Genomic DNA, 43,444 nt, shown 5'->3' on the forward strand with positions numbered 1-43,444 from the left:
AGGCGGTTTTCGGTGGAGGTGATCCAGTTGCAGAACCGTTCCCATACGTTGGCGCTTTCGCGACGTTGAATGGTTGTGGTCATGTTTGGATAATTGCGATGATTTATTTTTCAAGGTTCTGAGCGGTTTGTTTGCCCGCCTGATTTTAGATTAAAACATCTGTTGAGTTTTGTAAAGGGGTTTAAGGAAAAATTTTTGGCTGCCTTGCTAGTTAGGGCTGTAGTTTGTGCAAAACTCTGTGCTGGAGCGGAGGTGGGTCGAAACGGTAGTTTATATTTCTTAACGTTTTCTGTTCGAGCCTCAACCAAAATTAACGATCGATCGCAATTAAAACTGTTCGATTAAGAATTAGAGCTTGAGGTTGCTATATACAGCAAGTAAATTTGTAACAATTCTCATGAGGAAAGCTCAAATTCTACTTAGAAAGCACTTTTGCCTGATATTGGTGAAAAATTATAAAATTTAAAATTAGTATAGTTCACTACCACTAACCACTCACTCAATAGGTTGGTTTAACGTTATCTCTTAAAAAAATTATGTTTCAGAATCTATCGTTACGGAATAAAGCTATTGGTTTTGCGATCGCATTAGGTACTCTCCCAGTACTACTAATTGGCACTGTAGCTTATTACTTTGCCAACCGTTCTATTACCCAAGACGTGATGCAATATCAAAAAGCTTATGCAATAGAAGTTGCAGATAAACTCAGCCGTTTTATGGTTGAACGCTATGGGGACATTCAAACAGTAGCTAACTTAGCTATAATTAACGATCCAAAGCTTAGTCAGATTGTTTCTCAAGAGCAAAAAGAAGATACGCTAAATAATTACCTAAAAGCTTACGGGATTTATGACAATATTACTATATTTAATTTGGATGGCAAGGTAATTGTAAAATCGAGAGGTGCAGTTGTTCAAAACCCCAGAGATCGAGAATACTTCCAAAAAGTTATTAACCAAAATCAACCCTTAGTTAGTAATCCCGAAATTTCTCCTTCTACTAATGAACCAGTGCTTTATTTGTTAGCACCAGTTAAAGATGTAGTTACAGGGAAAACTATTGGCGTAGCACGATCGCGATTACCTTTACGTTATATTCAAGAACGAGTCAAAAGCTTTGACGATCAAGAACAAGAAATTCAGATAATAGATGCTTTAGGCAAAATATTTATCGCCCAAGATCCTAAAAATATAGGTCAGGATATCTTCCTAGAATATTCTGGTTTAAAGCAACTTCAAGCAAATAAAGCTACCGATGTACAAGTGGCTTTTTCAGAAGTTGATAAAACAGATAAAGTATTAGCTTTCGCTAGTACTCCTACATTAACAGGAATGCCGAATTTAAATTGGTTAATCTTGGTTGATAATGAAACAGTAGTAGCTTTTAAGCCGCAAAGAGAATTACTAATTACCCTGTTTACTGGTAGTGTAATTACAGCTTTAATCGTTAGTGCGATCGCAGTTATCTTTGCCAATCGTACCACCAAATCTATTAATTACATCGTCAATTCTCTGACTACTTCTACATCAGAAATTGCCGCTACCGTTGAAGAACAAGAACGCATTGCTACTCAACAAGCAGCTTCCGTAAATCAAACTACGGCAACAATGACTGAGTTAGGTACATCATCAAGAGTTTCCGCCGAACAAGCAGAATCAGCAGCAGAAAATGCCCGCCAAGTATTAGCTTTAGCTGAGTCATCCGCAGCTGGATCGCGTCAAGTATTAGAGTTAGCCGAACGGGGAACGCAAACAGTAGAACGAACTTTAGCAGGTATGTCTACCTTGAAAGAAAAAGTAGGATCGATCGCCCAACAAACTTCCGACTTAACTGAACAAACTAATCAAATTGGCACGATCATTAATATAGTCAGCGACTTAGCTAGCCAAACAAATATGTTAGCTTTAAACGCAGCTGTAGAAGCGGTGCGTGCAGGCGAACATGGCAGAGGTTTTGGCGTAGTTGCTACAGAAATTCGCAAATTAGCGGATCAAAGTAAACAATCAGCACAGAAAATTAATGCTTTAATTTTTGGTATTCAGTCAGCAATTGATTCCACAGTCTTGGCAACTGACGAAGGGAGAAAAACCGCAGAAGAAGGAATAGAACTTTCTCAAGAAACTGCAACAGCTTTCAACGAAGTAACTCATGCAATCAATGAAATTGTTTTAAGTAAACAACAAACTTCTCTAACTTCAATTAATGATATTGTGGTTGCTTCGCAGCAAATTTCTCTGAATGCGAAACAACAAGCGATCGCCATTGAACAAGTAGCCGATGCCATGAATAATATTAACCAAGGTGCATCCCAAACCGCTAGCGGCATCACTCAAACAAAAGTAGGCATTCAAAAACTTAACGAAGTTGCCCAAGATCTTAAAGCAATAGTTTAGGGACTGGGGACTGGGGACTAGGGACTGGGGACTGGGGACTGGGGACTGGGGACTGGGGACTAGGAAAGTTTTGAGTTTTGAGTTAGGAAGAGTTTGGGGAGTTTTAAGTTTTAAATTCTCCCCTGCCCCTCTGCCCCTCTGCCCCTCTGCCCCCCTGCCCCTCTGCCCCTCTGCCCCTCTGCCCCTCTGCCCCTCTGCCTAACCGGGAGGCCACGCCATTTGTCTGCCGCCTAAAATGTGTAAATGCAGATGGTATACTGTTTGTCCACCGTCTGGGCCATTGTTAATCACCACTCGATAACCGTTTTCCAGTCCAGCTTGTTCAGCAACTCGCTTGGCAATTAACAACAGATGACCCAAAACTTTATGATCTTCGGGTTCTGCGTCAGCAAGCTTAACAATTGGTTTCTTGGGAATGACTAAAATATGAACAGGCGCTTGGGGATTGATATCCCGGAAAGCGAGTGATAAATCGTCTTCGTAGATGATGTCTGCGGGAATTTCCCGACGGATGATTTTGCCGAAAATCGTGTCTTGTGCAGTCATTGATAATTTTCATTCGTCAATTGTCAATGATAAGAGAAGATAAACAAAGAACAACTAAATTAATTGCTAAGGAAAAGAACCGTGTTAGCTAGAGTTTGGAGTGCATCACTTGTAGGTATTGACGCTGTGAAAGTTGGCGTGGAAGTGGACGTTTCCGGGGGACTTCCGGGAATTGTTGTGGTTGGTTTACCGGATGCTGCTGTGCAGGAGTCTCGCGAACGGGTAAAGGCGACGATTAAAAATGCGGGGTTTGCTTTTCCGATGCGAAGAATTGTGATTAATTTAACTCCCGCTGATTTACGCAAGGAAGGGCCGAGTTTTGATTTAGCAATTAGTATTGGAATTTTAGCAGCATCGGAGCAAGTTAATCCAGAATTGTTGGGAGATTTCCTATTTTTAGGTGAAGTTTCTTTAGATGGTAGCTTACGTCCGGTGGCTGGTGTTTTGCCGATCGCAGCTGCTGCCAAACGTTTAGGAATTGCAGGTTTAGTAGTTCCAGCTGACAACGCACAGGAAGCGGCAGTTGTGGAAGGTTTGGCGGTTTATGGGTTAGAAACTTTAACGGATGTTGCTAATTTTTTGGATAATTCTCAACGTTACCAACCTGTGAAGATCGATCGCCCAAAACAGAAAGAGCGATCGCAATTTTCCGGCTTAGATTTAAAAGATGTGAAAGGTCAAGCACACGCCAGACGCGCTTTAGAAATTGCCGCTGCTGGCGGACATAATTTAATTTTTGTCGGCCCTCCCGGAAGTGGGAAAACGATGTTAGCTAGACGTTTACCTAGTATTTTACCGGAACTTTCTTTTGAAGAATCGCTGGAAGTTACTCAAATTTATTCGGTTGCTGGGTTATTAAAAAATCGAGGTAGTTTAGTTAGCGATCGACCTTTTCGCAGTCCCCATCATTCTGCTTCTGGCCCTTCTTTAGTTGGCGGTGGCAGTTTTCCCAAACCTGGAGAAATTTCTTTAGCCCACCGCGGGATCTTGTTTCTCGATGAATTAACAGAATTCAAAAGAGATGTTTTAGAATTCCTCCGCCAACCTTTAGAAGATGGATATGTGACGATTTCTCGTACTAGATTATCAGTAGTTTTTCCGGCACAATTCACATTAGTTGCGAGTACTAATCCCTGCCCTTGCGGTTATTTTGGTGATACGATTCAACCTTGTACTTGTTCACCCGCAAAAAGGGAACAATATTGGGCGAAACTTTCTGGCCCTTTGATGGATCGCATCGATTTACAAGTAGCAGTTAATCGATTGAAACCGGAAGAGATTACTAATCAACCTTTAGGAGAAGATTCTACCTCAATTCGGGCGAGAGTGCAAGGGGCGAGAGAGCGATCGCAACACCGTTTTAAATCTGAAACAAATTTGCGTTCTAATGCGGAAATGCAAAGCCGTCATTTAATGCAATGGTGCAAGTTAGATGATGCTTCTCGGAATTTATTAGAAGCAGCAATTAGGAAATTGGGGCTTTCGGCTAGGGCTAGCGATCGCATTTTAAAAGTTGCGAGAACGATCGCCGATTTAGCAAGTGATGAAGACATCAAAACTCAGCACATTGCCGAATCAATTCAGTATCGTATAATTGATAGAATGCAGTAATTTAAAGGGAGAGTAATTGATGAGCAAACTTCAAACAAGATTACCGACTGATGAATGGGTAATAGCTACTTGGGATGAGTATATACAGGCTATTGACGATCAAGAATTAGAAAATGCAAAAAGCTATTACTACAAAGGACAACTGAGAATTGAAATGACACCTCAAGGCTACGATCATTCCTACGATAATTCTCTAATAGGGTATGCTGTTGCATTATTCAGCGGTCTTAGAAAGATTCCCATTAGTGGAGTAACTAACTGCACTTTTAGAAAAGGTAATGAAGCAGAAGCTCAACCAGATTTAGCTTTTTATATTGGTGAGAATGCCGAAATTATTCCACCGAATACAACTATTGTGGATCTAAATTTTTATCCGCAACCAAATTTAGTAATTGAAGTTGCCAAAACTTCTCTTTCTGATGATATTGGTAGGAAGCGAATGTTATACGAACAACTGGGAGTAAGAGAGTATTGGGTTGTAAATGTAGTGCAAGCTTTATTAATTGCGTTTGCTATGGCAGATAATGGAAGTAGACAAATAACACAATCTCAACTTTTACCAAATTTACCATTTAGTTTATTAGAAGAAGCTTTGCGGCGAGGTCGTGAAAGTGGAAGAAGTCAGTTATATAGTTGGTTAATTGGTGAAATGCAGAAAATCAGTAATTAACTCAACTTGCTAGTTATATTAAATAGGTTGGTTCAGTGTGGGAAAGAGAGGTAATAGTAAGTGTCAAAACAAGGAAAAACTTTAGAAAAATTGCAACTCCTTGAAACACTCTGTCGTCATGGATATGCGAGTGATATTGTAGAGGTAACTTTAGACAAAATTATTGCTTATGAAATAGAAAACGCCCAAAAGGAAGCGGCAGAATTGTATGCAGAATTGCAAGTGTTTGAAGCCCAATATAAAATATCGTCTCAGGACTTTTATCAGCGTTTTCGGCAGGGAGAAATGGGTGATGATGTGGATTTTGTTGAGTGGAATGCTTTTTATCGAATGTGGCTTTCCGTGCAGGAACGTTTAGAAATTCTACTATCTAAATCAAGTTGATGGAAACACATAATTATTTAAATAAAATAAAAGCGTGCCTGATATGCGACAATACTACAGTTAGAAAAACAAGCAATCTATTATGGAAGCAATACAACTATCTTTGTTTTGCGATCGCGAAAATCAAAACCCCATCAAGAAACCAAAGAAACCTAAATTAGGACGTTACGAACGCATCCAAAAGGAACTCAACGAAAGCGATCGCGATCCCTACAAAATATTTATTGATGTAAATACACCACCTACAGCAACATCAACCTATAAATTTGTCGATCTTTTTTGCGGTGCAGGAGGAATTACACAAGGTTTGGTACAAGCTGGATTTCAACCGATAGCAAGTGTAGAAGTAAATGCGATCGCTTCAGAAACCTATAAATTTAACTTTCCTCAATGTCATCATTTTAACGGAGATATAGCAAATTTTAATTCCCAAAATTGGCTAAATGAAATAGATTCTCCTGAAATACATCTTGTAATTGGTGGGCCACCATGTCAAGGGTTTTCAGTTGCCGGAAAACGCGATCCTAACGACCCTCGCAATCGATTATTTAAAGAGTTTGTGCGTGTTGTTTCAGAAATCAAACCTTGGTACGTGGTAATGGAAAATGTACCGGGAATTATCACCATGAAAAAAGGAGCAGTTCTAAAAGCTATTCGCGAAGAATTTGCTGCCATTGGCTATCCAAATATGTCTGTTGCAATTTTAGAATCTGCTGCTTATGGAGTACCACAAATTAGACCGAGAGCCATTTTTATTGCCAACAAATTTGGCATGGAAAATCCCTATCCGAAAATTCAATTATTAGCCCATGAATACAAACCTATTGAATCAGCGATTTCCGATTTGCCAGAGTATACAGCTATCCCAGAAATAAATCATGAATGGACTCGCCATTCGCCAGAATATATGGAGAGAATAGCAAAAGTTCCGCCTGGTGGTTCTTTATATGAAAGTTATGTTGATGCTTTTAAGCGTCAATACCCTGGTAAACCAAGTATGACTGTGAAAGAAAATCACGGTGGTACACACATTCATCCTTATTTAAATCGGGTTATTTCAGCGCGAGAAATGGCTCGTTTGCAGACATTTCCCGATAGTTTTATTTTTAAAGGTTCCATGAAAAAAGCTATGTGGCAAATTGGTAATGCTGTGCCACCAAGATTAGCTGAATGTATAAGTTATGCACTGATACCTTATTTGAATGCAATAAAATCTAATTCTCAAACTAAAATTTCTGTTAATCATTTTGAGCAGATTCCGCTAACTTTTGATTGAGTGCATCACGCCAAGCTTCAAAATTATACCAGCCACAACCGACACAGCCTTCTTCAGCCTCAGCACCTCGCTGATGTGCAGAAGGCCAATCTTCTCCTCCTTTATACCAAAATCTAATGCCGAAAGGTGTACCTCTTTTTCCAGTTTTGATACAACGTTCACAACTTCTAGATTTAAGAAGATTATGATTGCCAGAACTATCCTTTTTTAGTAACTGAAACTTTTTTTTGATTTCATCATTGCTCATTGAAGTAAGGTGTGGTGATTCACTTTCTCCCCAACGCTCCATTGGAAAGCGATGATCTATTACTAATTCATGGGCTTGTCTTTGCCTTTGTTCGATAACATCTATATAAGAATAGACTTCTAAAATTTTTTGTACTAAAGAGGCGGGTATATTAGCAGCGGAATTTGCTGATTTTATTTCTCCTGTCCAGCGATCGCCTATACGTATCGCCTGACAATTTTCACAGTATCTCTTTTCTGTTTGGATCGCAAGACCGGGACGATTTCTTGTCCCACGTTGTAAGCCTTGGATTCCTCCACCTCCTGCATATTGCCCGGAGCCTATTTTTTTCCCCTCACACTCGCGACAGTGCCATTGTTGGTCTGATAAAAGGTTAAAAACTTTGTATTGAGTTGAATCTTTTTTAATTTGAGATTTAATAGTTTCTACTAAATTTTTGTCAGTCACTCTATCTTATCCGCTTCTATTTCGAGATTTTCGAGCAGTTCGGAAACTGTGATACCTAAGCCAATAGCAAGACTGACAAGCGCAGTAACAGAAGGATTTCTTACTCCACGCTCTACGCCTGATATATAAGTGCGGTCTAAATTAGCGCGTAGTCCAAGTTCCTCTTGAGAGATACCAAGTGCTGTTCGCCGCTGCTTGACAAGTTGACCCAAGGCACGCAGGATCTTTTTCCTCGATTCGTTCATCTGCCAATTGTCAATGTCTGTGGTCGATCAGTCTACGGTCGATGTGTCACATTTTTATTGAGAAAGCTTAAATAATTGTTATAACTATTAATTAGAATTAGTTTGTGTAAAAAAGAGTAATTTGCAAATAGTAAATTTTAGTAAAAACTCATGAAAAAGAGCAATTCTTAATCACGAGTGGAAGCATCTTACTAATTTAAGGAAACCAAATAAAAGTTTTCGTTTTTAAGGCGGTAAATTATCAATCAGCGCCACAAGTTAGGTAATTTGCCCATACCCAACCTTCGTAACCGTTGCCTCTGTCGGTAACAATATTTGCCCAATTTCCCGATCGATCGAACTTCTTCAGCAACACGACTGAACGATTAGGAATAGTACCGAAAGATTTGGCGTTAATGTCGTTGCGATCGCGTTCCGTATTTTAATTCAATGTTTAAATCATCGATAAGCGTCTCGACGGTGTTTAACTCGATAAATAATCACCTTGCGATCGGTATCATCAATATCATAAAGGATTCGATAAACTCCAACCCTTTGAGAATATCCTAAATCATTCTTTAATTTTTTAGCATCAGGTGGACGTGGATTTTCACTCAAATTATTGATATGTTGAGCAATTAGTTCCCGGTAATTGCTAGATATATCAGCAAGGTCTTTGATTGCTTTGGGGAGAATTTCGATCGTATACATTTAAACTTCTATCCCTAACTCTGCTTTAGCTTGTTCCCAAGGAATAGCTGTTTCTTTGTTCTCCCTTGCCAGACGAATTTCCTCGGCATCTTCCAAATCTTCCAAAATAGTTAATAGTTCTTCCCAAACTTCTAGACTGAGTTGCACAGCAGATCTATTTCCCTCTGCATCTACCACAAATTGAACCTTTTCCAACAATTCTTTCGCTTGCATAATTTGTTCTGACTCTTTAATATAATTAATGCCATTATAATAAAAAATCGTGAATAAGATATGTTCTTACTCACGGATGGAAGCATCTAAATTATTTATGAAATCTCAGATAACTATTTTTTGCCAAGCTCAATCAGCGCCACAAGTCAGGTAATTTGCCCATACCCAACCTTCGTAACCGTTGCCTCTGTCGGTAATAATATTTGCCCAATCTCCCGATCGATCGAACTTCTTGAGCAACACAACTGAACCATTAGGAATAGTACCGAAAGATTTGGCGTTAATGTCGTTGCGATCGCGCACTTGTATAGGCCCACCTTCGGGAGTTGATACCATCATAAATTTATCGTTACAACGTCGCTGTGCAACCAGAAATTCATTGCTATTTTGACTTGGGGTTAAATTAGTTTGCGTGGCAGAAATAGCCTTTGCACTGCCTAAAGATAAAGATACCAAAGTAATAATTGATATAGCTTGCCCCAAATTAACTATTCTACTCATAATCAACAATTCAACTGTTAAATTAAACTATTATTTTACTACAACGATATCCGTAAAATTCCTGAAATTTGTAAACTCTGGTATAGACGTTGCACGCAAAGTCTCTACTGCTGCTTAACAAAGCTTTATCAATTCAGGGTTCTCTCGGCTTTCTCTTGGGACAGTTAGCGATAAAATATGACAGTCGTACTGTGTAGCAGACTGTGATTGAGCGTTATACGTTGCCTGAGATGGGCAACTTGTGGACAGAAAATTATAAATTAAAGACGTGGCTTCAGGTTGAAATTGCAGTTTGCGAGGCGCAAGCTGAACTGGGATATATCCCGTCTGAGGCGGTAGAGGAAATTAAGGCGAAGGCAAACTTTGACCCCAAGCGGGTGCTAGAAATTGAAGCCGAAGTCCGCCATGATATGATTGCCTTCCTGACGAATGTTAACGAATATGTGGGAGATGCGGGACGTTACATTCACTTGGGTTTAACTAGTTCCGATGTGCTGGATACCGCTTTGGCATTGCAATTGGTGGCTAGTACCAATGTGCTGTTAGAACGTTTGGAAGATTTGATTCAAGCGATTCGTTACCAAGCACAGCAACATCGTAACACGGTAATGATTGGTCGATCGCACGGGATTCATGCCGAACCGATTACTTTTGGGTTTAAACTGGCAGGATGGTTGGCAGAAGTTTTGCGCCATCGTGACAGATTGGTGAATGTGCGTCAGCGAGTTGCAGTGGGGAAAATTTCCGGTGCGGTGGGAACTTACGCTAATATTGAACCGAGAGTAGAAGCGATCGCCTGTCAAAAACTAGGTTTAGAACCAGATACCGCCTCAACTCAGGTAATTTCCAGAGATATTCACGCCGAATTTGTCCAAGCATTAGCATTACTTGGCGCATCAATTGAACGCTTCGCCGTAGAAATTCGCAACTTGCAAAAAACCGATGTTCTCGAAGTAGAAGAATTCTTCGCTAAAGGACAAAAAGGTTCTTCCGCAATGCCGCACAAACGTAACCCAATTCGTTCCGAAAGATTAACCGGAATGGCGCGAATTTTGCGGGGTAATGCGGTTGCAGCTTTGGAAAATGTGGCGCTTTGGCACGAACGGGATATTTCTCACAGTTCTGTAGAAAGAATGATTTTGCCAGATAGCTGCACTTTGACTCATTTCATGTTAGTTGAAACTACTGATTTGGTGAAACACCTGTTAGTTTATCCCGAAAACATGGCGCGAAACATGAATGTTTACGGCGGTGTTGTTTTCAGCCAAAGAGTGATGTTAACTTTGGTGGAAAAAGGGATGAAGCGGGAAGAAGCTTATGCGATCGTCCAATCTTGTGCTCACCAAGCTTGGAATAAACCCGAAGGTAATTTCCGAGAATTAATTAGCAGCGATCCTCGTGTTACTGAAAGGTTATCGAAAGAGCAAATTGAGGAGTGTTTCGATCCACAAAGGCATTTAAAGCATTTGGATCAGATTTATCAACGGTTGAGTATTTAGTTGTAATTTGGGGGAAGGAAGTGATTATTTCTTTCCCCTTGAAAGTACCAGGTTGAGAAAGTAACTAATTTAGAGTGCACAGCATGAATACTCCAGATTGTATAAATGAATTTTATATTAAATATCGTCAGATGATTGACGAAAATCTAAATAATGCCGACACTCACAAGGACAAAATTATTTATATTTTGTATTTCCTTGACAAATATGAAAATCTTAAAGCACAGGAGGTTGAGGATCTCACAAAAAACTCCTCTAAATATTTTAAGGATGTGATATGTAAATATATTGTAAGTAGAAACCAACTTCATAAATTATCTCTGAATAAAACCCTAGAAATAGGGGAAACAATACCCGATCAAATAGTTAGGTTGATTCTACTCGAACACGAAAACAATAATAAAGACATAGTTGATAAATATATTTATGGTCATAGAATAGCGATGTCAGCAGAAAATCTTTTAGGTCGCCTTCTAGAGGCATATATTGCTGATAAAATAGAACCTTATGGATGGATATGGTGTTCTGGACAGATTATATTTGCAACTGATTTTATAAAATGTAATGATGCAGGGCAATGGTTTTGTTTACAGGTAAAAAACGCTAATAATTCAGAAAATAGCTCTAGTTCACAAATTAGAAAAGAATTTAAAAGGAGGGGATATCCAGATGTTCCAATTAAGGCTTGGTTTAGATCTGTTGCTCAATGGAAGCTTGATTCTTTAAAAAAAAGAATCTGTCAAAATATTGGTATGGAAAAGGTAAAAACTGAGATTTTAAAAGAGAAAATAATTGAGTATAAGTTGAATAGTAATGATTTTTCCAAATTGGAAACTTGGCTTAATGTCGCAAAACTGTTTGATATCCAGATTGATCAACCACATTTTGATTCTAGAGTTAAAAAGATACAACAAGATATTTACGATCATTTAACTATAAAAAACTTAAATGATTTGCGAAAGAAAATACTGGAAAAGTGTTTAGGGGACTCGGTAAATTTTTCTACAGCTAAAACTTGGATGGAGATAGCAAAATTTTTTGATTTAAATGAGTTAATTAAAAATCCTGAGCGAGATACAAATTGGGGAAAACTTACTGAGTTTCTAATAGAAGTAGATAAAAAATGTGTACCAGAGTTATCAGAAGAAGGATTTAAGGAATATGTATCAGCACTTTATAGAAAGAAAAACTTATAATGTTGACCATGCAAAGTTAGAAAAACTAGTAGGAGATTAACTCATGTGGAAAGATGAAATTGTAGAGGAAATCCATCGAATTCGTGAAGAACACGCTAAATCTTTTAACTATGACTTCAAAGCGATATTTGCAGATTGGCAGAAAAAACAAGCAGCGAGTGGCAGAAAATTAGTATCATTACAACCTAAGCAGCAGTCTGAGAATAAGAAAAAGAGACAGGTAATTATGTACCGGGATGAAGACGGTTATTGGATTGTAGAGTGTCCCAGTCTCAAAGGTTGTGTTAGTCAAGGTAAGACTAAAGAAGAAGCTTTGGCAAATATTAAAGAGGCAATTACGGGTTATATTGCTGCTTTAGAATCAGATGGGTTGCCTGTTCCTGAAGACACTTTTGAAACTTTTCTGGTATAGGAGTAACATATTTATTATGAGTACCCTTGATCAAGTGCTAGAAACCGCTTTGCAACTGCCTGATGAACAGCAGGAAATCTTGATTAAAATTTTGCAAAATCGTCTCCATGAAAGTCGTCGTACAGAAATAGCTGCGGATGCGAAACAAACTTTGGCTGATTTTCATACTGGCAAATTTCCCCAGCAGTCAGCAGAGGATGTGATTTTAGCATTGCGTTTGTCCAGTTAGAATGAATAAATCGATCGCAAATCGAAGCACAAATCATGAACAATCTAGACCGTATTACTATTAATCCAAATATCTGCCTTGGGCAACCCACAATTCGTGGAATGCGAATTACAGTGGGATTTGTTCTCAAGTTATTAGCCAGTAATTTGTCTGTTCAAGAAGTCTTGCAAGCTTACCCAGAATTAGAAGCTGAGGATATCCGACAAGCTCTTAATTATGCTGCTTGGGCAGTTTCCGATCGCATTGTGAGTCCTTCAGCATGAATAATATTCGCTTCATTGCTGATGTTCATATTTCTCCTTTAACTGTTACCAGTTTGCAACAGCAAGGGTATGATATTTTGCGTAGTACAGACTTGCTGCCTGCTACTGCTACTGACAGAGAAATTTTAGAGTTGGCAAGAATAGAAGGTCGAATTGTGATTACACAAGATTTAGACTTTTCTATGTTGGTAGCTTTAGGTAGTTACAACCAACCAAGCTTGATTACCCTGCGATTATCTTCCGCAAAACCTGATGTAGTAACGCAAAGATTACTAGAAATTATACCTCAGTTAGAACAAGAACTTAGAGAAGGTTCAGCCCTTACTGTAGATGATAATTCTGTACGTATTCGTAAGTTACCAATCCGTTGATCTAAAATGCTATTCGTTAATGTTCTGACTTTAATTGCGTTTGAATTGCTGATACTATTTTTTCTTCCCAGGCTGGATCTTCAAATTTTATTGTAAGTTTATTAGGGCGGGAATGTCGTCGATCGATATAAGCGTAAAATGCCTCTTTATCATCTCGATGGGTAAGAATGTATTGCTTTAATTGGCGATCGCTCATTGCCGCAAAATTAACTTTAGTCATGGTTCAATACTCCCATCTGGTTGAATTTCAAATTCTATATCTTCACCTTGTCCAGCTAGAATAAACAAATTGAGCGATCGCTCATCGAGGCGCACGATATGAATAGGCTGAAACATCATATTTGTCAGGAGATGGCAAAGTCTATATAAAGTTCTTAGCTGCGCCCCTGTCGGTTCTCTCATTGATCTATTATCATAGCTTAATCAAATAATTATACGCTGAAAATCTTTTCATTATGGTAGCCTGAAAGCTACTAAAGTACAACATTCTAGCCTTATTCCATACCTTCATGCCTATTCCACAAATTGTTATCGACACTAACGTAATAGTCGCTGGGCTACGTTCCAGAAATGGTAGTGCTTTTTGGCTATTGCAACTTGTTGGCTCAGAGCAATTTGATATTCATCTTTCTGTACCAGTTGTTCTAGAATACGAAGAAGTTTTGTTGCGTCAGTTGCCAAATTTATCTATTAGCGCAACGGATGTCCAAGATCTAATTGATTTTTATTGTTCAGTTGCTACCCATCATCAAATCTTTTTTCTTTGGCGACCTTATTTACCCGATCCAAAAGACGATATGATTTTGGAACTAGCAGTTAAAGCAGGGTGTGATAGCGTAGTAACGTATAACATTCGTGATTTTGCTGGTGTCGATCGATTCAGTTTAACAGTAATTACACCTGCGGAGTTTTTACAATCTATTGGAGCATTGCCATGAGTTCACTTAATGTTCAATTACCAGATTCTCTATATAGAAGTTTACAGGAACTTGCAGAACGAGATGGAATTTCAGTCGATCAGTTTGTTGCTCTAGCTGTTGCGGAAAAGATTTCTGCGTTAACGACTGAAAGTTATTTACAAGAGAGAGCAAAGCGAGGAAATCGCTCAAATTATGAGGCTGTTCTAGCAAAAGTGCCAGATGTTGAGCCAGCAATAAATGACAAGTTGCCTTCAGTATAAACAATCTGTTAACCTCAAAATTTAATTTTCTAAAGCCTCCACTTTTTATTAAATAGAACTTACGCACTCAGATCCCCCAACCCCCTTACCAAGGGGGCTTGAGAAATTCCCCCCTTTGGTAAGGGGGGCTAGGGGGGATCTGGGTTTCAGGCTGAGAGTGCGTAAGTCTTATTAAAGTCAAAATGGTGCGTTACGTTGCACTTTTCTTGAATGCCGTAGGCTATACGCACCCTACATTTAGGTTAATTTCGCTCTTGCAATACTTCGATGTAAAGATCGATCGCTTCTTCAATATTTGCTAATGCTTCCTCACGAGTTTTTCCTTGACTGATACAGCCTGGTAAGCTTGGCACTTCGACTACAAAATAGCCATCTTCACCAGGATAAAGCAATACTTTACGCTTTGATTTAGTTTGAGGTTCTGCCACAGTTATTAGTCAACTCCTTAAAAGAGTAAAAATCATCTATTGCAATACTAATTGATTTTTTTGAACCGCAGAGACGCAGAGGGCGCAGAGGTAAGAGAAGGAGGAGTTCTCAATTCGATTAGGAAGGCTACATCATATTTTACTCTTTTATTATCATTGAACTCGTTGCCACAAACGTTGTATTTCTCCTGATGTTTGGGGATTTGGTGCGGGGAGTGTTTTTACAGTTGGGTTAAGTTCGACTCCGGGGATGTTTTGATTCCAAGGACTGTTGGGTACTGATTGTAAATTAATGCTGTTATTGATGGGACGAAAACCGAATTGAATGAAGGTTTTTTGTTGTTCTGGTTGGGTGAGGAAGTTGATAAATTTTCGGGCGGCGTTGGCTTGCGAATTGTCTACGTTTTGGCGGAGAATGGCGGCGGTTGCTATTGTTTCAATTGTGGGATCTAGGTAGTAAATTTGATAGGGTTGGGTTTGATTTTTTTGGCTTTGTTGCCAGCGAGAAAGGGCGATGCTTTCGTAAACTGTGGCTACGTCGGCATCGTTTGCGCCACGAGTGATAAATTCTTGAAGTAAGATGTCTGTGGAACGGGGGGGTTGATAAACTGAGCGTTTTATTGTGCTGAAAAGTGTGGTTACATCGGGATTATTTAAGTTGAGATTTCCGCCTGTTTTGGCGATCGCCCACAAATTTAAAGTTGCTTGTCCGCTGTTGGAACGAGTCGGATCTGTGGTGAGAAAATCAAAGCTTCCCCATTCATTTTTTCCGCCTATTTTTTGCCAGTTTCCGGCTGTCATTGCTTGTTCTAATCTTTGCCAGGAAAAGCGATTGTTGGGGAATAAAACTTTTCCTCTTTCGGGCCAAGCTATTCCTACTAATAAGGTTTTGGCTATTGGTTGGGGGGAATCATAGAAGGTTTGGTTGTTATTTTGGGCGGAAAGTCTTTGATTTAATTCGTCGATGAATTCGGCTGAGGCGGGAATAATAATTGTTGGTTGAAAGTCGTTTTTCTTGTCGATGTAGTTGTTAACTATGTCTTGGGAACCTTGGAATTTTAACTCTAGTTTGATGTTGGGGTTTTCTTGTTCAAATTTGGCTTTTAGTTGTTGGATTGGTTCGGCTAATTCTGTGCCGCTGACTATGACTACTGTTTGCTGGAATCCTGGTATTGGTGCGTAGGCTAAACCGATCGCACCTAAAGCGATCGCAATTGAAGTAAAAGCCCTATTTTTTGGTTGATTGTTGTTGGTTTTCATATTATTTATGAATCAGGATATCAACGTTTTCTTGAAAGCTGTTTAGTTCGGCACTTAAGAGTTTTAATTCTTTCACTTCTTGGGAGTTGGTTAAGTCGGCGGTTCGCAGTTTGTTTTGTAATTTTTGTAAGACTCCGGCGGAATTTTGAATTAAAGTTTGTACGTTTGCTAGTTGTGCTGTGGCGGTATTTTGTCCTTCTTTGGCTAGTTCTATGTTCTGTTTTAAACTTTTGGCTAGTTGGGTTAAATGTTGTAATGCTATGCCAGAACTTGATTTTTTCTTGGCTTGAACTTCTTGGAGTTGTGCTTCTAATTCGTTGACTGATAATAAGGAATCATTACTTTGGATTCGTTTAGTTAGTTGGTCGATTTTTTCGGGGAGTTCTATGGCTCGATCGCACGCATATTGCACTGTTGCTAACAACTCTAAATTCACCGTATCACTTGGTACTAATTGATTCGCTTCTTGGCGTAAAGTTTCAGCTTTTGTTGCTAATATTTTAGCTGATTTTTGGATGGTTTGCAGTTCTTTTTGTAACTGCTGCTGGGCTATTTTCTTATTGTCTGGTTCTCTGGATTTTAAAAGTGTTGCTCCGGCAATGGTAACTGCTGTAGCTGTTGGTAAAATGATGATGTTCGGTAAGTGCATTAAGCGAACACCAGTTACTAGAACAATGCCACCTGCTAATACTGCTACTGGGTAATAAAGAGGGTTTGCTAGTTTCATAATTGGTTAAAATTCTACTTGTAAATCTGACATTAATGTAGAAATTGTTGCCGGATCTCCGCGACGGTAATAACCACCGTTTAGTTGAGCTATTTGTTGCAGAACTTTGGGGCTGAATTCTCCTTCTTTACCATAGCCAACGGTGAAAAAGGCGATTCTTTGATCGGTGTTAAAGCCGCTTTTTTGTAGTTCTTGGCGCAGTTTATTTAGGTCAATTTCTGAACCGGAATCTTGTCCGTCGGTGAGAATAACTACGGCGTTAATTGCATCTTTGCGGGGGTTTTTGATTAGCCAATTTCGAGCAAATAAGGCGGCATCATATAATCTTGTACCGCCATCTGCTTGGAGGTTGGCGATAAATTGCATTCCGCGATCGCGTCCTTCAGGAGTCCCATTTACTTGAATTGGGGGGCGAATTTCTGTGTCAAAATCTATTAAGGTAATCTGTTCTTTTGGCCCTAAGTTTTCGATGTAATTGCGTAAGGTACTTTGTACGGCTGGTAATTTATTTCCTTCCATTGAACCGGAGGAATCTACTACTATTACTACTTGGGAAGGTTTTTTAGCAAATTCTTGCCAAGATTTTAACATTGCCGTGACTACTTCCGGTTTTGGTGGGCGTAATGAGTCGTATTTGGCATTAGGATTAACTCCAAATTGGGGGTTGAATTTTATTCCTAATTCTACTCCGGGAACTCCTGGTCTTAAACCAAATTCTGTGGCAATTTTTTGGGTTTGAGGTGTGCGTAAATAGGCAATTACTTTTTCGGCTGCGGCTTTTTCTTCGGCGCTTACCCAAGGTGCTGTGGGTAAAATTGCTCGCATATTTGAGGTGAATGTTGCTTGAGGATAAATTGCTTCGTAGCGAGTTTGATTTGGTTGTAAATTAGAGTTTGCTTGGATTACGGATGATTCATAAACTGCACCGATCGAAGCCCAAAATGAGCCGTTTTTTACCATGTCGGTTGCTAAGGTGTCTGTAGACATTCCGTAGCGGGTGACTTTGCTTTGTATGTTTTGAATTTGGGTTTGATATTTCTGGACATCAGCTATGGTTAATTGTTCTGGTCTTTTTCCTGAGACGCTGACAAATTGAGATACTAATGTTTGTAAGCCGGAATTTGAGCGGGTGGGTGCTGTTTGCACGAAGTAAATTGGCAGTTGGGGGCTATTTGGATCTAGTTGGCGGTGATTTTTTGCTGTTACTAATACTTTGTATATGTCGGGTTGTTTTTTCAGTCCAGTTGCTACATCCGCAGGGGCGATAAATACCATTGGACTGTTGGCTAATTGGGGGGCATCGGTGATTTCTGGAATGTAGTTTTGTCCGGGGAAAATGTTATTTATGTTGGCGATTAATTGGTCGTGATAGATTTCGCCATCGACTGATATTAATGTAGGAAATTCGGGTGAATCGGGTTTAATGTTTCCGGTTTTAAGTTGTTGGGCTAGGTTGTTGATTGTGGTGACTATATCTCCACTTCCTTTGGCGGTACAAGTTAAGGAAACTGGTTTTCCGTTGTCAAGTTTGGGGTTTGTTTGATTGAATTGTTGGGCTGCTTGGGCGCAGAAATCTTTTAATGCGCTGCCAACTAAAAATTTTACTTCTATTCCTGGTTGTTGGGTTCCAATGTCACTGGAAGCGCAAGCAGCCAAAAACAAAATTCCTAATGTTGCGGTTAGGTGTTTGAGGTGGGGATGGGTTTTTTGCGTTTTGGTTTTCATATAACCTTTGCTTAACCAAGCGATCGCCTTCTCTATACGACTATAACTACATTTTGCGATCGCCTTCTTCCGAATTTCTGAGTAAAAACCCGGTAACTCTTTCGCCAATCTGTTACTAACTGGTCACAAGTCTAGTTTTTCAGTAATTTTACTAGAGTGTGTTTGGTTGAATTTTTACTGCGAAAATTGTTAAATTGAGATATATTTTCATTAGTGGCGATCGCACTACGGTAGAGAATACTCTTAGCGATAATTTTACCCAAATTCTCTTAGGGCTAATGATTAACTTTCTGCAAAATCTCTTAAGTAATTTTCATGTTGTGTAATGGTTATTAACTAATAATTGATGTAATCAAACTATCAAGTTTATAGAATTTACGGTAATTACTGAACTTTGTTTAAGTAACGTTTTAGTAATTGAAGAATTTGGCTTAATAGATAATAATGAGTATTTGTACAGTTTATGATTGAATTAAACTCCTAAGTTTAAGCTTTTTAAAGGGAAGAATACCATGCCATTGAAAGCTACAGATCCTCATGCGAAAACTTTGATTTTGCTGGCTTTGTGGGATATTGGTGCAGCGCAACAAGAGGTAAATAAGGGTTTGCTGACTAAGCGAATTGTGCCAAAAGGGGGGAAAATTGGGGATTTTCAAGAGGTTTTGGATCAATTATCTGCTGAAGATTTAATGCAGGTTGTGGGTAAAAAGGTGTTTTTGCCTGCAAAGGGTATGGAATATTTATCAGCTGGAATGAACAATCCTGAATTTCTATTTAAAAATCAAATTGGGGCAAAAACTGGGAATTCCTTGTTGAGGTGGATTCGGGAAATGGGAACTATAAATAATGAGGCAAGTTCCCTCGTTGCATCTACCGAAAATGCAGCAGAGAAGAAGCCGCCTAGCGACTCGTTGGCGCGAATCGCTTCTTATGAGGAGTTCAAGCAAGTGGCGTTGGATGTCTACGACAATTTGAATCGGGATTACAACTTGGATAATTTGGTGCCCATTTATCGCATTCGGCGGGAAATTGGGGACAGAGTGACGCGATCGCAGTTTAATGACTGGCTGTTGGAAATGCAGGCAAATGACATTTTTCAGCTGATGGGCGGAGAAATGCCAGATATTACTCCCGATAAAGCAGAGGACTCGATCACGACTTCATTAAGTGGATTGCGTTACTACGCCAAACGCTTGAATTCTTAAACTCGATCCTGACGTTTTTGTAATTCATTACCTCTTAGAGATGACTACAAATATATCTACCTTTTCTCCAATAGAAAAACTTAACGCTGCTATCCAAAGCCAAAATCCTTTTGCTAGGGCTGCTGTTGTTAGGGCTAGCGATATTTGGGGTAAAGGTTTCCCCGATGTACCGTCTTTAAATGCCCATGCTTCCGATGCTATTTTTAAGGCAATTCAGCAAGTTAGTTCTAGTCAAGGCAAAGTTACTTCTCTGGCTATAACGGCTGAAAAAGGTGTGGGAAAAACACACCTTATCGGTAGAATTCGCCACCATTTACAAGCTGATGGTAGTGGTTTATTTATCTACGCTGGTGCTACTCGTTTTACTCATCCAAGTCTGATCAAGTACCAATTTTTACAAATTTTGTCAGATAGCCTCAATCAAATTGGTAGCGAAGGAGTGAAACAATGGCAAGAACTAGCTACAGCTATGTTAAATGCCGCTACAAAAACGCAAGTGTCTCCGAAAGAGATGATCGAAAAGAAGTTTCCCTTTGCCTTGGCTAAAAATCAAAACTTACTAGATCACTTAACGGCATCAATTCTCAAAACAAAATCTAATAGCGATCCGTATATTATTCGGGCTATTTTATGGACGCTTTCAGATTCTAATGCTTCTTATGCGATTAAATGGTTATCTGGTAATGATTTATCAGAAGCAGAAGCTGCTAAACTAGGATTGCCAAACATTGATAAAGAACAACGAGAAGCTAACGCATTTGAAAGCGTACTGCAAATTTTAGCCTTGCTCAGTGACTATAAGCCAGTAGTTATTTGTTTTGATGAACTAGAAATAATTAACCCCGATGAGAGCAGTTTTCCAAAACCGCAAGCTGTTGCTGAATTAGTTAAGAATCTTTTTGACAGTCTTAATCTATCCAGCACCAGTCACGGAGTTGTTATTTTAACAGTAATGATGCCGGATACATGGCCCAGAATTAAACAACTTTCTGGTGGTATACCCGATCGAGTTTCATCAGAAACACCAAATGCGATCGAGTTAAGACATATAGATAGTGACTCGATTACTAAGCTAGTAACTATCTGGCTTAAAGGGTTTTATAGAGCCAAAAATTTAGTTCCTCATCATCCCCTCTATCCATTTACAGAAAATCAGCTTGGAGAACTAGCTAAAGAAAGACCACCTGTAAGGAAAGTTTTGCAATGGTGTGCGGCGAATTTTCAAAATATTGGCAGAGGTTCTTCTTCAGATAGCGGTACTACACAATCAGCAACTTCTTCTCATCCTGTGCAAGCTGCTTACAGTAAAGAGTTAGCCAATGTTGACGCTTCTATCAATAGCTTAATGGAAGACAAAGCGGCACTTGCTGATGCTCTAAGGTGGGGATTTCAAATCATAATTAAACTTGGAGAAACAATAGAAGACGTAAAAGTTCATAAACTTGAAGAGATTGAACCAAGAAGAGAGAATAGTGGTTACATTGACTTCAAAATTTTAGTTAAGCAAAACGGTAGGGCTGTCAAAATTGGAGTTGCTGTACTTCAGCAATCTAGTACCCAGAGTTTGTTAGCTGGATTAAAGCGGCTAGTTAAATTCAGAACATTTGGAATAAACCGTAGTTGCTTAGTTCGTGCTAAAGAAATTAACCAAGGAGCTACTCAAGCTCAAGAGTGCTTAAATAAACTTCTATCTTCCAAGCGAGGCGAATGGGTTCCGCTAAAGGTAAATGCAATCAAGTCACTTTTAGCTATTCGCTTTGTATATCTTAGCCAAGAAGATCACGGTTTGACAGAAAACCAAATTTTAGAGTTTATTTCTCAGACAAAGCTAGTAATTAACAATTATCTCATTCGTAAAATTCTAAGTGAGCCGACAGGTGAGATTCCTAACTTAGATGATAAAGATGAACCATTGATAATTGGTGAGATTACTAACTTAAATGGTAAAAATGAACCATCGGTAATTGGTGAGAGTGTCAAAATTGACAAGTCAGCTAAACAAGTTAATACAGATTTATATTGGATTAACAAAATTGCTGAGGTAGGGAATTCCAGCGATGGTCATACTTTTGAAAAGTTTGTTCGCAAGGCTTTAATAGAACTAGGCTTTAAAAATTCTAATAGTAGATCAGAAGCAAGCCTTGATCCTGATGCAACTGGCGGCGCTGGAGGGTTAGATTTTTATTGTGAAGAACCATACCTAGTTGTAGGAGAATGCAAAGCAACCAAAAGTGAAAAAGTGCCAGACGGAACACCAGCACAACTAATAAAGCTTGGCAATAAACATCTTCAGGAAAAATATGCTCACTGTATCAAATTAATTGTTGCAGCCGGGGAATTAACTACACCTGCTCAACAAACTGCTGTAGGAAACAAAATAAATATAGTTCGACCTGAAACTCTACAAAAATTAGTTAAAATGCAAGTTAACCATAGAGGATCTGTAGATTTGCTAAAGCTAAAGCAGTGTTTAGAGGAAGAACCTTTTGGTTTAGCTGATAATAAAGTTAACAGATACATCGATAAAGTTTATCAACATATCCTGATGCGATCGCATATCGTTGAAACAGTCAAACAACTAGGTGAAGTAGGAAGCGAACATCCAACAATTGCAATTCGCGCTCACTATAATGTTATGTTTGCTAAGGAGCAAACTCCTAAACTAGACGATTTACCAATTCACGAATTACTTATAGAACTTTCATCGCCTTTAGCAGGTTATTTAGGACGGAAAAAAGGTAGTGATTGGCAGAGTGATCGCTTTTACTACCTCCGTGACTTAACCACTAGACCTCTCTAAAAAAGATTGTAGAGACGTTGTATACAACGTCTCTACAAAGTTTCCAGGTAACGCACCTTTAATTTCTGGAGATGTCTAAACGGAGAATTTCAAACGGAATAGCTCAGTTTTTAGCTGAGTCAAAGTGCGATCGCTCTATCATATAAATATCTAAACAGATATTCAGAAAAGGAGGAAATGAATGAATAGCGCATTCAGCAATACAAACATTAATGTGCAACTCGTCGAATCCTTGATTCAAGCTATTTATGCACTCTCACCCGCAGAGCAAATTCTAGTGCGATCGCGGCTTCTAAGCAACCTCCCACAAGTCAACACACAAACTACTCCACCCAAACAATCGGTTATCGACATTCTCAAACAATCCCCTGGACAACAACTTTTCCAAACTCCTGAAGAAGTCGATCGATATCTGCAACAGGAGCGATCTTCTTATGACAGCTAAATATTCCAGATGCCAGTATTGTGTATGTTGATACTGCGAAAATGTCTAATTTATAAATACAGAGAAACTAATGAGTAACTTGTCAACAAAACTACTAACAGATACCTGGGTAGTAGCCTCATGGAATGAATTTATCCAAACCATCGAAAACCCAGCTTATCAAAAAGCTAAAGGCTACTATTACAACGGAAAAATGAGGATTGAAGGAATAATAGTAAGCCCAAATCATGCAAAAGATCATGCGATTATCGCCGTTGCTGTTCCTTTATTTGCTGCTATTAAAAATATCCCGCTAAATGGATTAGATAACTGTAGCTATCGAAAACCTGGGGTTTTGGAGTGCCAACCGGATATATCTTACTATATTGGAGATCGATCGCAACTTGCACCCACAGGAAGTGCGATCGTCAACCTCGATGTTACACCACCGCCAGATATTGCGATCGAAATTGCCGACACAAGTTTATCAGATGATAAAGGTGAAAAACGGTTACTTTACGAAGAAGTAAAAGTAGGAGAATACTGGATAGTAGATGTACAAAAGCCAGAAATATTTGCCTTTGAAATCATCCCCACTGGCGGAAGTAGAAGAATTACTCAATCTCAAAGATTACCAGGATTAGAAATGTCTTTATTAGAAGAAACATTGCGGCATAGTCGCCAAATGCCACACTCGCAAGTAATAGCCTGGTTATTAACTCAAATTCAATCGTAAATGTGTCATAAATAGAAGTGTTGGTTTGAGTGCGATCGCTTTTACTACCTCCGCGATTTACCAGTAGAATAAAAACCCAGATAATATGCCAAACCTAATCGTTATAGCAGGGCCAAACGGTTCGGGAAAATCGACAGTTGCCCCGGCGTTATTACAAGGAACATTCCGAGTAAATGAATTTGTAAATGCGGATGCGATCGCGCAAGGATTATCAGCATTTGCACCAGAAAGAGTAGCCTTTCAAGCCGGAAGAATAATGCTAGAACGATTACAACAACTAGCGAATCAACGGGTAAATTTTGCCTTTGAAACCACTTTAGCTAGTCGAACTTTTGCTCCTTGGATTGCTAATTTACAACAAACAGGTTATCTATTTAATCTAATTTTCCTGTGGTTGCCTAGTGCAGACATTGCGATAGCTCGTGTCCAACAAAGAGTTACCCAAGGCGGTCATCATGTCCCTGAAGAAACTATTCGACGGCGCTATAATTCAGGTATCCGAAATTTCTTTCAATTATACCAACCTTTAGCAAATAACTGGCGGTTTTATGATAATTCCAATCCAGCCGAAATTCGCCTAATCGCCTCCGGTAAAGGAATAGTTGAAGAGGTAATTTCAGAAAATGGTACATGGGACAGTATTAAAAGGGAATTTAGCTGATGAATGAAACAAATAACCAAAAAATCGCGGAAATTTTTGCTGAAGGAAACTCGATCGATAAAGCTTTAAATCAAGCAGTGCAAAAAGCTGTTTGGAAGCACAAAGTTTTAGGTAATTCCATAGCTGTTTGGCGTGATGGCAAAGTTGTTTGGATACCGCCAGAAGAAATTAATTTGACAGAAAAGCCATTAATAGAATGATGGATTGATTAGAGCGATCGCTTTTACTACCTCCGTGATTTAGGTCAAACTTGCAAACAGGGACAAGTAAGAGCAAAATTGCGCGATCGTTCGATGAAAAGGTATATTATCGATCGCCAGTCAAAGTTTTAGCAATCCGATCGCGATCGGTTGCTTCCCAACACTGCACGAACAGAAATTTTTCGTAAAAGAAGGGAATCAGGGAGCACTTTGGCTGATTATTTCGACGTTGTTCACCAGAGATTTTATTGAATGGAAACTACGGTTAAAAAGTCGGATTTTATCTTAGCCCCCTACATGAAGAGTAACGACTTACGGGCGACTTATCAAATTTTCAATACACTTGTTCCATATATTTTTTTATGGTTTCTAGCCGTTAAAGCTGCGTCTGTTTCCTTTTGGTTGCTTGGGCCGATCGTTGTTTTGATGGCGCTGTTTTCCGGGCGCTGTTTTTCTTTAATGCACGATTGCGGACACTATTCTCTTTTTACTTCAAAAAAAGTCAATCGAGCGATCGGTTTTATGCTCGGTGCAATCAACGCCATCCCCCAATACCCCTGGTCAAGAGGGCACGCCTATCACCACAAAACAAACGGTGATTGGGAACGGTATCGCGGTCCTTCTGCATTGATCGAGACTGAAGAATTTGCCAAACTCAGTCCATCTGCTCAACTGCGGTATGAACTGCTGAGGCATCCATTGATGATTTTTCCCGGTGGTTTTTTCTACCTTGCCATTAAGCCAAGACTGGCACTGATTCTTGGAACTTATGGTTTTATCGTTCATCTTTTGACTTGCTTGAAACAAGATCCGGGCATCGGTTTAGCAAAAATCATCTCTTCCTACAAATCTAAAAATTGGTACACTGCGGGTGAATTTTGGGATCTGCTTTTCAACAACATTTGTGTAGTTGGAGGGGTGATTTTTTTCGGTCATTTACTAGGATTTGGTTTTTTCCTAAGCGTTTATTCAATCACGCTAACTCTTTCGGCGGCGATGTTAATCAGTGTGTTCTTTGTGCAGCACAATTTTGATGGTTCTTACGCCCACAAAACGGAAGGCTGGGACTATTTGCTAGGAGCAATTAAGGGCAGCAGTTACCTGGAGTTACCAACAGTTTTTAAATGGTTTACCGCAGACATTGGCTATCACAATATTCATCATCTTTCCGAAAGAATTCCTAATTACAACCTGGAAGCTTGCCATAATCAGAATCGTCACCTGTTAGCTAATTCAAAAGTTCTGCAAATGTCCGATATTCCTGATTGTTTTAAATTTATTCTGTGGGATTCTGCCGCGAATCGTCTGGTATCGATCGCATCATTTCGTCAATCTACCCAATCGATCGTAGATACAGCAGATCTCAGAAACCCGGTTTCTTGAAGAAACCGGGTTTCTTTGTACCTCTTTTTTTACCATTTACTAATCAAATCAAACTACCAAAAATCATGGAGAAAATCGCCAGATATCGCGGCAGTCTACTCGGTTTAGCAGTTGGCGATGCCGTCGGAACAACCCTGGAATTTAAACCCCCTGGAACCTTTACACCAATTACAGATATGGTGGGAGGTGGCCCTTTTCAACTAATACCTGGACAGTGGACAGATGACACTTCAATGGCGCTTTGTTTAGCCGAAAGTTTAATCGAAAAAAAAGGATTCGATCCGGTTCATCAACTGCAAAAATATGTGCAATGGTATCGCCAAGGACACCTCAGCAGCACCGGAAGATGTTTCGATATTGGTGCCACTGTTCAACAAGCACTTTGGCGGTTTGAAGACACAGGCGAACCTTTTTGTGGTTCGATAGATCCATTAAGTGCTGGTAATGGTTCGATTATGAGATTAGCACCTGTACCGCTGTTTTATGGTGCTGATTTTGCAGATGCGATCGCCAAATCCAAAGACAGTTCTCGCACCACTCACGGCGCTGATACAACTGTTGATGCTTGCCGATATTTAGCCGCTTTAATTGTTGGTGCAATTAACGGAATTAGTAAAGAAAAGTTACTCGAAACTCGCTATTCTCCGATTCAAAACTATTGGAAAAACCACCGATTAGTAGAAGAAATTGACGAAATTGCTACAGGTTCTTTTAAACATCGTCAACCCCCAGAAATCAAAGGAACAGGTTACGTAGTCAAGTCTTTAGAAGCAGCATTATGGGCATTTTACCATAGTAATTCCTTTGCCGAAGGTTGTTTGTTAGCCGTCAATTTAGGCGATGATGCTGATACAACTGGCGCAGTTTATGGGCAATTAGCTGGGGCGTTTTATGGAGAAGAGGGAATTCCGAAAAGTTGGCGAGAAAAGCTAGCTAAACATGATTTAATTGTTTCAATGGCAGAACAAATTTTTGCTTTAAGTTGGGATTAAGTAGTTGGTTAAAAATTATCTTATTACTTATTATTGAGATCTTGTAACTAGCAAATTGCGTTATTATATAAATAACTATGCTTTTAATTTAAATTTCCTCAATAAATCTGGAGTTACTAAACCTTGAGGGAAAAAGATAGTTCCTAAAACAATTAAAACACCAAAAATAATTAACCGACCATCTCTTAATAATTGTGCCAACCAAACAGGTAAACCTGGAATATCTGCAACTCCCCGTAAAATTTCTGGTAAAGCAGTAAATACCATACCTCCCAACACTGGGCCAACAAAAGTTCTACTCCCACCAATTAACACTGAGGTTAGATAAATAATACTGGCATCAAAAGTCCCTTGTCTGGCATTCCAAGTATTTAAAAAATGAGCACTTACAGCACCAGCAACTCCAGCTAAAATTGCTCCTAAAGTAAAAGCTAGAACCTTGTAAGTAGTGGGATTGATTCCCATTGCACCAGCAGCTAATTCATCTTCTCGAATGGCGACAAATGCCCGACCAACTCTGATAATTTCTAACCGATATAATAAAAATATACTAATTAAAAGTAAAGGCAAAACCACCCATAAATATTCAATGGGAGAAGCAAAAGGTTGGGGAATTCCAAAAATTCCCACTGCGCCACCTGTAATTTCTAAATTTAGGGATAAAACTCGTAGTATTTCGACAAAAGCAATTGTGGCTAACGCCAAATAAATTCCCCGAAGTCGCAATGCTGGAATTCCTACTAAAATTCCTAATATGCCAGAAACGATCGCAGCAACTAGCATCTCCAATAATAACAAAGGAATCGGAAATAACCCTTCCCTACTAGGAAAAAGTTGAATTAGCCTTTCTAATAACCACCCCAATAAGCCTTCACTGTTAGGAAAAACTTGCGTCGATAAAATAGCGGCGATATAGCCACCCAAAGCATAAAAACCGGGACTAGCTAACGATAATTGTCCAGTCATTAATGGTAAATAAAGCGATAGTCCTAGTAATGCACCTAGTATCATGGAAATGACTAAAGGGCCATAAGTATTAAAGAAATCAGCCATGATTAATTAAACCTTTTGAATTAAACGTCGCCCTAATAAACCTTGGGGTCTAACTAATAGCATAATAAATAATATGCCAAAAGCTACGGCATCTTTATAAGCGGAATATTGCCCCGGAACAAAAGCTTCTACTACCCCAATTAATAGACCTCCTAAAACTGCGCCGGGAATACTACCTAAACCGCCTAAAACAATCACAGCTAAACCTTTTAAACCAAAAGCAATACCAAAATAAGGCCCAGCAATACTGACACTAGAACCGACTAAAGTTCCAGCTACTCCGGCTAGGAAACTACTAATAAAAAATGTGAGAACGATAAAACCATCCGTGTTAATTCCTAACAAACTAGAAGTAGTTGGATCTTCCGCTACTGCTCGCATTGCTTTACCATATTTGGTATAATTAATAAAATAAGTAAGAATGGCTACAGCGATCACGGAAACTAGAAAAATTACTATTTGTACTGTGCGAATGGGAATTGGATTTGTTACTGAACCAAAGTTGATAGATGCAGGTAAATTACCAAAAGTATTTCCGGGGAAAGTGTAGTTTTCTGCACCTACTAAATACTGAATTAAGTTGACAATTACTAAGGCTACACCTAAGCTAGAAACTACGGTTAAAAGTGGGTCTGCACCTCTACGGCGTAAAGGGCGAAAAGCAATTCTTTCGATCGCAACTCCCACCAAACCTGCGATAATACTACCTAAAATTAATGCCACAGGAAAAGGCAATTTAATCGGTAATGCCGCATTAGCTAACAAACCATTAAAACCAAAAGCTTCTCCCATCAAAGCATAAGTTAAATATGCACCAAGAGTAAAAATTGCCCCATGAGCAAAATTAATGATGCCTAAGATAGAGAAAACCAGAGTATATCCCAAGGCAAAAATTGCATAAATGCTGCCAATGGATAAACCGTTGAGGAATTGTTGAATAAACAGAGTTAAGTTCATATTCTTGATTAATCATTGGTCATTTGTGATTGGTCTAGAATAATGACCAATCACAAATAACTATTTTTTCACAAAGGCAAATTTACCATTATTACCATCAGCATCAACTTGTAATTGTGCGACGTAAAAATCCTTTTGAATTACTTCACCAATTGGGGTAAAAGCAATTTCACCCAAGGGAGTGTCGTACTTGCCAGTGAGTAATTCTTTGTTTAACTCGGAACGCAATTTTTCCAAAGGCATTTTGGCAATATCACTTTTTTGATCTACCGCTTTTAGGGCTTCTACAAACACTTGCACTGCTGCAAAAGCTTGGGCGCTAAATTGGGGTGGTTCTTTCTTGTATTGTTGCAGATAAGCGGCACGAAAAGCTTTATTAACCGCGTTAGAATGTTCGGGGCTATAAGCTTGGGCGACTAACACACCGTTGCAACTTGCTTTACAGACGGCGAAAATGTTAGAAGTATTGAAACCATTGCCGCCAATAATAATGCCTTTGTAACCCAATTCTCGCAACTGGCGCACTAAATTTCCGCCATCGGCAGCTAAGCCCGAAATAATGATTAAATCTGGTTTTTTGTTAATGGCGTTAGTTGCTTGGGCTTGAAAGTCGGTGTCAGTTGTTTGAAACTTTTGGACGGTGACAATATTTAAACCTTTATCTTTTACGGTTTTTTGAAAAATTTCGGTTTCTGACTTGCTGAAAGCATCATTTTGGGCGTAAAAAACAGCTACGTTTTTAATCTTTGGATTTAACCTTAAAGCTGTGTTAATTGAGTTAGGGGCAACAATAGAAACGGGGGCGGAAACACGGGCAACATAATCACCAATTTCAGGAATACCTTTTGCAGTATTAGAAGCAGCAATTACCGGAACTTTTGCCCGTTCAGCAATGGGGTTAGCACTAAAGGCTTGCTGGGATAAAGTTGGGCCAACTATTCCGACAACTTTATTTTGATTAATCAGAATTTGAAAAGCATTAATTGTTCCTGCTTCATCTCCGCCAGTATCCTGTAAAACTAATTTAATCGGAGTACCATCAACGCCGCCTTTGTCATTAAAATATTTCTCGGCAAGTTTGGCACCTTGAATGCCTTCTTGTCCTAAAAGGGCAACGTTACTTGTTTGGGCTAAGGCAACACCAATGGGAATGTCTTGAGAAATTGAATTTGTTTGTGAGTTTGAGTTAGTTTGAGTACAGGCTGACAGGAATAAAGCCAAGCCAGCAAACAAGGCAGTAGTTTTTCTCATAGTTGGCAAGTATCTCTGGGTGGATATATTTTATATGATTTCAGGTTTCAAATTATATAATCAGGAAAAGCAAAAATAGCTAAAAATTTTTCATCAGTAAACGTCAAGTATATTGATAATTACTTAGCGATGAATAAATGCGTTGTGCTAATATGGCGATCGCGAATAGTTTGTCAAATCTTCAATTTCACTCGATTTCTACTCTCTGCGTCCTCTGTGGTTCCAAAAAACTGTAAATGCCAGGGGAAATTTTTTCATCTTGATTTCATTTCTATATGAAAAGCTTAAAATTCAGTTGCTACCTTGTCGTCAAGGACTTTGCTGATGATGCGCCGAGCTAACCTTTCTCAAGTTTGTGTACCGCTTTTGAGTCTGCTGATACTAACTGCTCCTACAGTGGTTTTAGCTCATGCTGGACATGATGGGCATGAGTTTGAGGTCAATGAAGCTGTGCAATCTTCTGATGCGATTCAAGTTGATGCAGAAACCGCAAAACGGCTGGCGATTAAAATAGAACCTGTGAAACGGCAACTGTTAGCAGTTAGCATTAAAACCACTGGGCAAATTGAAACTTTGCCTAGTAAAAAAGTTGAGGTAACTACACCGATTTCTGGGGCGAAAGTTGTTGAGTTGTTGGTTGAGCCTGGTGCTTTTGTAAAGGCGGGTCAACCTGTTGCGGTTTTAGCTGCGCCTGATTTGGTGGAACTGCGGGTTAACTCTCAGGAAAAAAGGGCTGAGGCGGAAGGAGATTTGCAAAAAGCTTTAGCAGATTTGAAGCTGGCGCAAGAAAATTTAGCACAACAACGTCAAATTGCTGCGGCTGAAATTGCACAAGCTAGTACTGAAGTGAGGATAGCGAAGGAAAAGTTTCAGCGGGATAAGGATTTGGCGAGTGCGGGGGCGATTCCGCGACGGACAATGCTGGAGTCGGAGGCGCATTTGCGTGAAGGTGAGGCGCAGCTGGTGAAAGCTATGAGTCGTCGGGAGGTTTTGGCTGCGGAGGCGGAACTGAAACGGGCACAAACTGCGGTTGAGGTGGCTAAGTCGCGCTTGGGGTTGAGTGAAACTGCTTATCAAACAAGGTTGCAACAACTGGGAACTCGCCCTAATGAGAAGGGTTTGGTGGTGGTGACGGCGCGGATTTCTGGTGTGGTGGTTGATAGGGAGGCTACGCTGGGTCAGGCTTTTGAGGATGCGGGTGGTAAACTGATGACGATCGCAGATGATAGCAAAGTTTTTGCCACTGCAAATATTTATGAAAAGGATTTAGATAAAGTTAAGTTAGGTCAACGTGCAATGGCAAGATTCGCCAGTTTACCTAATCGCACATTTAACGGCAGAATAACAGTTATTGGCTCGGTAGTAGGAGGCGAAACGCGAGTTTTGCCAGTGAAAGTTGAGTTGGAAAATGCTAGCAAAGAGTTAAAACCGGGAATGTTTGCTGAGTTAGAAGTTTTCACCGATCAAACAGCTAATCCTATTTTAGCGATTCCTAGTTCGGCGGTGGTTGATGCGAATAATAAAAAATTGGTTTATGTGCAGAATGGTAATGCTTTTCAAGGTGTAGAAGTTACTTTGGGTGAAACTTCTGGGGATTTGGTAGAGGTGAAAAATGGTTTATTTGAAGGCGATTTGTTAGTTACTCAACGTGCGCCACAACTTTATGCTCAGTCTTTGCGCGGTGGTAACGCAAAAGCTAAAAGTGAAAAGGAAGAAGTTAAAAGTAAAGCGGAAGATTCGGAAAGCAAGAATTTAGAATTGAATATCAAAAATGTTGCGCCTTTTTGGTGGATGATTCCGGGGGGTGGTGCGATCGCATTTGCTGCTTTTTGGCTAGGTCGAAGAACTAAACCTCAGATAACTTCGCCATCTCATACAATAGTTTATAGTAGCAATAATGAAAAAGGTGAATTGTCTGTTTTGGGGAAGGGGGAGAGCGATCGCACAGTATGATAGATGAATTGGGGGTAATCAGATGTCTTATAGTCAGTTTACCTTAGAGACAGTCGAACAAGCTTTTGGATTGAATATTATCGAAAAGCTCGATCTGTTTAGCAATATTCCAGAAGCACCTATTAGCGATTTCTTAAAGCAATCTCTTGAATATAACACGCCTTTAGCATTAGAGATTGCCACAGAAAAAGCCAGATCGGAAATGATTATCACACCTATTTTAATTGAACTTAGACAACAATTTAATTCTAAAATTAGTTTGTTTCGGGAAGAGAGTTTAATATTGATATTCAACAGGGATTAATCGGTTATTGTGATTTTATTATTAGTAAATCCCCATCGCAATTGCTAATTAAATCGCCTGTAGCTGTGATTGTCGAAGCCAAAAATGATAATATTCAATCAGGTTTGGGTCAGTGTATTGCAGAGATGGTAGCAGCACAAATATTTAATCAGCGTCAGAATGAAAAGAATGAAAGCATTTATGGTTCTGTAACCACTGGAACTAACTGGAAATTTATGAGATTAGTTGATAAAGTAGTTGAAATCGAGCCGAATGAATATTTTTTGAGTAATATAGGTAAAATTATGGGAATACTAAGAAGTTTTATGGAGTGAGAATACTAATTGCAAAGCCACAAATATTTGTAGAATTTGTTTATTTTTTCCCCTGAATTAAGAGAAAGATTACGATCGCCAAATCTAAGGCAATAGTTTATAGTAGTAATAATAAGAAAGGTAAATTGGGTGTTTTGGTTAAGGGGGAGAGCGATCGCACAGTATGATAGAGAAGATAGGAGCGAACACCAAATACTAGAGAGGTTAATAAATGATGCAAACTGAAACTAAAGTATCTCTCTACGAACAAGATTTTGCTTTATGGATCGAGGATGTGGCAGCAAAATTAAAAACACGAGATTTTGATAATCTTGATGTTGATAATCTGCTGGAGGAAATCGAAGCTTTGGGAAAATCGCAGAAGCGGGAACTTAAAAGCCGTTTACAAACTTTGCTGGCTCATATTTTGAAACGGATATATGTTGATAGTCCATTAGATTATAACGGTTGGGAGCGAACAATTCGAGAACAACGCAAAGAATTAAGGCTTTTGTTTGAACAATCTCCTAGTTTAAGAAACTACTATATAGAAGTTTTTTCTGGAGTTTGGGAAGCAGCATTATTGGAAGTTAAACAGGAATACAAGAAAACTCAGTTCCCCGATCAATGGCAATTTAGTAGCGATGCTGATGTGGTTTTAATTGAAGAATTTTGGGAAGAAGTACGATCAAATAAAATCCCCTTAAATTAATAGGAGAAATTATGATTGCGAATCCTCAAAAGTATAAAAAAATGACGGCTGAAGAATACCTAAAATGGGAATCTCAGCAGGAACTTCGACATGAATATGTTGATGGGGAAATTTTAGCTATGACAGGGGGTACTATTCCTCATAACGAAATTGCTCTCAATTTTTATACAGCATTAAGACCTCATTTGCGTCAGAGAGGATGCCGAGCTAACGTATCGGATGTGAAAGTTCAGGCAAATCAAAATAGTCGTTATTTCTATCCTGATTTAGTTGTCACTTGCGATCCAGAAGATTTGAAATCCCGTGAGTTTGTGCAACATCCTAAAATTATTGTTGAGGTGCTTTCTCCTGGTACAGCAAATTACGATCGCGGTGATAAATTCAAGTATTATCGGCAGATGCCAAGTTTGCAAGAATATGTTTTAGTAGATTCTGAATCTATTTCCGTTGAAGTTTATCATCGCGGAGAAGGTAAAATGTGGCTTTATTATGCTTTTACGAATGGGGATACGATCGCATTAGAAAGTATTGAGTTTGAGTGTGCGATCGAACTTTTGTATGAAGGGATTATATTTGATAATCAATAAAATTTTGACATTTAATTACTTAGGAAAAAGATTATGAACAAAATAATTCCTAAAACTGATACTCTTTACGATCGAGATTTTGTGGCGTGGTGTGAAGATACTACGGCTAAACTTAGAAAACGAGAATTTGATAATCTAGATGTTGAGAATTTAATTGAGGAGATCGAAAGTTTGGGAAAAAGCGATCGACGAGAATTAAAAAATCGCTTAACTGTACTATTGGCTCATATTCTCAAACGAATGTATGTCAATAGTCCTGAAAATTTTAATGGTTGGGAATTAACAATTCTCGAACAACGGCGACAAATTAAAAATTTATTGCAAGATTCTCCTAGCTTCAAACCCTATTTAGCACAAATATTTTCTGAAGTATATCAAGATGCTCTGGAGGAAGTTGAACTAGAGTATAAGAAAACTGAGTTTCCTGATAGTTGGATATTTGATATTGAAACTGATGTACTTTTATCTAAAAAATACTGGGAGGAGCAATAAAGCTGAATTAGTAGTTTTGGTTAGGGGTGAGAGCGATCGATCTTTATAATCCTGAAACTTATCCTGAGACTCGATGATGTTTATCTAACCAAGCTTTAATCGCAGAATTTAAGATAGTTTTTTCACTGTCTTTAATGCCTGCGGGGTCGAAGCGATCGCGATAATAAAGCTCGATAATTGGTATCATATCATCAACTAAATCCCTTCCGAGTGAATCTTCTTTCAGTCGATTAATCCAGTTCTTTAAAGACTCAGAAGGATGGCGGTTTAATCCTAACTCATTTAAAGCTTTTTCAATTAAATAAAATTGCGAATTCTGTTTAACTATTTGAGGTTTAACAACAGGTTTTAGCGAGATTTGTTTTCTCGACAAACGTCGCACACCTTTTTTTTGTCCAACTCTCCACATCAACATAAATACCAAAGGAAAGATTAACCACCAAAAATAATTTAATTCGTTGCTACTTCTCAAAACTTGGGAAATTTTAAAGCTCAATAACGACCATAAATCAGTTATTAATGATAACTTAGAAGCTGTTGCATCCTCAATATTTGTCCAATCAGCAGGCGTGGTATCTAATACTTGCCATTTGCCATTTAAATATACCATTGTCCAAGCATGAGCATGACGACTTCGCACAATATATTGATTTTCTAAATTACTAAACTCATGCACTGAATATCCCACAGCATAACGCGCTGGTATACCTGCTGCACGTAATAAAAGTGTAGTTGCAGTTGCAAAATATTCACAATGTCCAACACGATTTTTTAGTAAAAATGTTGATATAGGTGTTGTATAGTTATTTTTACCCGTTAATTGGAGAGAATAAGTAAAGTTTTTCAGGAAAAATCTATCTACGTTGTTGACTATTTTTTGGGAAGATTTTCCCGTAATATTCAGTTGGTTAATAATTTGATTAAGTGCTGGTTTTTCTTGATTTGGTATTTCTAGATCTTCGGCTGTTGGTGGGTTATCTAAAGAAAGTTGATTGTTAAAATAAGCTTGGTAATTAATATCATTAATTTTTCCGGCTACTTTGACCGCACCAAACTTGTTTTTCTCCATTCGATTAACGGCTAATTCATCAATTTTAAATGTTCCATCTGGTAGGGTTAATAAACCTTGACCACCTTTAAGGTTAGTATAAATAGTTATTTTATAACTTTCAGATGGTTGATTTCCCAGATTCCAAGTTGTGCCGTTTTTGTCTGGTTGTACAACAGTAAAGTTAGGTTTTGCAGCTACCCAAATTGAGGATTTGTACTTATTATAAGTTGCTTCTCTTAATAGTTGAGGGCGAGTTTGTTGAGTTTTCGGGTTGACTCTTAAAACGATTTCGTTCGATCGCTTTAATACCCCAATATCTCCAATATTTGTTTGCTTCTTAGATGAATTTGTCGCTTGTTCAATTCCATCACTGAACCATATAACTACATGATTTTCTAAACTTAAATGAAGTTGATGTAAGCCAATTTGTCCGATAAATCCTACAGTTCCAGCAGTTAGCAACAAACAAAGCCAAATTAAGGGAGAAAATCTTTTAGAACGCAGTGAGTACAGCGCGATCGCTATTAACACAAACATCCCAATATAAAAAGATATATTCGCACTATTGGCGTTACTAGCTGATAAAATACAAGCAGCAAGATAGGGATAAGTAATATTAATAGTAAACTGCTTATTGTTCTCTGATTTTTTACCATTAAATAACAGAAAAAGTGAGGTTGCATGAATATGTTCATCCACTGAGTAACTTTGCACTGTTAAAAGTGGGAACAAGACAACCGGAAGCCACTGTAAAAGCGTATAAACAAAGTAAAAAGTAGGGTTTTGAATTAGCAGATAAATAAATAGAATAATTAGAATAATTAGACATAAATTAGCTACGCGACGGACATCAGCAGCGGAGAAATCCCAGCGCCAAGAAATCAGTCGAGAACCTTCAATAATTACAGCCATTGGAATGGCAAAAAACCATAGTCCTGTTTGCCATCCCCAAAATATTAAAGCTGCACCTATCAGCAGTGGTGGAGTTTTCATATTTTCATTAATTCCTGTTGAATTTTACCTAACTCTAGTAAATGAAAAGTTGCTAGTTGATCGGTCAGAGATTTTACATCTAAGTTTTCTAAATGAGTTGATTTTTCTTGAATAATTAATACTAAGGTATGAATACCCATTCCTTTGAGATAATTAACTAATTTTTGGCGTGATTCATCCCAAGTTAGGAAGATACAAATACAGCCACTTAGTAAAGAAATTCTCTCCATAACTACAGGGATAATTGAATCAAAAGTTTTATCTTGACAAGCTACCACAGATGCGAGAATTTCTAGCATTTTATCAGTATGGCTTAAACTTCTACCAAAGGTAAAACAATAGGCTTCATGACCGACAAACATTAAATCTAATAATGATTCTTGGGTTTGTACTTCATAGGCTAGGGAAGCTGCGATCGCAATTCCTTCTTCTAAAATTTCGCTATACTTAACATTGAGAAAAGTATCTAAAATTAAAGCGTGTCGGACAAAGAATTCATCCTGTTCTTCTTTCACAATTGGTTTACCAACTTTTGCCCAACTTTTCCAGTGAATTTTTCGCATTGGATCTCCCGGACGATACTCTCGTAAAGACCGAAATTCCTCTGCATCTCCTACAGATGAAGCTAAGGCTACGCCGCCAGATTGATATCTCCTTAAACCGGGAAGTTTAATCGGGGGAAGGTTGTATAATTTGGGTAAAACTAACAAAGATTGAGGTAAATAATTGGTGACGCAAGCATTGAATAACCCAAAGGGATCGGGTCGAATAACTGTTAAATCAGCGAAGCGAATTACACCTCGGTAATCAGGTGTTATTTCATAAACAACGTCGGTTTTACTGTTAGGTGGAAGCGGGGGTAAATCTATTGCTTTTGCTGTGGCTACTCGTTTTCTGGAAATTAACCAAAGCCAGCGATAATAGTATCTATCAAACGAATTGCGCTTTTCTTCTTTTGGTTCTGGGGTTTCGCTAAATTCTTTAAAAGTGGGACGAGGATCGGCAAAACTTTCTAATAGTTTTAGGTTATGTTGAATTTTATTAGTTTTATTGTGAATCACAAGGCGATATTTTAGTTTTACGCCAACAGTTGCAAAGCGAGGTAGTATCCGCACTGCACTAAAACGGAAAGCAAAAAACCGACTAAAAACTATTGATGTGATGAGGATTGATAACAGAAAAGTAAATATTTGATAGGTCAGGTTTTGCGTGGTATCTAAGCCAAGAGTGGCAGAGATAATTAAACATAATAATATTATCAATCCTCCAGTTGTTAATCGTCGTCGGCGGGATTGTTCAAGCGCATAACTGAAACGGAAAAATCGATAGATAAAACGGTTCATTTTTTAGGTGGGAACGGGTAGAGATTTGAGGATTTCTTCAACAACTCCAGTCGCGGTTCTTCCAGAAAAACGCGCTTGGGGTTCCATAACTAATCTATGTGCTATTACTGCTACTGCTAATTCTTGAATATGTTCGGGTGTGACAAATTCATAGCCGTCGAATAATGCTAATGCTTGCGCTATTTTCATTAAGGCTAGGGAAGCTCTCGGACTTGCTCCTAATTGTACACCTTCTGCCGATCGCGTTGCGTTAACAATATCTACTAAATATCTTTTCAATTCTTCGCTAATTCTAACTTGTTTAATTTGCTGTTTTAAGCTGATTAAATCTTGTAAATCAACACAAGGTTGTAGAGTATCGATCGGATGTTGTTGAATTTGATCGGAAAGCAAGTTAACTTCATCTTCCGGCGAAATATAACCTAAACTAAATTGCAGTGCAAATCTATCCATTTGCGCTTCGGGTAATGGATAAGTACCGCGAGATTCCACTGGGTTTTGTGTAGCAATGACAAAAAATGGCTCTTTCAGTTTTCGCACGTTTCCATCAATACTAACTTGAAATTCTGCCATTGCTTCTAATAATGCTGATTGCGTTCTGGGTGAGGCGCGATTAATTTCGTCAGCTAAAACAATGTGAGCAAAAATTGGCCCTTCGTGGAAATGAAAAGTGCGATCGCTAGGTTCTAAAATCGAAATCCCTAAAATATCTGAAGGTAAAAGATCCGGTGTAAATTGAATACGTTTAAAACTTACATCAATAGAAAATGCTAAGGCTTTGGCTAAAGTGGTTTTACCTGTTCCGGGATAATCTTCTAGTAACACATGACCGCCACTAGCAAAAGCTGATAATAGCTTTCTGATTGCTATTGATTGCCCTTTCATTACTTTTTGAATATTGTTACTAATTATTTGGTAAATTTCTTGACCGGACAATCTATTAATTGATAAGTTTACATTATCCATTTTGTAAAATTGAAAAATTAGGCTTTAGTTGCCAAGAGAAAGTTAGATAATATTAATTATAAATTGGTTTCAATTGTTCCCAAGGTTGCTGTTGTAAAACTTTAAAAACTGTCGATCGCGTTTCTCTTGGCTTAAACTCAGGTCTTGCACCAGTCACAAAATCCGCCTGCGAATCAATTTCCGGGCGGACTCGGATCTCAGGTGCAAGATCTCAGTTAAATTTCACTCTGATTTCATTTCTCAATGTCATTCTAAATTGAACAGAGTGCAATTCTGTTCAGTTCCCAGAGCTTGAAAAATATGCTCAATGCTATCCTTAAATGGTCGATCGCACGTCGCTGGATCGTCGTCCTGGGCGCGATTTTGGTGACATTTTTAGGTGCGTACAATCTCACCCAAATGCCGCTGGATGTGTTTCCTGACTTTGCGCCACCGCAAGTTGAGATTCAAACGGAAGCGCCGGGACTTGCGCCGGAAGAAGTGGAAACTTTGATTACTTTGCCGATCGAAAGTGCTGTGAACGGTACCCCCGGAGTGGAAACGGTGCGATCGTCTTCTGCGGTGAGCATTTCGGTGGTCAAGGTAATCTTTAAATGGGGGACTGATGTTTATCAAGCGCGTCAACTGGTAGCGGAGAGATTGCAGCAAGTTCAAGCAAAATTGCCGGAAGGTGTGGAAAATCCCCAAATTTCCCCGATTTCTTCCGCTATTGCTACAGTTATTCAGTATGCTTTTACTGCGGAAACTACGCCGTTGATGGAAGTTCGCCGCTTAGTCGATCGCGATATCAGCAACAGACTGTTAGCTGTACCGGGTGTTTCTCAGGTGATTGCTTACGGTGGGGATGTGCGCCAGTATCAGGTTTTAGCCGATCCTGCTAAACTGAGAGCTTTCAATGTTTCTTTGGCAGAAGTTACGGAAGCAGTAAAAGGCGCAAATGTCAATGCTGCGGGTGGTTTTTTAATTAATCCCGATCGAGAATTGATTATTCGGGGATTGGGGAGAGTTGAGTCGATCGAACAACTGGCAAAATCAGCGGTGACGGCGCGAAATGGTACGCCTGTTTTGTTGCAAGATGTGGCAGAAGTGAGGATTGGCGCAACTTTGCAGCGTGGTGATGGCAGTTTGGATGGGGAAAGAGCGATCGTACTTTTGGTGAACAAGCAACCACAATATGATACTCCGGCTGTGACGAAAGCGATCGCCAAAGCAATGGAAGAGGTAAAGGCGGGATTACCAAAAGATGTGAAAGTTACCGAAACATTTCGCCAACAAAACTTTATTGATTCTGCGATCGAAAATGTTACCAGTTCTTTAAGAGATGGCATCATTATTGTTTCGATTATCCTATTAATGTTTTTGATGAACTGGCGCACAGCTATTATTACTCTTAGTGCAATTCCTTTGTCAGTTTTGATTGGAATGATGATTTTAGGATGGTTTGGTTTGGGTATTAATACAATGACATTGGGAGGATTAGCAGTGGCGATCGGATCTGTGGTGGATGATTCGATCGTAGATATGGAAAACTGTTATCGAGGATTGCGAAAAAACCAAGCTTCAAGTAATCCAGTACATCCTTTTCAAGTTGTTTATGACACATCTGTAGAAGTGCGAGTCAGCGTGATTTTCTCTACAGTAATTATTGGGGTTGTTTTCGCGCCGATTTTCTTTCTTACAGGTGTGGAAGGTCGGATTTTTACACCAATGGGAGTTGCTTATTTAGTTTCAATTTTCGCCTCTACTTTTGTGGCGATGACGCTTTCTCCTGCATTGTGCGCGATTTTGTTGGCGAATCAGCGATTGCGATCGGAAGATACTTGGGTAACAAAACTTTCCGAAACACTTTATCGACCAATACTTAATTTTTCGATGCGTTTTCCCAGCATTATTTTACTAATTGCAGGTGCATCTTTAGTGGCATCTTTGGTGATTTTACCAAGTTTAGGAAGGGTATTTTTACCAGAGTTTCAGGAATCTTCTTTGGTGAATACGATACTTTTATATCCGGGAAGTTCTTTACAAGCAACTAATCAAGCGGGATTAGCAATGCAAGATGCACTTAAAGGAGATAAACGTTTTGCATCTGTGCAGTTACGTGCGGGAAGAGCTCCGGGAGATGCAGATGCGGGGGGAGTAAATCTCGGACATTTGGATGTAGAACTGAGTAAGGAGGGATTGAAAGATCGAGAAAAAAGTATTGAAAAGATCCGCGAAGAGTTTGCTAAGTTACCGGGAGTTGCAACTGGCGTAGGTGGATTTATTTCACACAGAATGGATGAGGTTTTATCGGGAGTGCGAAGTGCGATCGCCATTAAAATTTTTGGTGCAAATCTGGAAGAACTGCGGCGCATTGGTACAGAAGTTGAATCAGCAATCAGCGATGTTTCGGGATTAGTAGATTTGCAACTTGAACCACAAGTTCCGATTAGACAATTACAAATTCAGTTTAACCGAGAAGCAGCGGCTCGTTACGGTTTAACTGTGGGAAATCTCACGGAAATGGTAGAAACTGCACTTAACGGAAAAGTCGTTTCTCAAGTTCTGAAAGATCAACAACTTTTTGATTTAATGGTGTGGTTAAAAGAAGATGCGCGAAGTAACTTAGATACTATTAGCGATCTATTAGTAGACACTCCCACAAATCAAAAAATCCCCTTAGCTCAAGTTGCTACTATTGATTATGGCACAGGCCCAAACACAATTAATCGCGAAAATGTTTCCCGTTTAATTGTGGTTTCTGCTAATGTTACAGGTCGAGATTTGGGATCTGTGGTAGAAGAAATTCAAAATAAAGTAAGTCAATCAGTGCAGTTACCAACTGGTTACTTTATTCAGTATGGCGGACAGTTTGAATCCGAGCAACGAGCGACACAAAACTTGTTAGTGTTTGGGGGAGTGGCGATCGCCATCATTGCAGTTTTAATGTACTTTGCCGTTAAATCTATTCCGGCAATGTTAATGATTATGATTAACTTACCATTAGCATTAGTTGGTGGGATTTTCTCGATCGCTTTAGGAGGCGGAATCATCTCCGTTGCTTCCCTAGTCGGATTTATTACTTTATTCGGAGTTGCTACCCGCAATGGTTTGTTATTGGTAGATAATTACAACAATAAAATCGCGCAGGGAATGCCTTTAAAAAATGTGATTTTTGAAGGTTCAATGGAAAGATTAGTAGCGATTTTAATGACCGCTTTAACTTCAGCTTTGGGAATGATACCTTTAGTTATTGGTAGCGGTGCAGGTAAGGAAATTTTGCAACCTTTAGCGATCGTAGTGTTAGGAGGATTGTTTACTTCAACAGCATTAACTTTATTAGTTCTCCCAGCACTTTATTCTCAGTTCGGTAAATTATTAATCCCGAAACAAACTCAATTAGAGGATAAAGCTATTGTCACCGATGGAGTTAAAGCTTTATAAAAAAGCTCTCTCTTCCTCTTTCCTTCGCGTCCTTCGTGTCTTCGTGGTTCCATAAAAAGATTTTTTTGAACCACGAAGACACGAAGGAAACGAAGAAGGAAGAAGATGTTGAATCTGGCTGATCTGATTTAGAATTTGGGATTAAAAGATAGAGCAAGAATGTGCAAAAATCGCACGATTATGCCTGATATTGACATTAGCATTTGCCATAATGTCTCATATTGGTGTTGGGAAAAGTGAGTAATAATTATCAGGAATTTATCGGTTTTTAGATGTAGGTTTGCGATCGCTTTTACATCTACGAAGCTTTGATTAGCAATTTTTAGGAGTTGAATTATGAAACGAATTACCAAAGTTTTGGCGATTTTTTTGGCGACGATCGCTATTTTGGCGATCGGCAATACCATGCTTACTAATTTCTCTGTGCAAAAAGTACAAGCACAGGAAGCGATAGAGGAGAACGTAACATCAGATTCTAATATGGGAATATTGCGTACACTTCCCAGTAACGCAGTAGAAGCAAAAACCCCAATTGTTCAACCCAATAATCAAGTAACTAGACAAGCAAGAAATTCTGATTTAGCTTGTAACAATGCTAACTTTAATTCTTCTACTTTTGGTGGGTTTTTGTCTCCTCCGCCAAACTATAGGAGAAATGACAAAAGACCTAACAATTATTCGGCTTTTAAGCGAGATTGTTTAAATCCCGCTCCTAGTGGCGAATGTTGGGGAAAACCTCGTTCTAGATTGTATGCCAGATTCAATAATATTAGGGAATGGCGAGGTAAAATTTGCGGCAAGTCAGTACAGAATGCCTACAATAATCATGTTGTTTCTTACCGACAAACAAATAATCCATCTTGTCCTATTGGCGGACAAAAATACTGTCAAATTTATTATGGCCCAGTTATCGGTTTCCAACCCTAATGTCGGCAGGGGTCTCCCGTTATAACGGAGGTTAACGGGAGGGGAATGCCGATTTGATAGAAAAGTGAGCGTAGCGAAAACGATAACAAAGATTTATATCACGGCAGGAAAAAGGGTCTAATAGTTATAAGAGGCAACAAAATAACATCGCTCGGATTCACCAACGTATTCAACGCCAGAGAAAAGATTTTCATTATAAAACTGCTCATCAATTAGTGAGGAAAT

General features: G+C 39.0%; 49 protein-coding genes. 31 read left to right on the plus strand and 18 right to left on the minus strand.

The genetic code is table 11. The annotated features are described in order from the left end of the window. The first annotated feature begins 1,775 nt into the window (after nt 1-1,775). On the plus strand, nt 1,776-2,393 hold the full coding sequence (locus ACE1B6_RS12650) for a methyl-accepting chemotaxis protein (protein WP_413257638.1): 618 nt from the start codon (nt 1,776-1,778) through the stop codon (nt 2,391-2,393). 198 nt (nt 2,394-2,591) lie between these two features. On the opposite strand, the gene ACE1B6_RS12655 is transcribed toward ACE1B6_RS12650, so the two are convergent. Continuing rightward, on the minus strand, nt 2,592-2,939 hold the full coding sequence (locus ACE1B6_RS12655) for a histidine triad nucleotide-binding protein (protein WP_413257592.1): 348 nt from the start codon (nt 2,937-2,939) through the stop codon (nt 2,592-2,594). An 81-nt stretch (nt 2,940-3,020) separates the two neighbouring features. On the opposite strand from ACE1B6_RS12655, the gene ACE1B6_RS12660 reads away from it, so the two are divergent. The 4 genes from ACE1B6_RS12660 (at nt 3,021) to ACE1B6_RS12675 (ending at nt 6,880) form a co-directional block, all read left to right on the plus strand. After that, nucleotides 3,021-4,550, plus strand: coding sequence for a YifB family Mg chelatase-like AAA ATPase (locus tag ACE1B6_RS12660; RefSeq protein WP_413257593.1), 1,530 nt, complete (start codon nt 3,021-3,023; stop codon nt 4,548-4,550). A gap of 19 nt (nt 4,551-4,569) precedes the next feature. Continuing rightward, nucleotides 4,570-5,220 carry a Uma2 family endonuclease gene (locus tag ACE1B6_RS12665; RefSeq protein WP_413257594.1) on the plus strand — a complete coding sequence of 217 codons (651 nt, stop codon included), beginning with the start codon at nt 4,570-4,572 and terminating at the stop codon, nt 5,218-5,220. 60 nt (nt 5,221-5,280) lie between these two features. Next, nucleotides 5,281-5,604 (plus strand): hypothetical protein, encoded by a 324-nt coding sequence (locus tag ACE1B6_RS12670; protein ID WP_413257595.1) that lies wholly within the window; start codon nt 5,281-5,283, stop codon nt 5,602-5,604. 82 nt (nt 5,605-5,686) lie between these two features. Next, nucleotides 5,687-6,880 carry a DNA cytosine methyltransferase gene (locus ACE1B6_RS12675; protein ID WP_413257596.1) on the plus strand — a complete coding sequence of 398 codons (1,194 nt, stop codon included), beginning with the start codon at nt 5,687-5,689 and terminating at the stop codon, nt 6,878-6,880. On the opposite strand, the gene ACE1B6_RS12680 is transcribed toward ACE1B6_RS12675, so the two are convergent. The 5 genes from ACE1B6_RS12680 to ACE1B6_RS12700 form a co-directional block, all read right to left on the minus strand. Beyond that, entirely contained in the window at nt 6,843-7,574 is a 732-nt protein-coding gene (locus tag ACE1B6_RS12680; RefSeq protein WP_413257597.1) for a restriction endonuclease, read from the minus strand. The two genes, ACE1B6_RS12675 and ACE1B6_RS12680, sit on opposite strands and share 38 nt — an antisense overlap. Further along, complete coding sequence (locus tag ACE1B6_RS12685) at nt 7,571-7,819, minus strand: helix-turn-helix domain-containing protein (RefSeq protein WP_413257598.1); 249 nt, start codon at nt 7,817-7,819, stop codon at nt 7,571-7,573. The genes ACE1B6_RS12680 and ACE1B6_RS12685 overlap by 4 nt, the downstream gene beginning before the upstream one ends. Before the next feature lie 438 nt (nt 7,820-8,257). Further along, nucleotides 8,258-8,509, minus strand: a complete 252-nt coding sequence (locus ACE1B6_RS12690) for a type II toxin-antitoxin system RelE family toxin (protein WP_413257599.1) — start codon at nt 8,507-8,509, stop codon at nt 8,258-8,260. Further along, the gene (locus ACE1B6_RS12695; RefSeq protein WP_413257600.1) at nt 8,510-8,722 is read right to left on the minus strand and encodes a hypothetical protein; all 213 of its coding nucleotides are present in this window, start codon (nt 8,720-8,722) and stop codon (nt 8,510-8,512) included. Nucleotides 8,723-8,851: 129 nt separating this feature from the next. Further along, entirely contained in the window at nt 8,852-9,223 is a 372-nt protein-coding gene (locus tag ACE1B6_RS12700) for an SH3 domain-containing protein (RefSeq protein WP_413257601.1), read from the minus strand. Nucleotides 9,224-9,426: 203 nt separating this feature from the next. On the opposite strand from ACE1B6_RS12700, the gene purB reads away from it, so the two are divergent. The 6 genes from purB to ACE1B6_RS12730 all read left to right on the plus strand — a co-directional run bounded on the left by purB (nt 9,427) and on the right by ACE1B6_RS12730 (nt 13,193). Next, a complete protein-coding gene (gene purB, locus ACE1B6_RS12705) occupies nt 9,427-10,722 on the plus strand; it encodes an adenylosuccinate lyase (RefSeq protein ID WP_413257602.1) in 1,296 nt (431 codons plus the stop codon). Nucleotides 10,723-10,805: 83 nt separating this feature from the next. Further along, nucleotides 10,806-11,918, plus strand: coding sequence for a SinI family restriction endonuclease (locus ACE1B6_RS12710; RefSeq protein ID WP_413257603.1), 1,113 nt, complete (start codon nt 10,806-10,808; stop codon nt 11,916-11,918). Nucleotides 11,919-12,144: 226 nt separating this feature from the next. Next, nucleotides 12,145-12,330 carry a type II toxin-antitoxin system HicB family antitoxin gene (locus tag ACE1B6_RS12715; protein ID WP_413257639.1) on the plus strand — a complete coding sequence of 62 codons (186 nt, stop codon included), beginning with the start codon at nt 12,145-12,147 and terminating at the stop codon, nt 12,328-12,330. A gap of 16 nt (nt 12,331-12,346) precedes the next feature. Beyond that, nucleotides 12,347-12,559 carry a hypothetical protein gene (locus ACE1B6_RS12720; RefSeq protein ID WP_413257604.1) on the plus strand — a complete coding sequence of 71 codons (213 nt, stop codon included), beginning with the start codon at nt 12,347-12,349 and terminating at the stop codon, nt 12,557-12,559. Nucleotides 12,560-12,591: 32 nt separating this feature from the next. Further along, the gene (locus ACE1B6_RS12725) at nt 12,592-12,822 is read left to right on the plus strand and encodes a DUF433 domain-containing protein (protein WP_459563020.1); all 231 of its coding nucleotides are present in this window, start codon (nt 12,592-12,594) and stop codon (nt 12,820-12,822) included. Then, nucleotides 12,819-13,193 (plus strand): DUF5615 family PIN-like protein, encoded by a 375-nt coding sequence (locus ACE1B6_RS12730; RefSeq protein ID WP_413257606.1) that lies wholly within the window; start codon nt 12,819-12,821, stop codon nt 13,191-13,193. The genes ACE1B6_RS12725 and ACE1B6_RS12730 overlap by 4 nt, the downstream gene beginning before the upstream one ends. Before the next feature lie 16 nt (nt 13,194-13,209). Here the strand turns inward: ACE1B6_RS12730 and ACE1B6_RS12735 are convergent, their stop codons facing one another. After that, nucleotides 13,210-13,413, minus strand: a complete 204-nt coding sequence (locus ACE1B6_RS12735) for a DUF6887 family protein (RefSeq protein WP_413257607.1) — start codon at nt 13,411-13,413, stop codon at nt 13,210-13,212. Then, entirely contained in the window at nt 13,410-13,595 is a 186-nt protein-coding gene (locus tag ACE1B6_RS12740; protein ID WP_413257608.1) for a DUF6888 family protein, read from the minus strand. Before ACE1B6_RS12740 ends, ACE1B6_RS12735 begins: the two co-directional genes overlap by 4 nt. A 107-nt stretch (nt 13,596-13,702) precedes the next feature. Between ACE1B6_RS12740 and ACE1B6_RS12745 the strand changes: the two genes are divergently transcribed. Both ACE1B6_RS12745 and ACE1B6_RS12750 read left to right on the plus strand, forming a co-directional pair. Next, nucleotides 13,703-14,131, plus strand: a complete 429-nt coding sequence (locus tag ACE1B6_RS12745; protein WP_413257609.1) for a putative toxin-antitoxin system toxin component, PIN family — start codon at nt 13,703-13,705, stop codon at nt 14,129-14,131. Beyond that, nucleotides 14,128-14,373, plus strand: a complete 246-nt coding sequence (locus ACE1B6_RS12750; protein ID WP_413257610.1) for a toxin-antitoxin system HicB family antitoxin — start codon at nt 14,128-14,130, stop codon at nt 14,371-14,373. Before ACE1B6_RS12745 ends, ACE1B6_RS12750 begins: the two co-directional genes overlap by 4 nt. Before the next feature lie 242 nt (nt 14,374-14,615). On the opposite strand, the gene ACE1B6_RS12755 is transcribed toward ACE1B6_RS12750, so the two are convergent. From ACE1B6_RS12755 to ACE1B6_RS12770, 4 genes are all read right to left on the minus strand, one after another. Then, on the minus strand, nt 14,616-14,801 hold the full coding sequence (locus tag ACE1B6_RS12755) for a type II toxin-antitoxin system HicB family antitoxin (protein WP_413257611.1): 186 nt from the start codon (nt 14,799-14,801) through the stop codon (nt 14,616-14,618). Between the two features lie 153 nt (nt 14,802-14,954). Beyond that, nucleotides 14,955-16,061: a substrate-binding domain-containing protein gene (locus tag ACE1B6_RS12760; protein WP_413257612.1), complete on the minus strand. Its 1,107-nt coding sequence runs from the start codon at nt 16,059-16,061 to the stop codon at nt 14,955-14,957. A gap of 1 nt (nt 16,062) precedes the next feature. After that, on the minus strand, nt 16,063-16,788 hold the full coding sequence (locus tag ACE1B6_RS12765) for a hypothetical protein (protein WP_413257613.1): 726 nt from the start codon (nt 16,786-16,788) through the stop codon (nt 16,063-16,065). Between the two features lie 6 nt (nt 16,789-16,794). Beyond that, a complete protein-coding gene (locus ACE1B6_RS12770; RefSeq protein ID WP_459563021.1) occupies nt 16,795-18,513 on the minus strand; it encodes an extracellular solute-binding protein in 1,719 nt (572 codons plus the stop codon). 194 nt (nt 18,514-18,707) lie between these two features. On the opposite strand from ACE1B6_RS12770, the gene ACE1B6_RS12775 reads away from it, so the two are divergent. From ACE1B6_RS12775 to ACE1B6_RS12815, 9 genes are all read left to right on the plus strand, one after another. Continuing rightward, nucleotides 18,708-18,839, plus strand: a complete 132-nt coding sequence (locus ACE1B6_RS12775; protein ID WP_413257615.1) for a hypothetical protein — start codon at nt 18,708-18,710, stop codon at nt 18,837-18,839. 186 nt (nt 18,840-19,025) lie between these two features. After that, nucleotides 19,026-19,718: a hypothetical protein gene (locus ACE1B6_RS12780; RefSeq protein ID WP_413257616.1), complete on the plus strand. Its 693-nt coding sequence runs from the start codon at nt 19,026-19,028 to the stop codon at nt 19,716-19,718. A gap of 40 nt (nt 19,719-19,758) precedes the next feature. Beyond that, nucleotides 19,759-22,518 (plus strand): AAA family ATPase, encoded by a 2,760-nt coding sequence (locus tag ACE1B6_RS12785; protein WP_413257617.1) that lies wholly within the window; start codon nt 19,759-19,761, stop codon nt 22,516-22,518. Nucleotides 22,519-22,699: 181 nt separating this feature from the next. Next, a complete protein-coding gene (locus ACE1B6_RS12790) occupies nt 22,700-22,963 on the plus strand; it encodes a hypothetical protein (protein WP_413257618.1) in 264 nt (87 codons plus the stop codon). Between the two features lie 70 nt (nt 22,964-23,033). Next, nucleotides 23,034-23,678, plus strand: coding sequence for a Uma2 family endonuclease (locus ACE1B6_RS12795; protein WP_413257619.1), 645 nt, complete (start codon nt 23,034-23,036; stop codon nt 23,676-23,678). Between the two features lie 85 nt (nt 23,679-23,763). Next, nucleotides 23,764-24,339, plus strand: coding sequence for a zeta toxin family protein (locus tag ACE1B6_RS12800; protein WP_413257620.1), 576 nt, complete (start codon nt 23,764-23,766; stop codon nt 24,337-24,339). Further along, nucleotides 24,339-24,539, plus strand: a complete 201-nt coding sequence (locus tag ACE1B6_RS12805; RefSeq protein ID WP_413257621.1) for a hypothetical protein — start codon at nt 24,339-24,341, stop codon at nt 24,537-24,539. The genes ACE1B6_RS12800 and ACE1B6_RS12805 overlap by 1 nt, the downstream gene beginning before the upstream one ends. Nucleotides 24,540-24,791: 252 nt before the next feature. Next, entirely contained in the window at nt 24,792-25,922 is a 1,131-nt protein-coding gene (locus ACE1B6_RS12810; RefSeq protein ID WP_413257622.1) for a fatty acid desaturase, read from the plus strand. A gap of 65 nt (nt 25,923-25,987) precedes the next feature. Then, a complete protein-coding gene (locus ACE1B6_RS12815) occupies nt 25,988-26,914 on the plus strand; it encodes an ADP-ribosylglycohydrolase family protein (protein ID WP_413257623.1) in 927 nt (308 codons plus the stop codon). A gap of 75 nt (nt 26,915-26,989) precedes the next feature. Here ACE1B6_RS12815 and ACE1B6_RS12820 read toward each other — a convergent pair whose 3' ends face one another. The 3 genes from ACE1B6_RS12820 to ACE1B6_RS12830 are packed head-to-tail and all read right to left on the minus strand — an operon-like array spanning nt 26,990 to nt 30,175. Continuing rightward, on the minus strand, nt 26,990-27,967 hold the full coding sequence (locus tag ACE1B6_RS12820; RefSeq protein ID WP_413257624.1) for a branched-chain amino acid ABC transporter permease: 978 nt from the start codon (nt 27,965-27,967) through the stop codon (nt 26,990-26,992). Nucleotides 27,968-27,973: 6 nt separating this feature from the next. Further along, nucleotides 27,974-28,924 (minus strand): branched-chain amino acid ABC transporter permease, encoded by a 951-nt coding sequence (locus ACE1B6_RS12825; RefSeq protein WP_413257625.1) that lies wholly within the window; start codon nt 28,922-28,924, stop codon nt 27,974-27,976. A gap of 60 nt (nt 28,925-28,984) precedes the next feature. Further along, nucleotides 28,985-30,175, minus strand: a complete 1,191-nt coding sequence (locus ACE1B6_RS12830; RefSeq protein ID WP_413257626.1) for an ABC transporter substrate-binding protein — start codon at nt 30,173-30,175, stop codon at nt 28,985-28,987. 327 nt (nt 30,176-30,502) lie between these two features. On the opposite strand from ACE1B6_RS12830, the gene ACE1B6_RS12835 reads away from it, so the two are divergent. The 6 genes from ACE1B6_RS12835 to ACE1B6_RS12860 all read left to right on the plus strand — a co-directional run bounded on the left by ACE1B6_RS12835 (nt 30,503) and on the right by ACE1B6_RS12860 (nt 34,516). Continuing rightward, nucleotides 30,503-32,128 (plus strand): efflux RND transporter periplasmic adaptor subunit, encoded by a 1,626-nt coding sequence (locus tag ACE1B6_RS12835; protein ID WP_459563022.1) that lies wholly within the window; start codon nt 30,503-30,505, stop codon nt 32,126-32,128. 22 nt (nt 32,129-32,150) lie between these two features. After that, nucleotides 32,151-32,432 carry a hypothetical protein gene (locus tag ACE1B6_RS12840; RefSeq protein ID WP_413257628.1) on the plus strand — a complete coding sequence of 94 codons (282 nt, stop codon included), beginning with the start codon at nt 32,151-32,153 and terminating at the stop codon, nt 32,430-32,432. Between the two features lie 65 nt (nt 32,433-32,497). Further along, nucleotides 32,498-32,746, plus strand: a complete 249-nt coding sequence (locus ACE1B6_RS12845; RefSeq protein ID WP_413257629.1) for a hypothetical protein — start codon at nt 32,498-32,500, stop codon at nt 32,744-32,746. 211 nt (nt 32,747-32,957) lie between these two features. Beyond that, nucleotides 32,958-33,437, plus strand: coding sequence for a DUF29 domain-containing protein (locus ACE1B6_RS12850; protein ID WP_413257630.1), 480 nt, complete (start codon nt 32,958-32,960; stop codon nt 33,435-33,437). A gap of 11 nt (nt 33,438-33,448) precedes the next feature. Next, nucleotides 33,449-34,024, plus strand: coding sequence for a Uma2 family endonuclease (locus ACE1B6_RS12855; protein ID WP_413257631.1), 576 nt, complete (start codon nt 33,449-33,451; stop codon nt 34,022-34,024). Between the two features lie 33 nt (nt 34,025-34,057). Next, nucleotides 34,058-34,516 carry a DUF29 domain-containing protein gene (locus ACE1B6_RS12860; RefSeq protein WP_413257632.1) on the plus strand — a complete coding sequence of 153 codons (459 nt, stop codon included), beginning with the start codon at nt 34,058-34,060 and terminating at the stop codon, nt 34,514-34,516. Between the two features lie 58 nt (nt 34,517-34,574). Here the strand turns inward: ACE1B6_RS12860 and ACE1B6_RS12865 are convergent, their stop codons facing one another. From ACE1B6_RS12865 to ACE1B6_RS12875, 3 genes are read right to left on the minus strand one after another with little or no spacing between them, the layout of a single operon-like run. Then, nucleotides 34,575-36,560, minus strand: coding sequence for a transglutaminase-like domain-containing protein (locus tag ACE1B6_RS12865; protein WP_413257633.1), 1,986 nt, complete (start codon nt 36,558-36,560; stop codon nt 34,575-34,577). Further along, a complete protein-coding gene (locus tag ACE1B6_RS12870; protein WP_413257634.1) occupies nt 36,557-37,903 on the minus strand; it encodes a DUF58 domain-containing protein in 1,347 nt (448 codons plus the stop codon). The genes ACE1B6_RS12865 and ACE1B6_RS12870 overlap by 4 nt, the downstream gene beginning before the upstream one ends. A 3-nt stretch (nt 37,904-37,906) precedes the next feature. After that, nucleotides 37,907-38,869 (minus strand): AAA family ATPase, encoded by a 963-nt coding sequence (locus ACE1B6_RS12875; protein WP_413257635.1) that lies wholly within the window; start codon nt 38,867-38,869, stop codon nt 37,907-37,909. A 300-nt stretch (nt 38,870-39,169) separates the two neighbouring features. Between ACE1B6_RS12875 and ACE1B6_RS12880 the strand changes: the two genes are divergently transcribed. The 3 genes from ACE1B6_RS12880 to ACE1B6_RS12890 all read left to right on the plus strand — a co-directional run. Then, complete coding sequence (locus ACE1B6_RS12880) at nt 39,170-42,292, plus strand: efflux RND transporter permease subunit (RefSeq protein ID WP_413257636.1); 3,123 nt, start codon at nt 39,170-39,172, stop codon at nt 42,290-42,292. A gap of 336 nt (nt 42,293-42,628) precedes the next feature. Beyond that, nucleotides 42,629-43,219 (plus strand): hypothetical protein, encoded by a 591-nt coding sequence (locus ACE1B6_RS12885; RefSeq protein ID WP_413257637.1) that lies wholly within the window; start codon nt 42,629-42,631, stop codon nt 43,217-43,219. Between the two features lie 95 nt (nt 43,220-43,314). Beyond that, nucleotides 43,315-43,444, plus strand: a 130-nt coding sequence (locus ACE1B6_RS12890; RefSeq protein WP_413257640.1) for a transposase, incomplete at its 3' end; no start/stop codon positions are given.

Source organism: Floridaenema fluviatile BLCC-F154 (assembly GCF_041929135.1).
In the GTDB taxonomy this organism is placed as follows: Bacteria; Cyanobacteriota; Cyanobacteriia; order Cyanobacteriales; family Aerosakkonemataceae; genus Floridanema; species Floridanema fluviatile.

What these genes read in the sequence shown, in the direction of transcription:
- ACE1B6_RS12650 (WP_413257638.1), top strand. Translation starts at nt 1,776, where the DNA reads ATGTCTACCTTGAAAGAAAAAGTAGGATCGATCGCCCAACAAACTTCC.
- ACE1B6_RS12655 (WP_413257592.1), bottom strand. Translation starts at nt 2,939, where the DNA reads ATGACTGCACAAGACACGATTTTCGGCAAAATCATCCGTCGGGAAATT.
- ACE1B6_RS12665 (WP_413257594.1), top strand. Translation starts at nt 4,570, where the DNA reads ATGAGCAAACTTCAAACAAGATTACCGACTGATGAATGGGTAATAGCT.
- ACE1B6_RS12675 (WP_413257596.1), top strand. Translation starts at nt 5,687, where the DNA reads ATGGAAGCAATACAACTATCTTTGTTTTGCGATCGCGAAAATCAAAAC.
- ACE1B6_RS12685 (WP_413257598.1), bottom strand. Translation starts at nt 7,819, where the DNA reads ATGAACGAATCGAGGAAAAAGATCCTGCGTGCCTTGGGTCAACTTGTC.
- ACE1B6_RS12690 (WP_413257599.1), bottom strand. Translation starts at nt 8,509, where the DNA reads ATGTATACGATCGAAATTCTCCCCAAAGCAATCAAAGACCTTGCTGAT.
- ACE1B6_RS12695 (WP_413257600.1), bottom strand. Translation starts at nt 8,722, where the DNA reads ATGCAAGCGAAAGAATTGTTGGAAAAGGTTCAATTTGTGGTAGATGCA.
- ACE1B6_RS12700 (WP_413257601.1), bottom strand. Translation starts at nt 9,223, where the DNA reads ATGAGTAGAATAGTTAATTTGGGGCAAGCTATATCAATTATTACTTTG.
- ACE1B6_RS12710 (WP_413257603.1), top strand. Translation starts at nt 10,806, where the DNA reads ATGAATACTCCAGATTGTATAAATGAATTTTATATTAAATATCGTCAG.
- ACE1B6_RS12715 (WP_413257639.1), top strand. Translation starts at nt 12,145, where the DNA reads ATGTACCGGGATGAAGACGGTTATTGGATTGTAGAGTGTCCCAGTCTC.
- ACE1B6_RS12720 (WP_413257604.1), top strand. Translation starts at nt 12,347, where the DNA reads ATGAGTACCCTTGATCAAGTGCTAGAAACCGCTTTGCAACTGCCTGAT.
- ACE1B6_RS12730 (WP_413257606.1), top strand. Translation starts at nt 12,819, where the DNA reads ATGAATAATATTCGCTTCATTGCTGATGTTCATATTTCTCCTTTAACT.
- ACE1B6_RS12735 (WP_413257607.1), bottom strand. Translation starts at nt 13,413, where the DNA reads ATGACTAAAGTTAATTTTGCGGCAATGAGCGATCGCCAATTAAAGCAA.
- ACE1B6_RS12740 (WP_413257608.1), bottom strand. Translation starts at nt 13,595, where the DNA reads ATGAGAGAACCGACAGGGGCGCAGCTAAGAACTTTATATAGACTTTGC.
- ACE1B6_RS12745 (WP_413257609.1), top strand. Translation starts at nt 13,703, where the DNA reads ATGCCTATTCCACAAATTGTTATCGACACTAACGTAATAGTCGCTGGG.
- ACE1B6_RS12750 (WP_413257610.1), top strand. Translation starts at nt 14,128, where the DNA reads ATGAGTTCACTTAATGTTCAATTACCAGATTCTCTATATAGAAGTTTA.
- ACE1B6_RS12760 (WP_413257612.1), bottom strand. Translation starts at nt 16,061, where the DNA reads ATGAAAACCAACAACAATCAACCAAAAAATAGGGCTTTTACTTCAATT.
- ACE1B6_RS12765 (WP_413257613.1), bottom strand. Translation starts at nt 16,788, where the DNA reads ATGAAACTAGCAAACCCTCTTTATTACCCAGTAGCAGTATTAGCAGGT.
- ACE1B6_RS12770 (WP_459563021.1), bottom strand. Translation starts at nt 18,513, where the DNA reads ATGAAAACCAAAACGCAAAAAACCCATCCCCACCTCAAACACCTAACC.
- ACE1B6_RS12780 (WP_413257616.1), top strand. Translation starts at nt 19,026, where the DNA reads ATGCCATTGAAAGCTACAGATCCTCATGCGAAAACTTTGATTTTGCTG.
- ACE1B6_RS12785 (WP_413257617.1), top strand. Translation starts at nt 19,759, where the DNA reads ATGACTACAAATATATCTACCTTTTCTCCAATAGAAAAACTTAACGCT.
- ACE1B6_RS12790 (WP_413257618.1), top strand. Translation starts at nt 22,700, where the DNA reads ATGAATAGCGCATTCAGCAATACAAACATTAATGTGCAACTCGTCGAA.
- ACE1B6_RS12795 (WP_413257619.1), top strand. Translation starts at nt 23,034, where the DNA reads ATGAGTAACTTGTCAACAAAACTACTAACAGATACCTGGGTAGTAGCC.
- ACE1B6_RS12800 (WP_413257620.1), top strand. Translation starts at nt 23,764, where the DNA reads ATGCCAAACCTAATCGTTATAGCAGGGCCAAACGGTTCGGGAAAATCG.
- ACE1B6_RS12805 (WP_413257621.1), top strand. Translation starts at nt 24,339, where the DNA reads ATGAATGAAACAAATAACCAAAAAATCGCGGAAATTTTTGCTGAAGGA.
- ACE1B6_RS12810 (WP_413257622.1), top strand. Translation starts at nt 24,792, where the DNA reads ATGGAAACTACGGTTAAAAAGTCGGATTTTATCTTAGCCCCCTACATG.
- ACE1B6_RS12815 (WP_413257623.1), top strand. Translation starts at nt 25,988, where the DNA reads ATGGAGAAAATCGCCAGATATCGCGGCAGTCTACTCGGTTTAGCAGTT.
- ACE1B6_RS12820 (WP_413257624.1), bottom strand. Translation starts at nt 27,967, where the DNA reads ATGGCTGATTTCTTTAATACTTATGGCCCTTTAGTCATTTCCATGATA.
- ACE1B6_RS12825 (WP_413257625.1), bottom strand. Translation starts at nt 28,924, where the DNA reads ATGAACTTAACTCTGTTTATTCAACAATTCCTCAACGGTTTATCCATT.
- ACE1B6_RS12830 (WP_413257626.1), bottom strand. Translation starts at nt 30,175, where the DNA reads ATGAGAAAAACTACTGCCTTGTTTGCTGGCTTGGCTTTATTCCTGTCA.
- ACE1B6_RS12835 (WP_459563022.1), top strand. Translation starts at nt 30,503, where the DNA reads ATGCGCCGAGCTAACCTTTCTCAAGTTTGTGTACCGCTTTTGAGTCTG.
- ACE1B6_RS12840 (WP_413257628.1), top strand. Translation starts at nt 32,151, where the DNA reads ATGTCTTATAGTCAGTTTACCTTAGAGACAGTCGAACAAGCTTTTGGA.
- ACE1B6_RS12850 (WP_413257630.1), top strand. Translation starts at nt 32,958, where the DNA reads ATGATGCAAACTGAAACTAAAGTATCTCTCTACGAACAAGATTTTGCT.
- ACE1B6_RS12855 (WP_413257631.1), top strand. Translation starts at nt 33,449, where the DNA reads ATGATTGCGAATCCTCAAAAGTATAAAAAAATGACGGCTGAAGAATAC.
- ACE1B6_RS12860 (WP_413257632.1), top strand. Translation starts at nt 34,058, where the DNA reads ATGAACAAAATAATTCCTAAAACTGATACTCTTTACGATCGAGATTTT.
- ACE1B6_RS12865 (WP_413257633.1), bottom strand. Translation starts at nt 36,560, where the DNA reads ATGAAAACTCCACCACTGCTGATAGGTGCAGCTTTAATATTTTGGGGA.
- ACE1B6_RS12870 (WP_413257634.1), bottom strand. Translation starts at nt 37,903, where the DNA reads ATGAACCGTTTTATCTATCGATTTTTCCGTTTCAGTTATGCGCTTGAA.
- ACE1B6_RS12875 (WP_413257635.1), bottom strand. Translation starts at nt 38,869, where the DNA reads ATGGATAATGTAAACTTATCAATTAATAGATTGTCCGGTCAAGAAATT.
- ACE1B6_RS12880 (WP_413257636.1), top strand. Translation starts at nt 39,170, where the DNA reads ATGCTCAATGCTATCCTTAAATGGTCGATCGCACGTCGCTGGATCGTC.
- ACE1B6_RS12885 (WP_413257637.1), top strand. Translation starts at nt 42,629, where the DNA reads ATGAAACGAATTACCAAAGTTTTGGCGATTTTTTTGGCGACGATCGCT.